Source organism: Paenibacillus sp. JT31N17 (assembly GCF_056269255.1).
This window is the reverse complement of record NZ_JBWDNP010000013.1, coordinates 1-57671: the sequence shown is the minus strand read 5'-3', so window position 1 is coordinate 57671 and position 57671 is coordinate 1. Positions and strand designations below refer to the sequence as shown.

Here is a 57671-nt window from a genome sequence, read left to right as displayed (position 1 = left end):
GCCATGATACGGCTATTCCCCATATAAGCTTAGCAATAATAATGATTTCCAGAGCCCCTGCCACTATCAGGAATACTCCCTGTACGGCATGTGAGGCAAGAACGGCAGGGGCTGCGATTGGACTTACCCGGTACCGCCGGAGAATTCCCTTCTCCCGCTGCATGAGGATGTTGATATTAAGCGTAAAGACGGAGACGGAGAGAACATTCATAGCGCAAAGCGCAGGCACATAAAAATCTATATACCGGCTGCCCTCGGTAAGTCCCGGTTGATTGCCGAACATCGAGCCGAAGATAACCAGCATGAGCACAGGATAGACCAGCACCCAGAAGATCGTCAGCCAATCTCTCAGATACAGCCGAAAATCGAATGAAATCAGTCTCAGCACTGCATTCATACGGACACCTTCTTCCCTTGGTCGGTTAATTGGGTGAAAACCTCATTCATCGAGCCGTCTTCGAGCCTGAGCTCGCTGACGGTCCAGCCCCCATCTGCAGCCAGCTGAAACAGCCCTTTAAGCGTTTGATCCATGTCATTCGAATTCAGCCCGGCATAATCGCCACCCCATTCCAGGCTGACAACGCCCGCCAATGCTTCAAGAGCCTCTTTACTCATTTGATTGGCGGTTTTGAAGCTGATCCGCTTCGTTCCGCCAAGCGTGGCAATCAGTTTTCTGGGGGTATCGACGGCAATCAGACGACCCTGCTTAATAACCGCGACCCGGTCGCACAGCGTCTGCGCTTCCTCCATGTAATGGGTCGTTACCACAATCGTGCGGCCTTCCTCCTTCATCCGGTGAATCATGGCCCACATTTCATTTCTGGCATTGGGATCCAGTCCCATGCTTGGCTCATCGAGAAAGACAATGTCCGGATTATTGATCAGGGCCAGCGCCAGCGATACCCGCTGCTTCCATCCGCCAGACAATGACTTGACCGTCTCGTTCATTTTATCCTCCAGGTTCAGAAACCGGCTGAGCTGCCCCCGATCCATGGGGCTCGGATAGAAGGAAGAGAATAGAGCAAGCACTTCACCTACCCTGGCTTTGTCCGGGATAGAGGTAGACTGCAGCAGAACGCCGATCCGCTGTTTGACCGCCTTGGCCTGCTTTCGCACATCCAGGCCCAGCACGATAATATCCCCGCTGTCGGCTGCACGCAGCCCTTCGATCATTTCAATCAAGGTTGTTTTTCCGGCCCCGTTGGGACCTACAATTCCGAAGACCTCGCCCATGCGGATATGCAATGTCATGTCGTGAACGGCGGGATGAGAACCATATTGTTTGTGAACCTGACGGAGCTCAACAGCGTTTTGCAAGACACCAGCCTCCTAATAAATAAAAAAATCAGATCACTCTGAATTACAGAGTAATCTGATTCGCAATTTAAGTCAAGGTCATTTTACCTTCATTGCTGCCCGAATTTCTCCTTGAACCATGCGGCGGCGGCATCAACCTCGGATGCCGTCAGCTGATGTCCCGCGCGCTCCCAGTGCAGGGTCACCGAAGCGCCCGCCCCGCTCAGGAGCTGCTCCAGCTCTTCCGTTTCGCCTGGAGAACAAAGCGGATCATTGCTGCCCGCTCCTATAAAAACCTGCGTCCCCGCCAAAGCCGGCAATTTGATATCCCTGATAGGAACCATAGGATGGTGGAGAACAGCCCCTTTGAAAGCATCCGCATAATGAAACAGCAGGCTGCCGGCAATATTCGCCCCGTTGGAATAACCGACGGCCACCAGATTGCGGGGGTCCAGCTCGTATTGACTGGTAGACTGATCGAGGAATGCCTTGACCTCCTGCGTCCGGAAAATCAGATCTTCAATATCAAACACGCCTTCCGCCAGACGTTTGAAAAACCTTGGCATCCCATTCTCCAGCACATTCCCCCGCAGACTGAGCACGGATGATTCGGGAGAAATCCGCCTGGCCAGCGGAATCAGATCACGCTCGGTGCCTCCGGTCCCGTGAAAAAGCACCAATGTTGGCGCATCGCGGCGCGTTCCCTGCTCAAAAATATGATGCATCATTTAGTTCACCTCCAACTCTCTCACCTGTATGGGCAGTAAATTCGCTTCGATCTGCGGGCGTTTGGACTCCAGCCATTCCGGCAGCATCAATTGATGGCCCAGGGCGTCGGCCTCTTCATCATTGGCAAAGCCTGGAGGATCGGTTGCGATCTCGAACAGGATGCCCCCGCTCTCGCGGAAGTAAATCGCATTGAAATACTGCCGGTCAATAATGGCGGTTGGCTGGTAGCCATGTTCTGCGACGGCGCTGCGCCACTGCTCGTGCTGGGCAAAGTCAGCCGCACGCCATGCGATATGATGCACGGTTCCCGCACCGCCCGCTCCCCACTCCAGATCACTGCTGTCAATATCCACGACACTGCCGGTATCGCCCGTTGCCCGGAAACGGACATAGCCGGCATCCTCGGCTTCTCTGGCCAAACCAAGCACATGCTCCAGAACCTCCATTGTTTTTGCAGCATTCGTGCTGAACAGAACAGCGCCGCCGAAGCCTTTGATCGCATGATCTGCAGGTATGCCGCCGAAGGACCAGGTGCTTGCGGAGCCCTCGCTGCGTTCGACGAGCTCCAGACGCATCCCTTCATGATCGGTAAACTGAAGAAATGATTCGCCAAACCGGGACGCGTGGGTGACCGGTATTTTGAAGCTGCTCAGACGTGCTTCCCAGAAGCCGAGCGTTCCCTCTGGTACGGCAAATGTCGTAATTCCGACCTGGCCGCCGCCTACACGGCCTTTCCGCGATGCGGGCCATGGGAAGAAAGTAATGATCGTGCCCGGACTTCCCGTCTCATTGCCGAAATACAGATGATATACCTCAGGCGCGTCAAAGTTTATCGTTTTTTTGACCAGTCTCAAACCCAGCACTCCGGCATAGAAATCGACGTTTTCCTGCGGATTGCGGGCAAAGGCGGTAATATGGTGAATTCCGGTTGTTTGCAGTGACATGTGTACCAGCTCCCTGTTTTCGAATTTTTTTAAGTAGGTGAGAAAATGATTCCTTACAGTCTGTCGTAGCTGACAAATTCTCCAAGAGGCTTCCGGTAGCCGCGCGGCCGCTGTCTTGACGTGTCCTCTTTGCCGATCGTCACCATCATGACGGGCACATACCGATCCGGAATTTGCAGAGCATTCTTCAGCATCCCGGGATCAAAGCCGATCATCGGGCAGGTGTCCCACCCTTTGTCCTTAGCGCTCAGCATGAACAGCATGGCCGACAAACTCGCGCTGCGGATGGCTTCATCCCGTCTGAGGGCTTCTCCGCCCGATTCATAGAAGTTCAATACCGAGTTTACCGACATGTCATATTCCTGCTTGTTCATTACGCCCAGATTGAGCAGTCCCTCATTAATATTCCCAATTTCCTGATACGCGTCCATATCGCCCAGCACGATGACAACGGCCGATGCCGATTTGACCTTGTACTGCTTGTTGGCTGCTTCATAGATGCCGCTTACTAACTCCGGTTCACGGACAACAAGATAACGGGTATGCTGCAAATTGAATGCTGATGGAGCAGACTTGACGACATGAAGAATATCCTCGATTTCCTCATTGCCGATTTTCACTTCCGGAATAAACTTCATAGCGGATCTTCTGGCGTTTGCAAGCTCTGTAAATGAATTCATGACCCGTACACTCCTCTAATATGAATAGTATATGAATTAATTGATCCATGCATCAATGGAATAAGGACCGGCGCCGATCAAGGCTAAGGCTACTACAATGGATATCAGGACCAGCGGATACTCATAACCGTTAGCCGTTATCCACAGCCCGTTCTTGATGTGAACCTTGAAGCTCGCACCGAGCATGACAAGAACGATCAGCAATCCGGCAATCGGTGTAAACAGACCCGAAGCCAGAAGCAGTCCGCCGATCAGCTCCATGAGTCCGGCCAACACCGCCATCAAGACACCCGGCTTGATACCGATTGACTCCATCCAGCCTCCCGTTCCTTTCGGACCGTATCCGCCAAACCAGCCAAACAATTTTTGGGTTCCGTGGCCAACAAACAACAATCCGACAACCAAACGTACCAATAATAAACCAAGTGCAGTCATTATAAACAGCCTCCAATATAGTTTTAATTTAATTATCTTTATTTAAAGATATTAGCCAAAAAAAAAAAAAAAAAATTTGATCCTTACGCCTTTTTATTCCGAAGCGCCTTTGCCCAGCTTCTTGATGATTTCAATTGTTTCCTGCTTCTCTTCAAGGGATAATGCATGCATAACGGAATGAATGGTATCCGCATGCTTGGGAAAAATACGGTCGAACAGCTTATGGCCCGCTTCCGTAATTTCGGCAAATATCACTCTTCGGTCCGTCTCGCACGGAACGCGTCTGAGCAGCGCCTTCTTCTCCAGCTTGTCGATGTTGTACGTGATGCTGCCGCTGGTAACAAGAATCTTCTCCCCGATCTGCTGCAGCGGAATTCTCCCTTTGGTATACAGCACTTCGAGAATGGTAAATTCCGAAGGAGAAAGACCCTGCTGCTTCATATCCTTCACCGCCCTGTCCATAACAGCCTTGTAGGCCTTGGACAGAACAACGAACAATTTCAGCGATGCCTGATGCTCCTCATCCAGCTTCTTTGTCATCTCACCTCACCCCCTCGATATCTTTTAATTAATTATCTTGAATTAAAGATATATGATTTTAAGCTATCTGTCAACAAAATTTTTAAACAGAATTGTCGCAAACAAAAAGAATTATGATTTTTGCACCCGTACAAATTTTTGTTGTACAGGCAATTAATTTGGTATAGGATAATATTATAGAGAAAAGGAAACAAACCAGTCCGCCATTTTTTTTGGATTAAAAGTTGCATAAGGTAAAGTTATTTGCCAGCAAGAAAGAAGATTGCTTTCCCGCACACCCTTCCCGCTTCCTATCCGCCAGCATCGAAGAAACTCATCACAAAAATACCAAAGGAGTCTGAATGATGAAGAAATGGATGAATCCAAGATTAAAACGGGCGCTGCAGCGGCTCATACTCACGATGCTGGCTTTGTTCACAATCGCTGTCATTTCCGCTTGCGGCGGCAGCGATCCGGCGGCGACTTCAGCATCCGGAGAGAAAGGGGCTTTGAAAGTGACGACCACCATCGGCATGATTGCCGATATTGTCAGACAGGTAGGCGGTGAGCATGTCCAGGTCACAGGGCTTATGAAATCCGGTGTCGACCCGCATCTGTACAAAGCCTCCCAGGGGGATATCAACAAGCTGGATAAAGCAGATATCGTCTTCTACAACGGCCTGCATCTGGAAGGGAAAATGACCGAAATTCTGGAGAAAATGGCCAAGAAACGAACGATTGTCGCTGTTTCGGACGGTATTGACCGCGCAAGGCTAAGAGGCGGCAATCAGACCGGAACAGAGTTCGATCCCCATATCTGGTTTGATGTCAGGCATTGGATGGAGGCCACGGAAGCCGTCCGGGATACCTTGATCAAATATGACGGCGGGCACGAAGCGGCATACCGCGCCAATGCCGACGCGTATCTCAGCCAACTGGAACAGCTTCATCAGGAGACAGCCGAGAAGATCAGCTCCATTCCGGAGGAAAGCCGCGTGCTTGTTACGGCACATGACGCATTCGGCTATTTTGGGGATGCGTACAACATTAAGGTGATGGGGCTTCAGGGCATCAGCACCGCTTCAGAGCCCGGGACGAAGGATGTGACCGATCTGCGCGATTATTTGGTGGCGAACAAAATCAAGGCTGTGTTCATTGAATCCAGCGTTTCCCGCAAAGCAATCGACGCCGTTATTGAAGGAGCCCGTCAAAAAGGACATCTCATTCATAATGGAGGCCAATTGTTCTCTGATGCAATGGGAGAGGAAGGCACTGCGGAAGGCACCTATATCGGCATGGTCCGCCACAATGTGGAAACCATTGTAAATGCGCTCAAATAAATATTGTAGAGGAGATTTGCCATTATGCATCTCATGCCATTGACTATCCATAACATGTCCGTCGCATATCAGAAAAAGCCTGTCCTCAGAAGCATTTCCTTTGAAGTGACCGAAGGAAGCCTGATTGGTATCGTTGGCCCCAACGGAGCGGGCAAATCCACCCTGATCAAAGCGGCGCTGGGCCTGATCCCCCGTCTCAGCGGTGATGTGGCCATCTATGGAAAGCCCTATTCCGAGCAGCGGAGACTGGTGGGCTATGTCCCTCAGAGAGGTTCGGTAGACTGGGATTTTCCAACTAACGCGCTGGATGTGGTCATGATGGGACGTTACGGGCATCTGGGCTGGTTCAGACGTCCCGGAAAAGCCGAGCGGCAGCTGGCTATGGAATGTCTGGCCAAGGTCGATATGACCGATTATGCCGGCAGGCAGATCAGCCAGCTCTCAGGCGGGCAGCAGCAGCGTGTCTTCCTGGCCCGCGCGCTGGCGCAGGACGCCAGGCTGTACGTCATGGATGAGCCGTTCGTGGGGGTGGATGCAGCCACCGAGCAAGCCATCATTACGCTGCTGAATGAGCTCAAGAACCAGGGCAAGACCGTCCTTGTCGTCCATCATGATCTGGCAACCGTCAAGGAATATTTTGATTCGGTCATGCTTTTGAATGAACAGATCATCGCTTACGGTCCGGTCGAGGAAACGTTCACAGCCGACAAGCTGCAGGAAACCTACGGCGGAAGATTAACCATGCTTAAACAGAACGACGAGCCAGCACTTATGCTGAACTGAGGTGAATGAGATGCTGGATTGGTTTAATATATTTCTCGATCCCAATACCCAATGGATTCTCTTCGGCTGTATGCTGCTTGGACTGGGAAGCGGCGTCATCGGCAGTTTCGCCTATTTGCGCAAGCAGGCGCTGATGGGCGACGCCTTGTCTCATGCGGCGCTTCCCGGCGTTTGCATCGCTTTTATGCTAAGCGGATCGAAGTCCATCCTGTTCTTCCTGATCGGTGCCGCAGCCGCCGGCGTTTTGGCTACCTTCGGCATCAGCTATATTACCCGCCACACCCGGATAAAACAGGATGCGGCTCTCGCCATCGTGCTCTCCGTGTTTTTCGGCTTCGGAATCGTACTGCTTACAAGAATCCAGCACAGCGGGAGCGGCAACCAGAGCGGACTCGATACTTTCCTGTTCGGCCAGGCCGCATCCATGATGCAATCCGATGTCATTACCATGACCGTGATCTCCTTCGCATTGATCGGGATCTGCTCGCTCCTGTTCAAGGAGTTCAAGCTGATGAGCTTCGATCCCGATTTTGCCCGGGGACTTGGCTACCCCGTCGCCTGGCTTGACCAGTTCCTGATGCTGCTTATTGTAGTCGCAGTGGTGGTCGGTATTCAGGCGGTGGGCGTCGTGCTGATGGCAGCCCTGCTCATTACCCCTGCCGTCTCCGCCAGGTATTGGACCGAGCGCCTTGGTATTATGGTCATCCTCGCCGGTCTGTTCGGCGCATTCAGCGGCCTGGCTGGCACCTTCGTCAGCGCCAATGTCAACCAGCTGCCAACCGGTCCTTTAGTTGTTCTTGCAGCCACTTTATTATTCGTCGTTTCGCTATTGGCGGCTCCCCGCAGGGGCATTATATCCAAGCTGCTGGTATTTGTTGCTGTACGGGGTAAAGTAAGACGCGAGGATGCCGCTCTCAGGCTGGAAGGGAGGAACAAATAACGATGAGCACCTTTTGGATTCTGCTCACCGGCATGCTCGTAGCCAGCACCTGCGGCATTGTTGGCTGCTTTCTCGTACTCAGGCGGATGGCCATGATTGGAGACGCCATCAGCCACTCCGTTCTTCCGGGTATCGTCATCGCCTTTCTGGTCAGCGGATCGCGGGATTCCTTATTTATGCTGCTTGGCGCTGCGGCGCTTGGCCTGATCACCGTTTTCCTGATTCAATTGTTTCAGCAAAGCGGTGTGCAGTCCGACGCTTCCATCGGGGTCGTGTTCACCGCCCTCTTCGCAGTCGGAGTCGTTCTCGTCAGCATGTATACCAGCAGGATCGATCTTGATCTGGACTGTGTCCTGTACGGCGAAATCGCCTATGTTCCCTGGAACACCATCGAAATAGGGGGCATCAATATCGGTCCCAAAGCGGTGTGGGGCGTTGGATTTGCGCTTCTCCTGACCGTCATTGTCATTGCTGCCTTCTACAAGCAGTTTAAAATCTGTTCCTTCGATCCCACGATGGCAGCGGCTGTAGGCATTCCCGTCGCCTTATTCCATTATCTGCTGATGGGTCTTGTATCTGTCAGCACGGTAGCTTCCTTCGAAAGCGTAGGTGTCATCCTGGTCGTCGGCATGCTGGTCATTCCTCCCGCGAGCGCTTACCTGCTGACCGATAAACTGGGCAAAATGATCGTGTACAGCGTACTGATCGGCTGCGTCAGCTCCGTTACCGGTTATTATGCGGCGGTTCTATTGGATGCCTCCATTGCCGGTTGCATGATCTGCAGTGCGGGAGTGCTGTTCCTGATCGCCCTGCTGTTCTCTCCCCGACACGGCGTAATCGCCCGAAGAATCAGACAGAAACGCTCCATCGCTTCATATTAGAATGGAAACAGGAAGCTTTCCTGCCTTGCGGCGGGGAGCTTCCTGTTTTCCACACTATTTCGCTAAGGACGGCTTACGGCAATCCGTTCCAGGATGCTCTCGCCGTACAGCCGGTCCAGCTTTAACTCCGGCATATGGATATAGCCGATGTAGCAATCGCAGCAGGACATTTTGCAGGTCCTCTGCTTCGACAGTCCTTCCAGTCCGTCGCGGTAGAGATGCCCGATGACCTGACGGTCCTTATAGCAGCGTTTCACCAGTCCCGCACCCTGCACATAAAAGACATCATACCCCGCATTGCAGGCTCTGCCCGCACTCTCATAATCCACGGCATTCCGCTGAAAATGCGGATCGATTTCGGTGAGGAAAGCGATATCCGTCTCCGAATAATAATCCGGCTTGTCCTTGAACGCATTCACCCACAGGTAGGTGTCGGATGGAATGGCGAGGCGCAGCGACGAAATCTCCGCAAAGGCGCTCTTCACCCCTACCGTGCCGATGCTGTGCGGTATACCGCGCTTGCGAAGCTGCCCGGACTGCTGGACAAACCGGATCTGCGCGGTTTGTCCGGGATGATAAGTGGCCCATAAGGCCGCCTTCTGCGGATTGAGCGATTCCGTCCAATCCAGCTTCGCGGACAGATTCGTCTGAATGGCTACCTTGTCGACATGCTCCATATACGACAGCTCAATCATCGCCCGATGGTACCAGCTGTGGGTGAGAGCTTCGCCATAAGGATTAAAAAACACTGACAGCCGGTGTCCATTTCCCCTCTGATTCCCCACCCATTCCACAAACTCCTGCACCTGACGGCGGTCCTTGGCAAGGGTGAGCGCATTATCCTTATTTTTGCTGAACGGGCAATAAGGGCAGTCATAATTGCAGGAGGTCAGGCTGCCCCGAAAATACAGCGTCGCCTTCATGCCAGAACAAATCCTTCCATCCGCTGGCGCACCTCCGGTGAGATCAGCCAGTCTCCGATGGCGTCGGAGTAGGCCAGGCCCTCATCCGTCAGCTGCAGGATGCCATCCTGCAGCTGACCCAATCCGCTATCCAGCAGCAGCTGCAGCTCGGGATGGTCATCCAGCACTTCACTTCCGAACCGCTGCGCATAATCCGCAACCGGCAAGCCCTCCGCATGCAGAATCGCCTTTAACAGGAAACGGCGCTTCTGCTCGGATTCAATGAGTACAAATCCGTAATTGGCCGTATCATACCGCTCTGCAGCTACATAATCGGCGATAATACTCGCTGTCGCACTGCGGCTGACGCCGTACCGCGAGGCATAGTGAACGCTCCGTGTGTATGAGCGGGCGCCGCAGCCGAGTCCGACCATACCTTCTTCCTGGCAGCCGTAAGGCAGCAGCGATTTGCCGGCAAGCGCGCCGCTGCGGGCAAATCTGCGCATGGAATACTGCGTATAGCCTTCGGCAAGCAGGCGGCTGCGCGCCGCTTCATAATAAGCCAGACGGTTATCGGCGCCGCTTTGCCTGATCTGCTCCGGCTTCACGATGGTATGCTCCCGCGTGTAGAGCGGATAAACAAAGATCTCTTCCGGATTATATGAAATCGCGCGGCCCAGTGAATACATCCAGGAATCGAGCGTTTGCCCCGGCAACCCATAGATGAGGTCAAGATTAAGAATCGGAAACGCAAACTGCTTCAGCAGCTCTGCGGCCCGCCCGGCTTCCTCCGGCATCTGCGGCCTGTAGATCGCGGCAGCCTCAGATTCCACGAAGCTTTGAATTCCCATGCTGACCCGGTCAACCCGGTTTTCCTTCAGGATATGCAGCCTCTCCTCCGTCACCGTCTCGGGAGAGGCTTCAACCGAAATCGACGCCTGAGACGAATCGAGGCCCATCGTATCCCCGGCGATCGCGAACAGGCGCATCAGCAGCGCGGGCGCAAGCAGCGTAGGCGTTCCGCCGCCAATGGCAAATCTTGCGAACGGCTTATGCTTCACAAGCGGTGCCCACTGCCTTGCCTGACGCTCCAGCGCGTCCACATACTGCTCATGCGCCGATTGGCGTTTATCCGGCAGCGTGAACAAATTGCAAAAACCGCAGCGCGCGCCGCAGAACGGGATATGCATATAGAGGAAAAACGTCTCCGCCGGTTCGTCCTTCCACATTCCGGACAGCGGAATCGGCCGTTCCAGCTCGCTGTAAGCTGTCTTGTGGGGATAGGAATACAAATAAGAGCGGTACGGCGAAGCGGTCAGCTCCTCCTTCCATTTGCGGACATTGCCCGGATCGCCAGCCGCAGCCGCGCCGTTAGCAGAAAGATCGTATGTCATCCGGTGGTCACAACCTTTCTCTATATATAAGCTCAATCCGCTGCTAGAGCAAAAATTCGCGGTAGGGCACATTCCATACCACCTCATGCGCGAGCCTGTGCCCTTCGTAGCCATCCTCGCCGTAGGCGGTGCCGTGGTCCGAGAAAGCCAGGCAGAACACGGGACGCTGATGTGCGCGCATGGCCTCGAACAATCTTCCAAGCTGTCCATCCACATAACGCAATGCCGCCCGCTGCGTGTCAACGGAGTCCTTCCTCGCCCCAGGCACAAAATAATGATTGGGACCATGAATGGCGGAAACATTCATAAACAGGAACAGCCGCTCCTCCGGCGAAGACCGGTCAAGCAGCTTTAACGCATGATTTACCTGGTGCTCCGTCGATCGGGAATTGGTCACCCCGAACGTCATCCGCCAGTAGCTTTCCTGAAAATACCCGGGGAGAACGCGCGCCAGCGGCACCTTCTTGGAGAAGAAAATAACGCCGCCGATGCATATCGTCCGGTAATCCTCCGCCTGCAGGCCGGAGACAACATCCGGCGCGTCAAACAACCAGGTATGGGGATGCGTCTTGAATCCCGTATGCCTGGAATGAAACAAGCGGATATGTTCCGATTTGTCGGTTGTAGCCGGAGTAGGCAGAAATCCGCCGAAAAAGGCATGATGCGCCGCGTACGTAAAGCTTCCCGGCGTATGGCGCTTCTCCCATGATCCGCTGCCGCATAGATTCGGACAGTTCGCTTCCTCCAGAACAGCGGCGTCATAGCGAAGCGTATCCAATGTGATCATCAGGATGTCATGACTCCCGACAATGCGGTTCATATCGGTCAAATCTGTACCACCCCGCTGCGGGCACGCGCCGCCTTGCCGGAGTTGTCAGCTATTAGCGGAGAAAACGACGCCTCCAGATGCCTCATTTCCCATTCATAAGGATCGACGCCCTGATAGAGAACATTATAGAGCAGATCCCCGAAAGGATTGACATCGACAACATGCGGCTTCATCGAACCGCTGCCGATTACCACATCAACGCCGGCGACGCTTGACCCGGAGAAAGCGGCGAGCGCGGACTCCGCGCATTCTCTGACCGCCGCGAGCGTCGCTTCGGATAAACCCATATCTTCCGGCGACATGCGCTTGCTGCGCAAATGCAGATTCGTAATCGGCGTGCGGCTCACCCGGGCTACACAGTGACAAGCAGCACCTCCGACAACCAGCTGCCTCAAATCAAAGGTGCTGTCGCCATAAGCGGCCTTGGCTACCCACTGCTCAATATGAGCACCGTGACTGAGCAGCCAGTTCACAATAAGCCGGATCGTTGCCGTGTCCGTATAGCGCCGCAGCTTGAGCGCATTATAAAATTGCGGCGGACGGGATATAAAGTGATCGACGCCTATCGTCGTAATCGCCAGCTCCTCGCCGGTAGACGGATTGATCTGGTACGCGATAATGCCGCAGGCTCCCGACCCCGAAGCAAGCTTCACAAATACCCGGTGCATCCGCTTGCGGCACATCGTCTCGTGCAGAGCCCCATAATCAGGGATTGCCTCCGGTATTTCCAGCAGACGCGGCACAGATACGCCCGCCGCGGATAATAGGCGATGAGTATGCCGCTTGTCGAACATGCCGGCAATATCTGCCGGTGCGTTGGTCCATTGAACGTCCGGGCAGATTTGCCCGACTTCCGTTTCCAGCTTGGCCAGCAGGCGTGTAAACCCGCGAAACCACTGGGAGGGATGATAGAGCCGTCCTCTTTGCTCCTTCAGCGCCAGGGCTGATTTTTGAGATAAGGGATGCGGATCGCTTCTCCCCTGTACTGGGAGCAGCCGGTCATCCGCATACTCCGCGGCATCGGGCGCGCCCAGGGCAATCAACTGGCGCTCGACCTCGAAGTCCTCGCCCGGCGCGTCAATTCGTACAACCGGTGGCTTTTGCGAATGGGCGCGGGCTTCCTTGAAAGCTTCCTCCAGCCGCTTCGTTCCGCGCAGCAGATCCAAATACGGCACCAGCACTGCGGGCGCCAGATGAAGCCTTCTTCTGGCCTCCTGCAGAGAGGACGTCCGGCGGTTGCCAGGGTTCCCGATCAGTATCATCGGCCGCATCGTTATTCCGTCAAGGCCGGATAACGATAATCTTCATCATCATCCAGATCCTGCTGTTCGCTTGTATCGACATTCAACCCCGTCTGTACCCAGCGCTGCAGCATTCCGTCACTCATATAATGATAGCTCAGATCAAGCTTCTGCAGCTTCTTCACTTTTTCGCTGTTAATGAGCGCCTCCGCGCCTGCGTCCGTGAGCGTCCCCATCGACAGATCAAGGGTATGAAGCTGGTCCAGAATAGGCGCACCGGCAACCGCAAGGGCGATTTCGTTCTGAATTTCGCTATTTTTCAGGCCCAGATACGTAAGGTTCGGAAACCGTCCTGCCTCAATAAGCGGCAGAACATCCTCCAGCCCCCCGTCAAAGCCGTAATCCTCCACGCCCAAATACAGCTCCAGCTTGTTCAGCAATGGCAAATGGCTGTCCTTAATGCTGTTCAGCACATTTTTGCCCAAGCCGCCGCAAATAATAATCAGCTCTTCAAGCTTCCCATGGCGGGCGGGATCAAGCTCAAGTTCTGTACTTCCCTTGATGGTAAGGGAGGTCAGCTCCGGATAAGCGTCCAGCACGGGAGCTATATTGGACTGCATAATCCAGGATACTTCGCATTCCTCAAAGCCCATATCGCCGATAAACAGCCGGCGCAAGGCGGGAAAACGGTCCTTGAGACGGACCAGCGTTTCAACGATTCCGCTGGAATCATTCTCGTACGCTCCGCCCCAATCTCCGATAATGAGGCTGGTCAGCCCCTGACTCTCCGGACTGTCCGCGAGCTTTTCAATCCATTCTTCGACTTTTTGGCCAGCCTCATACTGGTCGTAATCAATGCTAAGCTTAACTTCAGACATGCAGGTTCCTCCTGAGAGTTTATTAGTGAGATCCTCCGGGGCACTTCAAGCGAGCTGCAAACTCGCGCAGCAAGCATAAACTTGCGTTCGTTGAAGCTTCCTGGAAATTCTTTACTGATGCTCGCTTCTAAAGCTGAAAACTCCCTTATTAAGGTGAAAAATATGTACGGTCTTTTTGATTTTAACTCAAAATATTATGTCTTGTCCGTTTTACAGGTCAGATTGCAAAAAACTACTTGTTATTCACCATAATCGCTAACTTTGAAACCGATTGCGAAAGTAAATTTTCAGCAAATATGTGTCAGGCTTCACTGACTGAATATGTCAGCCAAGATGGGTTATTATGAATGTGGACACATAATCGAAGGGAATGATCGGAAATGAACCAATACGGGTTATATGGCAAATTTACTGCACAGGCGGGCAAGCGCGATGAGCTTGCGAAAATACTGCTGGAAGCGGCATCTCAGATGGATGTGATCGAGGATTGCCTGCTGTATGTCATCAATGTTACGGAGAACGAGCCGGAAACGATATGGGTCACGGAGGTCTGGACGGATGCGGCTGCCCATCAGGCCTCGCTGTTAGGCGAAGAGGCTCAGACGCTGATCGCGCAGGCAAGGCCTTTAATTGCAGGAATTGAGCAGATTCAATTGCAGACGCTGGGTGGCAAGGGTGTCTGACTCACCTCGCTCGCGAAACCGGGGAATGCAAGCCGTTAGTCATTGACTGTGCCCTCATTGCATGACAAGGCCGGTTCAGCAGCTTGCTTATGCTTGTATATGCTCGTGCTGCTGTTTCGGGATAGCCGGCGCTGAATGGGCCATGGCAATTGGCCAAAAAAAACAACAGCCGTTCAGCACACGTACAGTTACCCGCTGTTCATTTCACATATGATGTCTTATATCAAATGTGAAAAGCAGGGTGATACAAAATGAGTGTGTATGATACAGGGCCAATCGATAACCGGGCATTCCCTCGCACGAGCCGGCTTGCTGTCTGGCTGTCTAACGGAGGACGGGATCCCGCTATTGCTTCGATCCAGGCTTATACAGTGACTCCCGCCACATCCGGATTTCATTCAACCACATTCTATACCTTATATCTGGTATCGTTGTCCCCGTTAGGATCGGATGGCAGCGTGTTTCTGCTTGATCATATATTTGCCGATCTTGACGTTTACGGAGTGAGGGTTATTACAAGCGGCCTGGGCGGCAGCAATATTTCAGTGACAATCTCGGAAATAGACGGCGGCGGACAAGTGGTTGAGAAGCATATTTTAAGAGGTGAAGATTCAATTATCGGCACCCTCCTTTTTGCTTACAATGCCAATATCGATCAAGATACTGTAACGGTCGTTAGTACGGAAAACAATACAATCGCATCCACCATCGCCTTGCCTGCCGGAAGCAGTCCAATTGGAGTTGCGGTTACGCCGGACGGTACTCGCGTGTATATCGCGAATTTCGGCAACTCTACGGTTTCGGTCATCAGCACAGCAAACAACAGTGTAGTTACAACGATTCCTACGCCTCCCGGAAGCCAGCCAACATCAATTGCAATTACTCCCGACAGCTTCCGCGCTTATGTGACCGACTTTCAGGGATCGGTCATTGTACTGGATACGGTTACGAATACCGTTCAAACTACGATACCAATTTCTCCGGTCAGCAGTCCACTCGGAATCGCGATCACCCCTGACGGTACACGCGCATATGTCGCCAATGTCGGCAGCAACACGATTTCAGTGATAGATACGCTAACCAATGCCGTCATTGCCACAATTCCTGCCGGAATTCTCCCGGACGCCGTTGCGATTACTCCTGATGGCACTCGCGCTTACGTCACGAATCAGGGTGACGATACGGTTTCGGTCATTGATACCGGCAGCAATATAATTATAACAACGGTTCCATTGCCGGCGGGCTCCATTCCATTTGGCGTTACGATATCTCCTGACGGTTCCAGAGCCTACGTTGCCAGCAATGTCAATAACAGCGTTACCGTCATCAATGTGGCAACGAATACGGTATTGATCGATATACCAACACCCGGCAGACCGGTATCCGTTGCGATTACTCCCGACGGCGTATTTGCGTATGTCTCCTCCCAGGTTAATAACGGGATCACGGTTATTGAGACGGCAAGCAACACGGTCGTAGCGAGCCTCCCTGCGGGAAGCTCGCCAAGATCGATTGCTGTGACACCGATCCTGCTGATGTAGTAATACAGGGAACAGGGTATATAGCGTATACCCGTTAGAAACAACAAATCCCGCAGCCTATGCGGGATCACACATTTATCATTCAGATTCCGGTTCTATCTGGACGCAAGCTTCGCCCCATCCAGCAGCTGATGCGACATCCATTCATTGTTAATGACGGGATCGCCGTCCAGGGCCAGCTGCTCATACAGCTTGGTCCGCAATTTTTTGATAATCGGGGCGGATTCCGGCTGCGCGATCAAATTCACCAGTTCCCCGGGATCGGCCGTAAGATCGTAACACTCATCCACATCCGTCAAATTCCAAATGTATTTCCAGGTCCGCGTACGGATCATTCGTTGGGTGTACAACCCGAACTGCTGGCCGTTATAAGAGGCGACAATGGAGTCTCTCCAGTCAGCAGCTTCCGGTCCGCCCGTCAGGAGCGGCTTCAAGGATCGGCCCTGCAGCTGCGGGGAATTCTTCGTCGCAAGCTCCAGCAAATCAATAAGCGTCGGCGCCATATCCAGCAGGTTGTAGACAAACCGGCTGTCTACCCGGCCAGTCTGATCCTTGCCGGGCAGCCGGATGGCGAGGGGGACGCGGACGACATCGTCATAGAGAATATAATGCTTATCCATCATTCCGTGCGAACCGCACATGTCGCCATGGTCAGCGGTAAAAATAACAAGCGTATCGGCAGACGCATCAAGCGCGTCCAGCTCAGTCAATATTTTGCCAATCGCTTCATCGAGCTGGCTGATAATTCCGTAATACCTGGCCACAATAGGCGCCCAATCGGCCCAGGTATAATCCTCGACTCCCCAGTTCAGCAGCTGCTGCCTTTGAATGTAGGGCTTCCCCTGGAAGGTCTCCCGGAATCCCGCCCACTCCGGTATCGCAGCAGGATCGTACATTTCCGCAAACTTCCCCGAAGGACGGCATGGCAGATGCGGCTCGGGAAAATGAACAGCCAAATGCCAGGGCTTGCCTTCCGATTCCAGCTGTCTGAGCGTGCTGACCGCCCGATCCGCCATCCAGTGAGTCTGCGAATCCCCGAGCGGAACCGGACTTGCTTCGCCAAAATATCCGTTCTTAAATTCAATGTCCGGATACCGCTGCTTCCGGAAGACCTGGTAATCCGCCTCGCTTACATATGAATCGTAGCCGAAGGCTGTTGCATCATGCTCCGGATTCACACCCCACTTGCCGATATAAGCGGACCGGTAGCCATTATCCGAGAGCAGTCGGGACCAGGTGAAATGCTCCGGCTGAAGAGAGCCCACAGGAAGAAAAGCATTATAGTTCCATAAGGAGCCGAAGGTCTCCGGCCTTCTTCCATGCAGCAGGGACTGCCTGGCCGGACAGCACAGCGGCACATGCGAATAGGCTTGGTCGAATACGGTGCTTTGCGCGGCAAAACGGTCAAGATGGGGGGTTCGTACAGGATATTGGCCGCTATAGCCGACACAATCATGACGAAGCTGATCTGCCGTAATTAACAGCACGTTAGGCGAACGCTTTTGCATAGGAGATGCGTCAGCTCCTCTCTCTCCAGAAATACTCTTACGGCCTGGGATTACTCGATCTCCACACCTGTCCGGTATTGGCTGGGCGAGCAGCCCACATGCCGGAGAAACAACCGGTTGAAGAACGATTGATCCTCATAGCCCACCGTAGTCGCCACATTGATGACCTTGTCGTCCGTCTCCAGCAGCAGGTGCTTGGCGCGCTCCATGCGGATCTCGTGCAGCACATCGAATACGCTGCGGTTGAACTCCTCGCGCATCAGCCGGTTCAACTGCCGCGTGCTTACATTGAATAAGACGGACAAGGACTGAAGCGTGATTTTTTTCTCGAAGCTCCGCTCCAGATAGCCGTAAATCCGGCGTGCGGTCATCTCCCGCTCCAGCTGACGGGGAGAAGGGTGAACCCGCTGCTGCTGCATCATCGCGTAATAGCGGGAGAGCAGCACAAGCAGCTCGATCATTTGCAGCCGGATCAGCGTCTTATAGCCGGGTACGCGGCTGTCCAGCTCACGGATCATGCTGTCCAGGAGCTGCTGAACGGAGTCCGCATCCTGCCCGTGCAGATTAAGCCGGTGATTGAACCTCACGTCATGCTTCAGAAACGGGTGAACGTAGAAATAGTCCATCGAGCCTGTAATTTCAAGCTCGCTGAGCAGCGCATCGGAGATAAAGGACGGCATAAACAAGCAGTTGATAATATCAATCTGCTCGCTGGCCTCGACATAATAGGCGTGGGTTTCACCGGGATTAATAATAAACACATCCCCCGCATGAACCTCATACGGGGAACCCTGGAAGATATGCATGCCCTTGCCCCGAACGACATAGACCAGCTCGACGAACTCGTGCCCATGCTCGGAGATCGAGCCCTGTACAGTCCGGGTAATCCAGAACGGAAATTCATCCTTCATATAATTGTTTCTGCTCAGAATATCCTGCATGCCTCTATTCACCCTTTGCAAAAGACTCCGATTGTACGGTCGTGCGGGAAAAACTAGCCGTCAGCCGCGGTGAAGCACCGCGTTGTCGAAACGCTCCCGCTGCGGGTTCTGGTACCATTCCTCCCAGGTCAACGACGCCGAACCGAGAATCTGCTCGATTCTTCTCCGGAAGGGCAGTCCTGCTTCCTGAAGCTGTCGCTGCATGGGGTCCGCTCTTCCTGCCAGCTTGCGCTCCACCCATTCATTCAGCCGGGTTTCCAAACGCTCCGCAACGTCCGGCAGCCTCTCTGCAAGATTGACCGTTTCCGCAGGATCATCGGTCAAATCGAATAATTCTCTCGGCGGACGTGTGAACGGCCCAGAGTCATAGGTGCGGATGAACTTGTAGCGGTCCGTTCGAATCGCCCTTGCCGCCTGCCAGGCACATTCGCTCAACAGCAGCGCATCGTTCGTGCCTTCTGCTTCGCCGCTGATCGATGGCCATAAGCTGCGCCCGTCGAGACCCGCGGGATTCTTAAGCTTCGCCTGGTCAATTCCGGATACAGCCTCCATGCGCGCGGCATCCAGAATAGTCGGCAGCAGATCGACCTGCTGCACAAGCCCCGGAACCCTCCGGCCGGCGGGAATTCTTCCCGGCCAACGGATAATCATCGGGACATGGACGGTCGGCTCATACAAGCCGCAGTGGTCCCAGTAGATGTCGTGCTCCGTCAGGCTTTCACCATGATCGCCAAACAGAATGATCATGGTCTCCTCTTGGATCCCGAGCCTTTCAAGATGATCATCCAGCTCCTTCAACCGGTCATCCAGATAGCGGATTTCCGCATCATAAAGCGCATCGTAATAATCACTGTCCGTAACCTCGCCGACCAGATCATAATGGTGATGCTTGAAGAAAGGGTAAGCTGGATGATTATACGCGCCTTCCATGCTTTTGTTTCGTGGATCGAACGGGTCCCTGCCAGGCTCGTAGAACTCCGGAATGTAGGAATCCGGCGGCAGGTAAGGCGTATGCGCATCCCAATAATGCAGGAACAGGAAGAAGTTCTCTTCCCTGTGCTGCCCGATCCAGGGCATCGCCAATTCATTGACCGTGCGTCCGTCAATCCAGCGGTTGCCCCCGACGCTGTTCATATAATACCGGTAGCCGCGGGCAAACCACTCCTTCAGCTGGTACAAATTGTCCACAGCCGCTGTTGTGAAGCCGGCGGAGCGCAGCATGGAAGGCAGCCATTCGGTTGACTTGGGCAAATGCGTCAGCTCCGAGCCGTGAGATACAACGCCTGTGGTCAGACCGATTTTGCCGGTAAAAATCCCAGTATGCGCGACCTCGGTCGGAATATCCGCCGCATAAGCTTTTTCGAACAGGACTCCCTCACGGGCTATCCGGTCCAGATGCGGGCTTGTGGCTTTATGGTAGCCATAACAGCCGAGACGCGAGGCGCGAAGCGTATCCAGCGAGATCATAATTATTTTCATCGTGCTTCTAATCCCTCCGAGAAGTTGACTTCTCCAGTGGTGCGGCATGGCCGAGCCATGCAAGAATCGTATCTCCATTTTGCTCCAGCGTCGCAGTGGATGTGCATAGTGTGATGTCCGGATTGCTTGGCTCGTCATAGGAATCGGAGATGCCCGTGAATTGGGCAATCGCTCCGCTTCTCGCTTTGGCGTACAAGCCTTTGACATCTCTCATCTCGCATACATGAAGGGGACATTTCACATAAATCTCAACATAACCTGGCAGCTGCGCCCTGGCGTGCTCCCTCATCTCCGTGTAAGGCGTGATGGCGGATACCAGCACATCCACCCCGTTTCGCGAGAGCAGCCTGGCGAGATACGTAACCCGTTTAATGTTCTCGAAGCGCTCTTCGCGGCTGAAGCCGAGTCCTTTGCATATCGTATCGCGCAGCTCGTCGCCATCGAGCAGTTCAACGCGCCGTCCCTGCTTCCGCAGCTTCTCTTCCAAGAATTTGGCCGTTGTTGTCTTGCCGGCTCCGGATAGACCGGTAAACCATAATACCGAGCCATGCCCGTTATTATTCATATCCATTTCCCTCCACGTCCCCTGTATCATTCGTTAGCCGCAACCTCTACAGGAGCTCCGCCCAGCTGATGCGAACGTATAGCAGCTTCAATGACTTCCTGCGCCGCGAGCGCATCTGCCCCGGATGCGGCAATATCCTCCGGTTTTACCCCTGTCTGAATCTCCTCGATGAACCGGTTGATCCGATGCCCGAACGTGTCGTCAAAGCCCTTCATCCCTCCGAACAACGGATTGCGGACAACCGTCAGCTCATCGGAATGATGCGGATAATAAGTCATACTCTCATATACATTGTCAATAACAAGCCGGCCCTCGTGACCGGCAACCTCGCAGTATTCAATGGGATGCCGCATGGACATATCATAGCTTCCCGTCAAATGCCCGACCGCGCCGCTGACAAACTCCATATTGACGGAAACAGTGGACCAGGACGTCCGCCCGGGAGCTTTGGTCATAAAGGACTGCACCCGCTTCACGTCCCCGGCAAAATACCGCATAACATCGATGGAATGCGGATGGAGGGCCCGCATATGAAGCCACTCCGTATCCTCCTGCGGATTGCGGATCGTCAGCCTCATATTCAGGAACAGCAGGGAGCCCAGCTTCCCTTCCGCGACCAGCTCCTTCGCCTTGTACGCCGCAGGGGTGAAGCGGTGATTGAGGTTGCAGGCAAGCCGCACGCCATTCTCCCGGGCAAAAGCAACCATCTTCCGCGCCTCTTCGATATTATTGGATATCGGCTTCTCCACGAACACCGCCTTGCCTGCTTCAATCGCGATCATGGCCGGCTCAAAGTGATGGCTGCCTTTCTCTACGCCCGCAGTCGCCACGATAACGGCATCAATCGTTTCCTTGCTCAGCAGCTCCCGCAAATCCGTATAATGGGGAACCGAATGCTCGCGCCCCGCCGCCTCGGCCCGCTCCGGCATCAGATCGCAGACGGCAGCGAGCTCGGTGCCCGGATGGCTTCGATACGCGCGGCAGTGGATTTTACCGATATTGTTGACGCCGACAACAGCTACTCTGATCATTTGCAGTCCCTTCCTTTCGAGCTTGCTACCTGCAAAAAGCATGGGTCGATATAAGAAAACAAGTCTGTTTATGACAGGTTTTTTGTGGACCTATTACTCGTCCTTGGACTCCGCTGCTGCCGCAATTTCTTCTTTGGCCTTATTTTTTTCCTTGTCCTTTTCTTTACCCTTGGCCTTGCCTTTGCCTTTTGTCTTGCCTTTAGACGCCGGATCATCCTTCTCCTTCTCTTGAAGCGAGCGGGCGCTGACGATGGAGCCGATATGGAGCGAATCATACGCTTCCTGGGAGGAAGTGAAGGTCTTGCCCTGTCCATGCCAGTTCAGATTCGTATAGATCGGATTGGTGCGGCCCACTTCCTGCTCGCGTTTGGCGATGTAGTCGTTCATCCGTTTCTGCAGGAAGGCTACGACCTCCGGCTCGCGCTCTGCGACATTTTCATTCTCCAGCGGATCCTGAATCAGGTTATACAGCTCCACTTCCGGCTTGAAGTGGAAATCCGGCTCCAGCGCGCAGATCAGCTTCCACTCCGGCGTACGCCAGCCATGCTTGCGCATCCATGTGCATTCCGTTATATAGAACTCGCTGACCCGCTTTGCATCGTCGCCCTGGATCAGGCCTGTCAAGCTTTGGCCGTCAAATGCCGTATCGGTCTTGATATCCAGCAGCTCCAGCACCGTCGGCATAATATCGGAGATCAGGCTTACGCCGGAAACCCGTTTTCCCGCCGGAACACGTCCGGGGAATTTGATAATGAGGGGAACAACCAGCGTACAATCATACAGCCCATGATGGTCGAAGAAACAATCATGCTCATAAAGCGTTTCCCCATGATCGGATGTAATGACAATCAATGTTTCTTCTTCAATCCCCATCGCTTCCAGCTTGGCGAACAAGGTTTGGATGCAGGCGTCCATATAGGCGATTGCCCCATCGTATTGCGCCTCCACGTACTGCTCATCGGTGACGCCCTCGGGTATCCAGGATTTCAGGAAATTCGCGAAGGGCTTGAAGCCGTAAACCGGCTCCATCGACCGGTTGCTCTCATCCTTCTCGTTGTCGCCGTAGAAAATGCGCTCGAACGGAACGGGCGGCAGGTAAGGAGAATGCGGGTCCATATGCCGCAGAAACAGCAGAAACGGTTTGTCTTCCGCTGCAAGGCGTTCCAGCTCTGGCACGGCGACATTGTTCAGATTTTGCGCTTTGGGCGTACGTCCGGTCTCGTCGGGAACCCAGGATTCGTAGTCAATATAGGTCTGGAAGCCGCGTGAGGACGGATTGCCGGTGAAGCCGATACAGGTCGTGTTATAGCCGTTCTCGCCCAGCGTCTCGGCCAGCGTCTTCACATGCCCGCCAAGCGGACCCTGATGACGAAGAGCGACGACATCGGTTCCGAATACATCCATACCTGTCAGCATGGAAGCATAAGCCGGAGTTGTCGGAATGCTTGGGCTGAAATGCTTCTCGAACAGCACGCCATCCGCTGCAACCCGGTCCATAAAAGGTGTTGTCAGACGCGAATATCCATATGAGCTCATATGATCGCGCCGTAAACTATCGATACCGAAAATAACCACATTCGGTTTTTTAGCTGTCATTTCATGATTACCTCCTGAAAGTTTTTTGCGAGGCTTTACCTGATCTGCCGGTATTCAGCAGCATCAAGCAAGAACTCGCTTCGTAAGCAAAAGCCTGGAACAGGTTTGCGACAATAAGTCATCCAAAGGAAAAACGAGAGCGGAAGGCGTCACTTGAATCTGGAGAAGCGAAGCGTTTGCCTTTGTACCCCGAATTTAACAGATAAAGGTATCCAAAATAAAAAAATTCAGGGGTACAACAGCAATCGGAAGATCAAAGGACTCCTGAAGCGGCTCTGCTTTTCTAACCGTTATTTACGCTTTTTGGTACTTGCGTTTGCGGCTCCTTATCTGCCGCCCAGCTTCTTCAGGCATGCATTCAAATACCCGTACGATTCCGCCGCCACGATCGACACCTGATCGATCGTGTGGTCCGGTCCGGCACCGATGACCTCCAGTACGACGGGGCCGTCATAGCCGCCGTCTACCATCGCCTTGCAGTAGCCGAACAGATCGATATCGCCCCGTCCGCAAGCCTGCAGCTCAATCGGGCCGGGTCCTTGCGCGCGGCCTTTGCAGTCGCGTATGTGTACATGCTTCACACGGCTGAGCACAGCCGGCAGTGCTTCCTCGGCGTTTTCGCCGGAACGGTGGATATGGCTCGGGTCCATATCTATCCCGAAAGCCGGTGAGGATATAGCCTCCATGGCAGCAAGCGTCGTCGGCGTATTGTCAATCGCATTGCCGACATGAGCCTTCACGCACAGCGTGACTCCATAAGAGGCGGCTTTCTCCGCCAGATGGGTCAATTTAGCGATCGATGCGGCAAGATCCTCCTTATTGCCGGATTTTCCGCCGGGTCCAACGTTGATGACCGGAATTCCGATGGCCGCACCGGCCTCGAATGCCTTGGTCAATCTTTCCTCGTCCAGCGAAGCGACCTCCATGGACAGGAACTTTAGTCCGTTCTCCTTCACGATGGCCTGCAGCTCATCCTTCTGCTCCTGCCAGCGGTCAAGATCAAGATGCTCGCACATGCCTTTGATAGCCGATATTTCCACGCCGTCATAGCCGGAGCGCGCAATTGCAGCTGCCGCCTCGGCGAAGCTGAACGATTTGAAAAGTACAGAGTTTACGCCTAATTTGACCATAAGTATTGAACACTCCCTCAGTAATATATGGATGGATGATGCTATTTCATGAACATCGGATCTCCGTGCAGCGGCGGCAGCGGATGCGGACGAACAACCTCTCCGCCGCTCTCATAGGATTCAATGACGGCAAAGGTATATTCCAGAACGGCAAGCGCGTCTCTTCCGTTGGCGCGAAGCTGATCGAACGATACACGGTTGGACACATCCTCAAGGAACGCGTGAAGCCGGTTGTTGAAGGTGCGGTTGAAATCATTGGTGCCATAATCCGTCACGATGGCTTCAGGCTGAACGCTTATCGCCGGAATGCCCTTCTCCGCTTTCCAGTAGGAGATTTTCTCGACGCAATTCTCGATGCAGAAGGTACCCTTCGAGCCGGCAACCTCCAGGCTCCACCAGCCGCCAAGTCCGTATACCGCGTCTCCTCTCTGACTGAGCAGATAGCCTACGCCGCCATTGGCGAATTTCATATGAATGCTGTTGATCGATACCATAACGTCTCCCGCGCTGCGGCGGAAGCCGGGACGGTCGGAGAAGGTTTGAATATGCGTAATATCGCCGCAGAAATGACGCATAACGCTGAGCGGATGAGTAAGAAACGCTTTCATATGAAAATATGGATGGCCCTTGATCTTCGGCGATCCCGCAAGTCCATAATTCAGATCTCCCCCGTTGAAGCCCATCTTCGCCATGCAGTATACCAATTCGCCGATATCGCCGCTCTCCATGTATGCCTTGGCTTTTTCAGCCGGCGGGGTGAAATAGTGATTCAGATTGCAGCCCAGATACACCTTCTGCTTCTCGGCAAAAGCGACCAGTTCCCGCCCTTCGCGGATGTCGTGGCACAGCGGCTTCTCAACCAGAACATGCTTGCCGTAGCCGATGGCTTCCATAGCCGGCTCAAAATGCCAGCTGCCGTTGTCGATGCCGCCTGTCGTAATATCGATCACTTCGATATCCGGCTCATTCTCGACCATATCCTTCAGGCTGTAATAAGCCTTTACGCCATGTTTCTCGGCTGCGGCATCGGCGCGCTCCTTCACCACATCACAGACTGCTACCAGATCAGCAAGGTCATCCTCTCTATAACAATTCGCATGGTTGTTGCCAATCCCATTCATCCCTACAATGCCAATTTTAACGGCCATTTTTCAGTTGCCTCCTATTTGGTTTTTTGAGATCTACGCATTCTGGAAGGCGTTATCGCTTAATGCGACACGGCGTCCTTCCCGCGACGATACATAAGTAGCCAGAACCATTCGCAGCGACGTCATTCCATCCTCGGCAGTCGCCAGCGGAGCGCGCTCGCCCCGGAGAAATTCAGCCAGCGGCTTTGCCAGTCCGCGGATGCGGTGACTATGATTGTCTGGAGAAGGTATATTGCTTTCAATCCAGCTGCCGCTCCCGGCGCTGTATCGTTTCAAGCCTGCCGCGCCTGCGGTGCGGGCTACGTTGCAGCTGGGCACATCGCCATAATTTTGGATAATGCTGCCTTTCTCGCAAATGATCTCCGTCGTATTCTCCGCCGCCGTGCAGGTGAAGGAGCAGCTCACCTCGGCTATCGGGCCGCCGGGATAGCGGAAAATAGCAATCCCGTTGTCATTCGGTATACGCGGATTATATAAGGACTCCAGTTCGGCGGTGACGGTCTCCGGCACACCCAGCAGCCAGTGAATAAAATCGATCGGGTGCGAGGAATCATCCGCCCAGATGTCGCGGTTAAGAGCGGGATTGACATGCCAGCTGTCGGCAAAATCCGGACTTAGACCCATGGGCAGGCCGTGACGGCGGCGGACCATGAACACACGTCCAAGCTCGCCGCTCTGAAGCCACTCTTTCATCTGCATATTCTGCGGATCGACCCGCATCTGCCAGGCCAGTGTGAACGGAACCCTGCATGTCTGAACCGCATCCGCGATACGCCTGGCTTCATCCATCGTCAGCGCCATCGGCTTTTGAAGCACTATTGCTTTGCCGCTCGATGCTGCAAGCTCTGCAAGCCCGGCGTGCTTCGAGGTTTCCGAGCCGATCACCACCGCCTGGATATCGTCACGCTTCAATAATTCATCCGCATTCGCATAGACTTCTAGCCCGAATGCGCTTCTTGCCGTTTCCAGTCTCGCAGGATCGTGATCCCAGCCCGCCAATACGCTTATCCCGTATTCCGGCTTCTTCCACTCCTCGCAGTACGCATGGACATGCCCATGGGCAAATCCGAGAATCCCTACACCAATCGGCTTGATTCTGCATCGCCTCCTTAGGTTCAACATGGATATGAGAACGGTTTCTTGTACTCATCATAATCAACCGCACTCCAAAAATCTTGGCGTATCGGGACAATAACTAATGCGATCGAGACCATTTGCAGCGAACAAGGGTAAGCGCTTGCAGGTTTTACCCTTTTACAGCGCCGGCCGTCATCCCCGCGACTATTTTCTTATTGAAGAAGATAAACAGAATGAGCGGCGGAATGGATATCAGCACGATATCGGCAAACAGCAAATTCCAGGAGGACGTGAACCGGCTGGTAAAGTTATAAAGCGTCAGCTGCACCGTCGCATTGTCCGCCCCCGGGAAGAAATACAAGGGATTGACGAAATCATTGAACACGTTAATGGAGGTCAGGACTACAACCGTTGAGGTAACCGGCTTCAATAGCGGGAAAATAATATGGAAAAACAGGCGTATGCCGCCGCAGCCGTCGATAAATGCGCTCTCGTCGATTTCTTTGGGCAGCGTGGCCACGAAGGCCTTGTAGAGAATCGCCGAGAACGGAAAATGCAGCGCGACCTCAACCAGCGTAATGCCGGCCAATGTTTTGAACAGACCGATCGAATCCAGCACCCAGATCGTCGGAACGATAGCAGGCGGAATCATCAGCCCGGCCAGCACGATGAAATTCAGCAGGGACGATCCCCTGCCCCCTTCCCTGCGCTGAAGCACAAAGCCGGCCATGGCGCTGACGAAGACGAGAATAACGATCGACAGTACCGTGAGCAGCGTACTGTTATAGAAGGCGCGCAGCAGCATATTGTCGGCAGCCGTGAGAACGGCTTTGTAATTGCTGAAAATTTCAAAGGATTTCGGCCAGGTCATCGACATCAGCGCCGCATCCTGCTGGTTCTTGAAGGAATTGATAATAACGAAGTAAAAGGGCACCCAGAATATAATCGTGGTCACCACAACTGCAATAAAGCCGACAGAAATCCGTTTGGCACGCTCGCTCATAGGTCTACCTCGCTTTTGGTCAGAAACTTGTATAACGGGAAAGCAAGCACCGATACCCCGATGAACAAGATGACATTCCCCGCCGTAGCAAGGCCGTAGAAGCCGGCCTGATACTGCTTGTAGATAATGGAGGCGATCAGGTCGGTGGTGAAGCCCGGCCCGCCCTTGGTCATCGCCCAGATCAGATCGAAGGTCCGCAGACCCCCGATAAAAGCCAGAATAATGACGGAGTTCATGGCCGGACGGGACAGGGGCAGCGTAATATGGCGGAAGGCTGCGAGATTGCTGCCGCCGTCGATCTTGAGCGCTTCGTAATAGACCTGGGGAATGGCCGTTATCCCGGCGATGAAGATGACGGTCGCGATTCCCACTCCCTTCCATACATCAACCAGGGCAACCGACAAAAGAGCGATATGGGTGTTGCCGAGCCAGTCTGGACCTGCGATGCCAAGCGCGCCCAGCGCCACATTAATAATCCCCTGTGACGGATGCATCATCGTGGAGAAGGTAATGCCGACGGCGATGGTGCTGAGCAGCGTGGGGAAGAAAACAACGGAGCGCAAATAATTTTTGGCGATAATTCTTGAAGTCAGAAAAGCGCCGAGCAGCAAACCCAGCAGCACCTTCAATCCACAGGTGACAACCGCAAAGATCAGCGTGTTGCGAAACCCGATGCTGAGCGCCGTTTCGGAGAAGAAGGTGACGTAGTTGTCCATGCCGATAAAATCCCATTTCGTGAGCGTCCATCTCGTCGTGCTGAAGAAGAAGGACAGGAGCGTCGGCAGCAAATAGAAGGTAAAATAGATCACACCTGCAGGCAGCAGAAAAAAAAGATACGAATACATCCGCTTGGAGGCGGTATTCATCATGCGCTCATCCTTTCTCTTGGACAGTAGAAGCCGCCGGAAGGCCTTCACTTGCGGCGCGCTCCGATTGAACAGACATACCCTGCAGCAGAAGTTGCAGGGTATGAATACGTTTTAGCCTATGGCTTCATCACCAGCCGGGGAGCGCCAGCTGCTGCGCCTGCTTCTCGACGTCCTTGTCGTAATCCTTGGCCCCCTGCGCCGCGGTGTTGATCCCGCTGCCTACAGCAACCGTAATATTCTCCAGGTTGGGGCCTTTGACCGGGGACAGAAATTCCAGCGCCGGCGCTGTTTTTCCTTCGTCAAAGTAAGACTGCATTTCTTTAACCCCTGCATAGGTGTCTTCGGGAAGATCAATACCGGTAATCAGGTAGGGTCCGGATGCTTTGAGCTTGGATGACAGGACGGACTGGCCTTCAGGCGACAGGAAATATTCCGTCCACTTTTTGGCGGCTTCCAGATTCTTGCTGTCCTTGTTGAGATAGAGCGCGCTTGGCATCCACACCGTCAGTCCATTGATGTCCGCGCTGTCGCTTGGCTCCGGGAACACGCCGATATCGTTGATTTTGTCGGGGAAGTTCTGGAATATCGAGTCAAGCGCCGAGGTTAACATCGGATAATGCACACCGTCGCCCTCCGCGAGCATTTTGAGTCCCGCATCATAGGTGGTAGCCAGGAAATCTTTGTTCATATATCCGCGCTTGTATACGTCCTCGATTTTCTCGAAGCCTCTGAGCGCTGCCGGCGTGGTCGCATATTTGGCCTTGTTGGCCGTATAATCGTCCGCAAAAGATGCATTTTGCGACTGGACGTTGTAATAATCTCCGAGTATGAGCAGCTGGGAGGTCCAGGTGTCCTTGTAAGTGCCGATTACCGCCGTCTTGCCCGCCGCCTTGATCTTCTCATTGTTGGCCATAAATTCATCCCATGTTCGCGGAATCTCAAGTCCCAGGTCGGCATACACCTTCTTGTTGTACAGAACGGCGCCGACAACCGTCGTGCCGACCGGAACGCCAAACACCTTGCCGCTTGCCGTAACCGTCGTTTTGAAGGAGTCCAGCACATTCGCCATGAAGGGTTCGCCGCTCAGATCGGCAAAGTTCTCCTCAGGGCTCAGCGCCTGCAGCAGCGATCCGGAATTGTACACCAGCAAATCGTCCATATCGCCTGTAGCCAGACGGGTTTTAACCAGATTGTCGCCCTCTGTGCCGTCCGGCTTGATATCGAATTCAATGGCAATGTTCAGTTTCTTCTCAGCCTCTGCCGCCACGACCTTTAGCGCATCAAGCGTCGTTCCGGTATTGCCGACCATCAGCGTTAACGTTACTTTCTTGGCGGCAGGCGCTTCCGCGCTGCTTCCGCCGCCTTCATCAGCTGCATTCGTACCGGCAGGCTTGCTGTTGCCAGGATTCTCATTGTTTGTGGTGCCGCTTGTTCCACAGCCGGTTGTCAGGATGATCATAAGCGAGATGCAGGCCGCAAAAATGGTCATGACGCTTCTTCTTTTTCGCATGTTTTTTTGGTCCTCCCTTTTTGTATGCGCATTCATGTATGAATGGCAGTCCGTATGAATTAAGTTTAGAGGGATTGCCATGCTCCGCCTACCTGTAGATTGGCTATTTTGGGAGGGTGATTTTGCTTTTCAGCCTTATTTCGTTCGTTTGGCGTAAGCCTGCGGCGATTCGCCCACGATTTTTTTGAACACATGACTGAAATGCTTCGCATCTTCATAACCGACCAGACCGCTCACATCCGAGAGCCGTTCCATCCCTTCGGTGAGCAGGATCTTCGCCTTGCCGATGCGGTAATGAATCAGATAGTCGGAGAAGGTGCAGCCAGTCTGATTCTTGAAGAGCTTGGACAAATAGCCAAGGCTGACATGATGATCCGCTGCAAACTGCTGCAGGCAGATATTATGCTGATAATGGCGGTGTATCCACTGCATGAGCAGAGGGATCATGCTTTTCGGCTTCATATCCTTGCTTTCCCGGCCTGGATGGAGATTCATAATTTTCGCGCTCAGCCATCCATTCAGCTCCTCGTAGCTTGTCAGCTCATTCAGACTCGACAGCAGCTCATCCTGCATCTTGGGCGGATCGACCCGGCCCTGCTGAGATAGGCGCCATTTGAACTGCAGGGAGTAAAGCAAATCACGGATAAAACCTTGCAGCTGCCGCATGGTGATTTTTTTCCGCTTCAGCTCCGCAGTAATTTTGTGGATCATTTCCGTTCCCCTGCGGAGATCTCCCTGGCTGAACAGCGTTTCCATCATCCGCACCTTATCCCAGATGCCGCTGATATCCGCGTCCATTGTCCGGGCATCGGGGGCAATCCAGGTCGGCATGCCGAGCCGCATGTTTTCTTCCAGCCTCCGGTTAAGGAGGGCAAAGCATTTGCTGAGCCGCTCATTCCCGTTCTTGAAAACATAGCTGAGCTGAACATTCTCATCCATCCGCTGAAAAAGCGCGATCAGTCTGGATTCCATGCCGCATTTGCCGGAATCGGCGGCAACCGGAACGAGGATGATTTTCCGCCGGGAATCCAGATCCAGACAATGAATATCCTCCTCCCGGACGCTCCCGTAAACGATCTGGGTCCTCAGCTCGCTATTGCGGATACCGGTATCCTGCCAGCCTCTGTGCGCTCCCCAGTTTCCCAGCAGAAGCAGCGCCATCAAATATCCATGTCCATAGAACGGCGCAGCCATCTCTTCCTCCACCGGACACGAAGCAAACAGCATCCGGCTAATGGACCAGTTCATCCGCTCTTCCCGCTGTCTCTGCTCGTTCCGGATGCCGCTTATCGCTTTATCGATGCTCAAGTACAAGGCATCCTTCTTGACGGGCTTGAGCAAATAGTCCACAACGCCGATCTTCACCCCCTGCCGGGCATACTCGAATTCATCATGAACGCTCAGGATAATCCCTTTGACCGCGGGATCGGCTTTGCTCAGCTCGCTGATCAGTTCCAGTCCGTCCATCCCGGGCATATTGATATCGGTCAGCACCAGATGCGGCTGCGTCCTGGCTGCTCCAGCCAAAGCGTCCTCCCCGTTCCCGAAGGCAAAAATACGGTGCTCCTCTTCATAGCTCTGAAATAAGGTTTTCAATTCCTCCAGCGCCCAGCGCTCATCCTCGACGAGAAATATATTCATGCGCGTCCCTTCCCTTTCCATCTGCAGGTATAAGGTATGGAATTTCCAGCTTGACGGTTGTCCCTTCGCCTGGAAGGCTCATGATGTGTAATCCGTAATTCCCGCCATAAAATAATTGAATCCGCTGCTGAATGTTCAGTAAGCCGATTCCGCGTGTGTCGTGATCAAGCTCTCCCGACAGAATGGGGGTGCGCAGCATGCTGCGCAGCTCCTGCTGCTTCTCCCCGTCCATCCCCCTGCCGTTGTCTGTCACTTCGATCTGAAGTAACCCGCTGCTTCGGTGCGCCCGGAGTCTGATGACGCCTCCTGACTTCGTTTTACCAAGACCGTGAATGATCGCATTCTCTATGAGCGGCTGAATTGTAAGCTTCAAGATGGATGCCTGCAGAAGCTCGTCGGGAATATCGCAGTGGAGCTCGAACCGGTCAAAGAATCGGTGCTGCTGGATGTTCATATAACAGCGGATATGCTCCAGCTCATCCTTGAGCGCAACAGGATGCTGCAGATTCTTCATGCTGTACTGGAACAATTCCGCCAGCGATTCCGACATTTCCGCCACTTCCTCAATCCCTTTGATGCGGCTGATGGATTTCATAATGTTCAAGGTATTGTACAGAAAATGCGGATTAATCTGGGCCTGCAGGGCCGATAATTGGGCATCCTTCTCAGCCAGCCTGGACTGGTACGCTTCGTTGATCAAGCGGGATATGCTGCCCAGCATGTCGTTATAAATCCGGCTCAGGCGGCCGATTTCGTTATTGCTTCTGACCTCCATCCGCTGCGAGAAGTCGCCCTGCTCGACCCGGATCATCTTCTTCATCAGATTATGGAGCGGTATTGTAATGTGATAAGACAGAATATAGGAAACAAGCGCGATAATCATAACCGCCGCGAGCCCGACCAGGATCAAAATCAGCTGTGTGCGCTTGATCTGGGCAAGCAGATACTCATTGGGGATCAATACAGCGGTTCTCCAGCCCGTATAGGCGGACCTGTCGACCGTATACAGATATTTCCTGCCGTTCCACGTCAGCTCCGAAGAAGCCTTCCCTCCCGGCAGCATCGCAGCGCTCAGATTCTGCAGCGTGCCGCTTGTCAGCTCATTCTTGTTATCATATACGACCGTTCCTTCATCGTTTAGAATAAACACCCGCATATTCTTCTCCATCTCATTGCTGTCCGACTGGACCAGCATATCGCGGAATGCATCGATGTTGATGTTGATTTTCATAAAGGCGATGCTGCTGCGCGAAGGAATGCGGTTGATGCTGCGGACAAAAGAAATGACCTTCGGCGACTCGATATCATGGATGTCCTCCACTACGGTGGGCAGAAGCAGAAATTTCTTCTTGTAGTCGTAGTCATGCCCGGTATACCAGTCTTCTTTCTCCAGGCTGTCCGTCAGCTTCGGCCCGCTGGAGCGCGATACATAATAGGCATACCGGTCCAAAGTGAACAAGTATATGCTCTGCACCTTCGGCTGCGGATGCATCAGCGTGTAGAGCCTGCTCGACAGTGAAAGCTCGATGCGGTTTTGCTCCACCGGATTATCCGTCTCATAGTGATCGAGCAGATTGCGCTGCACGAGAGGATCCCCGAAGATTGAGACGGACATCGCCTCCATCTCGTGGATGTACAGCTCTACCGTACGGCTGAACTGCTTCGTAATCGTGCTGGATAAGGCATAGGTTTGATTTTTGGTATCGCTTACATTTTTGAAGTACAAAATTGTGCATGCCAGAAGCACCGTGAGCAGGAAAACAACAGAAAAGGTGATGAACATCTTGGTCTTCAACATCATATCGTTCCAACGCCGCATCCATGATCAACCCTCCCGCCGATTGTTGATCGTTATTATACAACAAGCTGCAGCTTGTTGCAGTAAGAAGAACCGGTTGTTATTTATGGCAAGAAACATCAAACAGACCCAAAAGAGCCACCCTAAAGCGGCTCTATTGGGTCTGTTTGATGACCGGTCAGATTTCCTTGCGGTTCAAATAAATCAAGCCTGCCATGAAGAAGATCATAAAGCTGCCCAGAACCGTGATCATCAGACTTTCATAAGGGATCATGAATCCACCGATGCCGCCGGAGCCGTAACCGGAAGGCGTCATCGCCAGCAGCGGCTGCGCCCATGGGTAGAAAGGGGCAAATCTAGCGGAATTAACGATCAGGATATTGGGCAGAGTGAGCATCACGTTAAGGACAAGAGGGGCAGCAAAGCTGGTCCAGGCAATCGATACCCCCAGCTGGGCGGCGGCAAGAGGCAGACAGGCCACCCATCCTCCGGTCACGCACCGCAGCAGCATGGACCAGGGAACCCCGGCTTCTATTCCATGATACAAGGCGGCAGCCAGTATGGCAGCCAGTAAGAGCAGCTGCACCACAGCCAGCATCAGTGCCACAACAACAAATTTTGCAAAGAACAGACCCGATCGCGATATTGGCAGCGACAGCATCAGCTTCCAGCCCCCTGCATGCTCATATCGGCAGACGAATGCGGAGAATATGCCGGTAAGGATAGGCAGCAGCAGCATGGCGTGGGGGACAGGTGTCATCCCCATTAATAGTGCCTGATAAGGAGCTCCGGCATCTTCGGCCCTGAAGGTGATCATGATTCCAATCAACGCGGAGATCAGCGGACTGAGCGGCAGCAGCAGCCAGATGCGGGATTTGACCAGCTTCAGACGTTCCGCAGCCAGCGCTCTGAGGAAGGATGACATTTTACTCCACATCCTTTCTCTCGAAATGGAGACTGCCCGCAAACAAAAGAACAAATCCAAGCGCCAGTCCCGCACCGACAAACAGCAGCCGGTGAGGTCCCGTATACCCCAGAAGCGGCCAGCTGATGGGCGCCCATTCCGTAAAATACATGGAGAATAATGAAGCCACCGCCATCAGTAACCCGATGGAAACCGGCAAAGCCTGATTCCGGAAGGTTAACGTCATCCACAGAAAAAGCGCCAGTGCCGGGAATGAGGCGATAAACGGGAAGAAACACAGCTTTAACAAAGCGCCAACCGGAAAATCGTAACCGAACCCCAGCAGAACCCCAAGAATGAGCGTTCCAATTGCGAGCAGCGCACAGGACAAGCTGAGTACAAGGAGCACGACGGCGAATTTGGCGGCGAATACCGCCGTTCTTGATATCGGCAGGGCCAGCAGCTGCTTCCACGAGCTCATGCCATGCTCGATATTCGCGGTAAGCGAGCAGATGAGCGTAATGCCCATGAACAGAGAAACCGGCACAAAGGCCAGAATATTATTCAGCAGTCCGCCCCAGAGATCATCCGCATGCTGCTTGGTAAGGTAATCATAACGAAGGCCAAAATTAACCGCCTGCATGGCGATCAGCCCTGCCGGTCCCACAACAGCGAGCAGCCAGATCCCTTTGCCGCGTATTTTCAACAGGTCGGCCGAGAACGCTTTGGCTATCATCATGTTTGAACCTCCCCCACAATTTGCAGGAAGAGATCTTCAAGCGATTTCTTTCTTTCCTCCACACGGTATACGTCATGCTCCCGCTCCACCAGGCATCTGACCATCACTGCAACCGTATCGTCGCCTGCCTGCTCCATGACGATTCCGCTATCCGTGAGTCTGGCGCGCACGCCCTGCTCATGCATGGCCACCAGCGCCTTGTCCGGCTCCGACACCACCAGCGTAATCGCGCCCTTCGCCTGCTGCCGCAAATTCCCGATCGTGTCCTGGAAAACCAGTTCACCCTGCCGGATTATTCCGACAGTATTGACCATCTGCTCCACCTCGCTCAGCATATGGCTGGAGACCAGGACGGTAATCCCATGCTGCTTCGGCATGCTTTTGATCAATTCGCGGATTTCCAGTATCCCGGAAGGGTCCAGTCCATTCGTGGGCTCGTCCAGAATGAGCAGCTCCGGGCTGCCAAGCAGTGCGCTTGCGATACCCAGGCGCTGCTTCATCCCGAGCGAAAATCCTTTGACCGGACGGGCCGACTCCTTCGTCAAACCGACAATTTCCAGCACCTCGGCTATTTTGGGTCCCGGAATATCCAATATGCGCCGCACCGCCTCCAAGTTCTGCACCGCGCTCAGATGCCCGTAATAGGAGGGATATTCAACAAGCGATCCCACCTTCCGCAGAATGCGGAGCCGCTCTTTCCGCAGCTCCAGACCGAACAGATTGACCGAGCCTTTCGAGGGTTTGATTAGTCCCAGCATCATTTTGATCGCGGTCGTTTTGCCTGCCCCGTTGGGCCCGAGAAAGCCGTAGATTTCCCCTCGGCCGATCTTCAAATTCAGGTTCGACACCGCGTAGCGTCCGCGGTATTTCTTGCATAGTCCATTTGTTTGGATCACCCATTGATTCATGTCTTTCACCTCCTAAACGATGATAGCGCATGAAGTTTAAAACAAAGGATCCCCTTAGATTAAATTTGGTTTAAAAATTAGAATACATTGCGTGGGGATAAATATATACACGCGTGCCTTCCATAGAACCGGCCGTCTGGCGGCAAAGCCCCATCTCCCGGAGCAGATAATCGACAATGGCAAGGCCGATACCCGCCCCTTTGCCGGGGGAATCCGTATCCATTCCCTCACCCCGGTCGGCAATAACAAGGGCGATCGTCCCTTCATGCTCCTCCATATAAATCCCGATATAGGCTCCACCGCCCGCATGTCTGACGACATTTTGGAACAGATTGTCCAATACCCGTCTGAAAGCTTCCTTGTCCACATTCCAGATCAGGGGCTGCTCCGGCAGCTGAACATCAGCATCAATTCCCTCTTTCTCCCAGTGGGGATACCAGGCAGCCGCGCTTTCCCGAACAAGCCGCAGCACATCCTGCCGCTCAGTTTGCAGCGTATACCGGCCGCTCGCCATTAGCGTGTAGGACAGCAGATTCTCGATCTGACTGCCCATATCGCCTATTTTGCCTTCAATTTGGCTTAATGCCTTCTGGGCGGACTGACCGGGCACATCTCTGCGGAGCGAATAGATTTGGCTGCTTATAATCGTGAGCGGCGTTCTCAGGTCATGGGACAGATTGGAAATCAGCCGCTTGCGCAGCTCCTCCTCTTCCCTCTCCCTTTGGCGGCTGTCCCTCAGCTGGACTACCATCTCGTTAAAAGCGCTCTCAAGCTGACCGATTTCATCCTCCTTATGCTGCACAATGGGAAGCGGAAGACTATTGTCCGCCGGCAGCGCCATAGCGGATTGCAGGCCGAGCAGACGCTCGCGGATCTGTCTGAAGAACAGCCAGGACAGCAGGATAAACAGGACGAACATCAGCACCATAAATCCGACCAGATAGGTTGTGCTATACCCTAAAGGAGCCGTATGCCGCAGCAGGGATCTTGGTAGTTGCAGTACCATGAACGCTTTTGCGCTGTCATCCTTGCCGAGAAGAGCTATTACGGTAAACGGATCCCGGTTAACGCTTTCCTTCATGAACCGGATAGCGGAATACGCTGTCCAATGCAGTGGAAGCCCCGCCTGCTGCGGCAGCTGAAGCCGGGTGCCGCCGTCGACGTCCACCCAGAACAAGGATGCATCCGGATACTTCCCCTTTAACTCCTTCAGGCGCTGATCGATTTGATCGGCGCTCTGATTTGCCAGCATGGCAGCCTCTTGATGCCAGGCTGATTCCAGATCGGCTGCGCTTCCGTATTGAGACGTATTCGTATCGTGGCTGCGGGTTACCGGAGCCGAGATCACCAGGGCAAGGGAAGCCAGCCCGAACATCACTGGAATAAACAATAAGGCCAGCAGAACAATCAACAAATAACGGGACATTAGAGACCGGCGAAACCCGGCGCCGCTGCGCTTGTTCCTCACAGCCTCACCCGGTAGCCGATACCGCGCAGCGTTTCGATCACTTCCGGAGCGGCCGGGTCGCGTTCAATGCGCTCGCGCAAATAACGAATGTGAACCATGAGCGTCTTGTCCCCATCGAAATACGGTTCCCCCCACACGGCTTCATAGATTTGTTCCTTGGTCATAATTTGGCCGAGATGGCGCAGCAGGTAGGAGAAGATCTGAAACTGCTTGCCAGTCAGCAAAATCTCCTCTCCTGTCTCGGTGTTCTCGATCCTTTTCTCCTTCTCGTAGACAAGCAGATGCTTGATCGCCACAGGCTCCACGGGATGAGCGCCGAAGCGCCGGAGCAGCACTTCAATCCGCGCCACCAATTCATCGGGATGAAACGGCTTGGTCAAATAATCATCGGCGAACTGCAGGCCAGCCAGCTTGTCGTCTATCGCGGTCCGGGCCGAGAGCATGAGGATGGGAATGCCCGGCTCCGCTTTCTTAAGCCGCTGTCCGACGGTGAACCCGTCCAGTCCGGGCAGCATGACATCGAGAATGACAAGCCCGCAGCCCGGCGCCTCCTCCAGCGCTTTTTCCCCGCTCTGCAGCCATTTCACGGCATAGCCGCATTCCTGCAAATGCCGGCTCGTCCAGCTGCCAATCTCCCGATCATCTTCGATATATAGAAGGACTTCTCTCATATTCATTCTATCCTTTCGTCTGAACCTGCCAGAAACCATTTCCATTATAATATAACATGTGAGACCAACCGGCCATCATGCCGGATGGATTCTATGATTTCAGGCAAAAGAAATAGCAGCCCGGCATGAATTCATGCGCTGGACTGCCATTGTTATTCGTTATGAGACGGAAGCGGCGATTTCCTGCAGATAGACCGGACGATTCTCCGCCATGGAGCGGTACGCCGCAAACATCATTTGCATCGTCACCAGATTATCCCTGACGCTGTTCTCCGGCTCTCGTTCTTCCTCGATGGCGCACAGCAATTCCCCCATCGTTCCCATGAAAGCATGCGGGAACCATAGACCTTCAAGCTTCGGCGCATACAAACGGCCTGGTTCAAGAAGCTTGCTGTAATAGCCTATCGTATCGCCCTGGCCGTTGGGATAATTATAAAGCGCCCCGTTCGTCCCCTTGACGATTCCCTCCGTCCCTTCGAACCGGAACGTCGCATACCAGTCATCCTGAGGCATGCCGTTATTATGATTATCGTGGATAAGCCCGCGGGCGTCGCCGGGGAATTTGATATGAATCATGGTCCGTGTCTCGCCTGTGACCCCTTGTCCGGGGTATCTGGCTCCATCGGCATAAATATATTCCGGAATCATGCCCATTACGCTGCGGATCGAGTCCAGATAATGAATGCTGTGATACATAATCTCCAGCGTTTCAATACCAGCTATCCATGGCCAAATCTCCCATGGCGTATGGACATTCACCTGTATTGTCGCCTGCAGCGGAGCTCCGATCAATCCGCGACCGGTCAAATCCCTGCAAGCGCGGATACCCGGCGCCCAGCGCATTTGCTGGTTGGAGGCGGCTTTGACCCCTGACCTGCCGCACAGCTCCACAATTTGCGATGCGATTTGGTAGGATTCCGCCAGCGGCTTCTGACAGAGCAGATGCTTGCCGCTGGCAGCGGTGGCCCGGACCACATCCCATTGATATTTGGCGGGAACGGCGATGTCCACCACATCGATATCCGGGTCCTTGAGAAGCTGTTCCAGACTGTCGTAGACTTTGCCGATGCCATACCGGTGCGCAGCTTCTGCCGCCCTGCTGCGATTAATATCATAGATTCCCGCCACACGGAAGCCAGCCAGCCGATATGCCGGAAGATGGGCATTCAATACGATGTCCCCGGCACCAACGATACCGATTCCGAAGTCCTTATTGCGCGGCAGCTTCGGCTTGTAATTCAGCTCTATTCCATCCGGCGATGGATGCTTGCTCATGAATTCGCGCTCCTTCCTCTGCTGGAACAGCTGTAATTGATAGGGGATAATTCTCTGGATCGTTTAAACAGGCTGCACCGCTTCCCCGTTCTTCCTGACCAGAAGCAGATGCTCGCAGACCAGCACAACCTCACCCCGCTGGTTCAGGACCTCGCACAGCTCGCTGACAATCCCTTCGGCGGTCCGTTTGGGGTGATCCCGCTTCTCCTTGATGGTGACCTTCACCCGGATGGTATCCCCGATAAACACCGGCTTGATAAAGCGCATCCGCTCATAGCCGTACGAGAAAGCCTCGGGATTGATGACCCCTGCGGTCATCCCGACTGCTACGCTGAATATCAGAGTGCCATGGGCCATGCGCTGCCCGAAGGGCTGGGTCTTGCACCACTCTGCATCCATATGATGCGGATAGAAATCCCCGGTTTGGCCTGCATGCATAATTATATCCGTCTCCGTAATCGTCCGTCCGCCGGTATGCCGCTCGGCTCCCAGCTCATACTGCTCATAATACACAGAGTTTATCATTGTATGCCCACGCCTCCAAATTCCCGTTTGATTTTATCATTATGCTGGCCGATTCTGGGAGAACCTATGTCAGATTGGTAGATTTGGCCGTCGATGCGGATGGGACAGCGTGTCGTGACCAGCTCTGCCCCGTTGTCCCTGCGGACTTGCTGCGTCATCTGAAGCTCCTTGAAGGCTTCATGCTCAAGCAGCCGTTCCCAGGTGAGCACATCGGAGCACCAATAATCGGCCGGCTCCAGCTTTCCCAGCCAATATGAGGTGCTCTCCTTCAGCAGATGCTCCCTCAGATGCGCCTTGATTTCATCTCTTGATGTAAACCAGGCCGCAGGATCGGAGTATTCCGCCAGCGGCTGGCAATCCAGCAGACTGCCAAGTGTGATGACAGAGCCCATGGCAAGCGAAATATAGCCGTCTTTTGTCTTGTAGATGCCATAAGGCGCGCCCAGATACGCATGGGCATTGTTCACCGCGCTGCGCTGCGGCGCTTTGCCCCCATCGTTCAAATGCGTCGTCAGCACCTCGAATTGAAAATCAAGCGTCGATTCCAGCAGGCTGACCTCCACCAGTCCGCCATGGCCCGTTATGCCCCGCCGCACCAGACAAGCCAATATCCCTTGGACAAGATGTCCGCCAGCCATCATATCGGCAACCGCCAGACCAAACGGGACAGGCGGCTGATCGGCATCGCCGTTGAGCCAGGCCAGTCCCGACAGCGATTGAACGAGCAGATCCTGACCCGGCTTGTTCACCCAGGGGCCGCTCCGGCCATAACCCGTAACCACGCCATAGACCAGACGCGGGTTCCACTCCCTGACCGTCTCGTAGGCGAGGCCAATCTTCTCCATCACGCCCGGACGGAAATTCTGAATCATCACATCCGCCTTCTCAATCAAAGAACGGACGAATTTAAGATCTTCCGGATCCTTCAAATTCGCGGACACGCTCTCTTTATTGCGGTTAATGGAATGAAACAGCGTGCTGTCGCCGTCCAGCTCCAGATTGGAGATATACAGCCGTCTGCATAAATCCCCGCCATCGGGGCGTTCCACCTTGATCACCCTCGCGCCCAGATCGGCAAAACGCAGCGCGGCCGACGGACCGGATAAAAATTGACTGAAATCGAGCACCAGCAAGCCTTCGAGCGGTTTAAACATTAAGAGTGCTCCCCCTGTCTTTTTTGCGAATCCCGGTACAGCCCGTTCATCTTCTCCAATATCGCGGCCGCATTGCCGCCATTCATCATATAATCCCGGACATCGTCGCCGGCATGATCCTGAAACGCCAGATAGCCGTTATAACGCGGACGCACGAATGCCCGGTCAAGGGCCGGAAGCGTCTGTCTAAAATAATTCAGGCAACGCTTGTTGTTGTCCTCATCCAGCCATGCCGAGCGGTGCCCGGGCTGCCCGCCGCTCTCCGTAAACAGCGTACGCTGCGTCAGCGGGTCTGCGGCAAAAGCCGTGTAAGCCAGCGCATGCTCCTTATGCCTGGTGCTGCTGGAAACGGCAAGTCCGGTCCCGCCAAGCGTCGACTGCAGCCGCTTCCCCTCGTATTCGGCCAGATCCCCGAACTCCAGCAGATTGGCCGCATAGCCGCGGCGCGAATAATTGGAATACCCGTAGGCAAACGGGCAGTACGCCAATTCGGTTCCGTCCGCTGCCATGGCTTCGTAGGTTGCAATCGGATTTCGCCCAAAGATTTCCCCGCTGCAAAGCGCTGCAAGCTCCCGCAGCTTATCCAACGCCATCATTCCGGTATCCCGGCTCACAATGTTTTCCTTATCCAGAAAAGGAGTCTCCCCCAATGCCAGGCAGAACATATAAAAATTCATCAGGCTGTCGATGGCGATAGCGGGAAAAGCAACCTTCCCGGTCCCGGCAAGCGCAAGCACATCCTCCCAGGTTTCAGGCACGCCGATATCCGATGCAGCGAGCAGATCCGGCCGCCAGGACGCTACCGGCGTTGCCGCATCAATGGCCAGAGCAGTCTGCCGGTCATGGAACTGATAGCTGGCATGCGAAGCGCCGACCGTGCCTTCCGCCTGATCCTGCATATAAGACTCAGACAGGGATAGATTGAGCGGAAGAAGCACCCCCTGCTCCGCTGCATAGCCGGCCCAGGGATGATCGATGACCAAGAGATCATAAGCGTCCACCAGCTGCTGCAGGGGCATATCGGCAAACTGCTGCAGGGATCTTTTTTCCCATTGGATCTGAACCTCCGGGTGGAGCTCCGAATAGCGCTGGCTGGTTGCAACCATAGGCAGGTATCCGCGGGTATGGTTCCATGTCATTCCTTTTAGCAGAATACTCAATTGTTTGCTCTCCCTTTTTTGGTATTATGGTAGTACCAATAATATGAATAACTTCTTAAATAAAATGAGACATAAACCGATTTCATAAATGAAGTGCATTAGCTGGCAATAATAAACTTGCGGTAGTACCACAATACCAGATTAACAAATGTTGCGCGAAATGACAATTGATTTTATGCGGATGCGTGTAAATTTCAAGGGCATGCGGGGACAGCTTCACTTTACCTCTTGGAGCCCGCGGTTCGCATTGCATTCATGCAAACTAAAAAAACCTCTTTCCCTGTTTAAACGCGGAATTGGAGGTTCTATTATGTGGAAATCGGGGCTTTCCAACTTGTGAGAGCACTTAAGAGCAGCTCCTTGCTTCGCCGCTTGAGCTTTGCGTGCGCCTGCAAAACGTTTGTAGCAAACGCAGACGACTAGTTTAAACGGTTTCGAGAAATAATAGAGTTTAGGATGAAATACGCCCTGCGGCCGTATAAGTTATCAGGGCAGATGCAGCGCTATCCACCGCTTTCGCTATAGCTTCTGACAGCCAGAATGGTTGACCGGGCGAACATCTCGATGGCAAGCATTCAGGCTTGCCTGTCAAGAATGCCTCGGATATCCTTGGTTGTCAGCTGCGGGTTCCCTCATTACCTTGAGCGATTAGCCTGACCGCCTCGGCGATTGCGTTTCGCAGAGCAGCCGGATCCTTCGCGGCATACGGATCAAGCGACGGGCCAAAGGGGTTCGCCGGCGTCCAGGCTGTGGCGAGCGTCATGATGGCGGTCAGCAGGAAGCCCGGGGGAAAAGTCGTTCCTACCTGACCGGCGCTTTGCGCCTTCAGCAATGCCGCAACTTTGGCGTCGTGAACGGCCACGCGTACGGCAGGGCTATCCGCCTTCTGTTCCAGACTGAACCATGCCATCAGCCGCATCAAATCGGGCTGCTTCATCGTGAAATCGAACACGCGCGCCGCGTAACCGGCGAGATCGTCAGGCGTGAAGGTTAGCTCCTCGTAGACACGCGCGAGGTGCTTCTGAAGGATTGTGGTGAAGAGCGTTTCCTTATTTTCAAAGTAGATATAGATCATATTCTTGTTGCACCCGGCGTTCTTGGCGATGCGGTCGACCCGCGCCCCTGCAATGCCATAGGCGGAGAACTCCGCCATAGCAGCCTCCAGTATCCGTTCTCTGGTCGCTTCGGCGTTTCGCATGACTGTTCCTCCTTGTTTCTTGCATTTTGGCTACAAATATATCATGACCATAATGATTTGACAAACCGGTCAGTTAGGTTTATATTTTATCTAACCAGTTAGTCAATTACCTATGAACTGGCATCTTACAGAAAGAAGGAATGCTTAATGACACAGCAAAACTCCGGGAAAACAAGCGCCAAGATCGCCATCGTCACAGGCGGAAGCCGCGGCCTGGGCCGCAGCACCGTGCTGAGCCTCGCCAAGCGTGGCGTCGATTCGATCTTCACCTACCATTCCAATCAAGCTGAAGCCGGGAAGGTCGTCTGTCTGGTTCGCGAGACGGGGCAAAAGGCCATCGCCCTGCAGCTCGACACCGGCAATGTCGGCTCCTTCGGTTCTTTCGTGCAGAGCGTGCGCGAGGCGCTCACAGAGCTGGGTGCAGAGCGCTTCGACTATCTCGTCAACAACGCCGGTACCTCTCACCACAACACATTCGACCAAACGACCGAGGAAGAGCTGGACAGTCTATATGACATCCACTTCAAGGGCGTATTCTTCCTGACCCAAAAGCTCCTTCCGCTCATCAACGATGGCGGGCGTGTCGTGAATATCTCGACGGGCCTGACCCGCATCATCACGCCGGGGAGCGGCGCCTACGCATCCATGAAGGGGGCAATCGAGATTCTGACCAAGTATCAGGCAAAAGAGCTTGGCGCACGCGGGATCGCGGTCAATACGGTCGCCCCCGGGGCCATCGCGACCGATTTCAGCGGCGGCATGGTCCGCGACAACCCCGACCTGAACAAACGCGTTGCGGAGATGACAGCGCTCGGCCGGGTTGGACAACCCGATGACATCGGACCGATGATCGCCTCGCTTCTTTCCGATGAGAACAGCTGGATCAACGCACAGCGCATCGAGGTCTCGGGCGGAATGTCGATCTAAACCCGAGAACACAGGAAACAGGAACGGCTCACCTTCTACATTTTTTGTGGAAGAATACCTCAGTGGAAATTCCGCCAGTCGCAACTCATTGTGGCTTCATGACCTATTCTCTTCTTAACATCAAACAGCACTCCACATCCATGCGTGGAGTGCTATTTGATGTTGGAGGCAGCGTTATGCACAGCCCAATTAAAGGTAAAGACTGATTATCCGGTAAACTCCTGAACCCATTCATTGTTATAAAAGGCAATGCCGATTTGGGTATAGCTCTTATTCAGTATGTTGGCTTTATGCCCCGGACTGTTCATCCAATCCTTCATAACCTGGGTCGGGGTGGTCTGACCATTTGCAATATTTTCGCCTGCCGAATTATACGTGATCCCGAACTCCTTCATCATATCGAATGGGGATCCATGCGTAGGAGAATTATGATCAAAGTAATGGTTATTATACATATCCTGTGCTTTGACCATGGCCATATTCGACAATTCGCTGCTCATACTCAGTGAACCCAATCCTGCTTTGGATCTTTCCTGATTGACCAGCTCCAGAACCTGCTGTGCGAATTGCGATGAATCCGTTTTGCTTTCGGGCGCCTGTCCTGCCGGTCCGGTCGGCACTTGATTTCCCGGGCTTTCTGTGCCCGTCTGATCTGCCGGGTTCCCTGTCGGTGTCTGCTCACCTGTATTTCCGGTCGGAGTCTGGGTTCCAGGATTGCCTGTCGGCATCTGGTTGGCCGGATTCCCTGCCGGTACGCCGTTTGGATTCCCTGTAGGCATCTGTTCCCTTGCGTTTCCTGCAGGTGCCTGATTAGCCGGGTTTCCAACCGGAGTTCCGATCAGATCCAATAAATCCGAAGCAATTCCATTTGGCGCTTCCTTGGCGGTGACAGACGGTTGATTTGCACTGGACCCCACTGATGTAGCTGTTGATGATGCTTTTGTTACGGTAGTTGCCGGAGCAGCGGTATGCGTATGAGTTAGAATTCGTGTCTGCTTGGGAACCGATTGCTTATGGGCCACATTGTTGTTGGCTGTACAGCCCGTTACCAGCAATAACACGGCAAATACGATAAACTTGATCACTTTCCAACCTCCTTGGTTCGTTTAATGAGATGTTAACAAGTTTAAGGTTCACTCCGGATGTGCTAATTATTCCTCGTCGTCCCTCCCTCAATAATCCTTTTCCAATGCCTCAAAAGACCCATCATCGCCAAGCTTGACGGAATGCTGTCTATAGGTCGATTTCTCAGTTAGCAGCAGGGGAAAGCAAGCAACTCAGGACAATAGGTGGCGAAGGCGCAAAAGAGCTATTGGCTTCTAAGGAATTCTGTGCTTATCGAGGAAAACCTGAAGAAAATGTTGGCGGGCTCAAATTATCATGATTACTAAAACAACCGTCCTCCAATGGGGACGGTTGTTTTGGCTTATTATTGATCTGTGAAGCCGACCTCTCAAGACTGGAACGAACATGTTCTTTACGACAGCTTCTTCATAACAGCCGCACAGCGCGGACATAAGGTGGGATGATCGGCATCCAGTCCAACTAGAGGCGTGACATTCCAGCAGCGCTCGCATTTTTCCCCTTCGGCCACAACCACCTTCACGGGAAGCTGTTGGCTTGCCTGAGTCTCATCCGGAACCGGAGTGCCGGGGGGATGCACCTGTACCGCTGACACGATGAAAAGCTGCTCCAGCTGCCGGAATTCCTGAAGCCGCGCATAATCTTCTTCACTCGGATAGAGATGTACGGCGGCGCTCAATGAATTTCCGATGACTTTGGCTTTGCGCGCATCCTCCAATGCTTTGAGTACATCATCGCGCAGCCCGATGAACCGCTCCCACTTGGTCTCCAGCGCCTGGTCGAACAAGCCTGCATCCACAGCGGGCAGGTCGGCCAGCTGCACGCTCGGCAGCTCCGTACCCGGGATGTAGGTCCATACCTCATCGGCCGTATGGGGCAGGATTGGCGCAATCAGCCTCGTGATTGCTGTAAGAGCCTCATACAGAACAGTTTGCGCTGCCCGTCTGGAGACGTCATCCGGCGCATCGGCGTAGAGACGGTCTTTCAGGATATCCAGATAAAATGCACTCAGATCGACCGCACAGAAATGATGCACCGATTGGTAAACCAAGTGGAACTCATAGGCGTCATATGCCTTCGTCACCCGCTCAATCGTCCGGTGCAGCCGCAGCAGCGCGAAACGGTCCAGCTCGCTCAGCCGATCTACAGGAACCCGGTGCCTGGCAGGATCATAATCGAACAGATTGCCGAGCAGGAACCGCAAAGTATTTCGTATTTTCCGGTAGACCTCCGTCGTTTGGCCCAGAATGTTATCCGAGATTCTGACATCGGACTGATAGTCCGCAGAAGAAACCCACAGACGGAGAATATCCGCGCCCAGCTTGTCGCACACTTGATTGGGATCAACGGTATTGCCAAGCGATTTGGACATTTTACGTCCCTCGCCGTCCAGCGTGAATCCATGGCTGAGTACGGCCTTGTATGGAGCCTGCCCTTTCACTGCGGTTCCCGTGATCAAAGAGGAGTTGAACCAGCCGCGGTATTGATCGGAGCCCTCCAGGTAAAGATCCGCCGGCCACTGCAGATCCTCCCGTGAATCCAGCACAGCGACATGGCTGGAGCCGGAATCAAACCATACATCCATAATGTCCGTTTCCTTGCGGAATTGATCATGTCCGCATTTGGCGCATGCGGTACCTGCCGGAAGCAGCTCCGTCTCATTGCGCTGAAACCAGCTGTTGGAGCCTTCCTGCTCGAATATTCCCGCTACATGCTCGATGGTCTCTCCATTCACAAGCGGCTCATTGCAGCTGCGGCAGTAAAAAATCGGAATGGGCACGCCCCATGCCCGCTGCCTGGAAATACACCAGTCGCCGCGGTCGGCAATCATATTATGCAGCCGGATTTCCCCCCATTCCGGGGTCCAGGACACGTGCTTGATCTCATCCAGCATCTGCTGGCGGAAACCGTCCACGGAAGCGAACCACTGCTCGGTAGCCCGGAAGATTACAGGCTTCTTCGTTCGCCAATCATGCGGATAGGGATGTGTAATGGTGTTCTGATGCAGCAGATGGCCAGATTCCTCCAGCATCTGCGTGACCAATTTGCCGCCCTTCTCATAGAACATGCCTTCGAATCCCGGTGCTTCCGCGGTGAAATGCCCCTGATCGTCCACCGGACAGAGCACGCCCAGATTATATCTCTGCCCGATCGCAAAGTCGTCCTCACCATGTCCCGGAGCGGTATGAACGCAGCCTGTTCCTGCTTCAAGCGTGACATGGCCGCCAGTCATCACAAGTGAAGTTCGATCATAGAAGGGATGCTGGCACAGCGCGCCCTCAAGCTCGCTTCCCTTGAAGGACGAGAGCGTATTAACGTCCTTCCAGCCGACTTCCCGCGAGACGGCTTCCAGCAGCCCTCCGGCAACCACGAATTTCTTCCCTCCCGTTTCAACCAGAACATAGTCAAAGTCCGGGTTCAGGGAAATCCCAAGGTTCGCCGGCAGCGTCCAGGGGGTTGTCGTCCAGATAACGATCGAGGAGTCCGGCGGAAGCTTCCCCTTTCCGTCCTTCACGTCAAAAGCAACGTATACGGAGGTTGAAGTCTTATCCTGGTATTCGATCTCCGCTTCAGCCAGCGCGCTCTCCGAGGACGGGGACCAGTAAACCGGCTTCAAGCCTTTATAGATGTAGCCTTTGTTGACCATTCCGCCGAACACGCGGATTTGCTGTGCCTCATACTTGGGCTGAAGCGTAATATACGGGTTGCTCCAGTCGCCCCGGATACCCAGCCGCTTGAACTGCACCTTCTGCTTCTCCACCCACTCCAAGGCATACTCTTTGCAATAATCACGGAACTCAGAGACCGTCATTTTCTTGCGGTCCACCTTGCCCCCGTTGGCAATCGCCTGCTCGATAGGCAGCCCATGCGTATCCCAGCCGGGAACATAAGGGGCATCGAAGCCCTGCATCGTCTTGAAGCGGACAATCATATCCTTCAAAATCTTGTTCATCGCATGGCCGATATGGATGTTGCCATTGGCATACGGCGGTCCGTCATGCAAAATAAATTTCGGCTTGCCCCTGCGGCTGCTGCGCACCTGGGCATAGATATCCTGCTCTTCCCACTGCTGCTGCAGCTTGGGCTCTGCCTGCGGCAGATTGCCGCGCATGGGAAAATCGGTTTGCAGCAGGTTCAACGTTTTTCCATAATCCATCCGTCTCACTCCTTGTCGGTGTTAGATAAATAAATATAAAAAAGACCTCTCATCCCTGAAAAAAGGGACGAGAAGTCTCGCGGTACCACCCTGATTAAGCCTGGCGGCAGCGGCATGTCAGGAACATACCGGCAGCGCCAATGCTTCACTCTGGTGATCGTTAACGGGATCTGCCGATACTCTCTAAGCCTGTATAAGGTTCAAGAGATACTCAAGGGTGATTTTCCAACGGCGGTTGAAGTCCGGGCTTTCACCAAATCCCCGGCTCGCTGGCTGCAACCTGTGCCTTGTACTCGTCCCTGTCATCGCTTTGGTCGTCATTTTGCTTATTGTGAAGTAGTATAGCGGATAAGCGGATCCTTAGTCAACCAATCCCGTCCAGCTTATGCCTGTACCTGATCAGATGCCTGTTCAGCTGCCAAACAAAATATTTGAGCTCATGCTCCTGCTCCAGCAGTACGAGCAGCGCCTGCATCACGACCAGTTTGGGTCGTTCCTGTCTGAATTCATCCTGAAGCGCCTCAACCGCCTCTTTCAGCTGCGTTCTTTTTGCATTGGTGACGGACAGCTCCTTCACGGTTGTCAGCAGCACCGCCAGCAGAGCGTTCCGATGATCGTCAGCAGAGACCGCAATCCCTTCCATGCCGCATTTCACGCATTCATTCATAAGCGAGTCGCTTAATACCGGAAGCGGTTTCTTTTGCAGGATGCTCGCAGCCATTTCCTCAATGCGGTCTACAATGAATGAGGTGATATCTCTGATAATCAGCGGTTTATCCTCGAAGACCAGCAGGAAGATATATTCCCGTACAATGCCGTTATACATAACGACCAGATCCCATATGTTCGGAATGATTTCGTCACCCACCAACCTGATCAAGCCTTCCTTATGGAAGTTAAGCAAGCTGGATTTCAACTGCAGGAAGAACGTCGTCATTTGCCCGTCGGACTTCGTCAGCTCTTTGATTTCCTGCATAATAAACCGGTTGACCATAAAAAACTCAAATTGAATTTCCGTTTCCCGGATAAAAATCTCGCGCGGGGAAAGCTCCGAATGCTCTCTGATAGTCTCAAGCTGCTCACGCAGATTCTGTATCCTGCTCACATGAACTTCCCTGAATAAATCCTCTTTGGACTGAAAGTATTTATATAAAGAACCTTTGGCGATTCCACAATCATCGGAAATATCCTGGATCGATGTGGCCAGATATCCTTTTTCCGAGAAATGACGAACAGCGGACTCAATAATTCTGTCCTTGATAAGGCTCACTTTACTCCCTCTTTTCAAAAAAATGATTTGACTTTCACAAGAATATCGGTAAAATTAAGCCTACCGTGACCGATAGGTTTTTTATAAAAACCATAAGTCAATAATAGGAGGTTATTCAACTCCCGTCAAGGAGAGCTTGAACATGCTGCATATTGTGTCAGGCACGGTATAGAGAAAGAGACAAATATATAGAGATGGAGAGGAACAAACTCATGTCCACGCAAAATGCATCAACTTCTGCGTCAGAGCCGGAATTTTCGATCAAATCCATAATTGCGCCGCTTCTTGCCGTCATTATTGGAATGATCATGGTTATTCTGGACAGTACAGTCGTCAATGTCGCCGTTCCTAACTTGCAGGAATACTTCAACAGCTCGCTCAAAACCATTCAGTGGACGATCACTGGATACACCCTTGCCCTATCGGCGGTCATTCCGCTTGCCGGCTGGATGACGGATAAATTCGGCGCGAAGCGGATTTTCCTGATTACCATCGCGCTGTTCACACTCGGTTCTGTGCTCTGCGCATTGGCGCAAACGCCGGAACAGCTCGTTCTTTTCCGCATCATTCAAGGGGTTGGCGGCGGTATGGTGTCCCCAATCGGCATGGCGATGATATTCAAGCTCGCTCCAACCGAGAAAAGGGGAGCTGTAATGGGCATGCTCGGTATTCCGATGCTGCTTGCTCCCGCTGTCGGGCCGATCCTGTCGGGTTGGTTGATCGGCTTCGCGTCCTGGCACTGGATCTTCCTGATCAACCTGCCAATCGGGATTGCCGCGCTGCTTGTAGGAATCAAATATCTGCCTAACGTTGAGCGTCAAAAAGCGCCTGCCCTTGATATTCTCGGGATGATCCTTGCTCCCATCGCCTTCTCCATGCTGGCTTACGGCGTGAGCGAAGGTGGAACGGACTGGGGCTCCACCAAGACCTTGACCGGTCTGATCGTAGGCGGCGTCGCCCTGATTCTGTTCATTATTGTAGAGCTTCGCCAGAAGCAGCCGCTGCTGGAGCTGCGTGTATTCGGTTCATCGGATTTCACACGCGGTGTTATTATTCTATGGATTTCGCAAGTGGCGTTGTTCGGTGCGATCCTGATGATTCCGCTGTACCTGCAGAATGTCAGAGGCTTCACGGCACTCGAGAGTGGATTGACCACTTTGCCTATGGCCATTTGCTCGATGATCTTCATGCCGATCGGCGGACGTCTGTTCGATAAATTAGGCGCGCGTCCCCTGGCATTCACCGGTCTGACGATCATAGCTGTCGCTCTGTTTACTCTCTCCCAGGTCAATGTAGATACCAAGATGGCTTTGGTCATGATTCCAATCGCCATGATGGGGGCCGGCATGGGATTGTCCATGATGTCGTTGAATACGCATGTGCTGAACTCGGCTCCACGCAGGCTTGTAAGCCGGGTAACGCCTTTGACAACGGCCAGCCAGCAGGTCGTTACTTCATTCGCGATTGCCGGTTTGACAGGATATTTAACTTCCCAAATATCCGTTCATATGAAGGAAGCCGGCGCAGGCGGGGATCCATTGATAAGCGCTACTTCTGCCTTTGACGATACTTTCTTTGTAACAGCCTTCGTCGCGCTTGCGGGCGTATTATTAAGCATCATCCTCCGCAAACCGCGGGTTAAAGCGGATCATGAGCGGGAAGAAGATGCTCCGGATCCAGCCATGATGATGGGCCATTAATTTCATTCATTAAGAATCAATACTCATAAGAAAGGCCGTCGATTGCAATCGACGGCCTTTCTTTGTTGTCCTTGCCGTCCGCATCCGTACACGGCCACAGACGCTTTTACAGCTGACAGCTTGCGGATGCGGTCGGCAGCGTGAAGTTTTGGCTACTCGGCAGCCGGCAGCTGAAACGAGCTTTTCAGAGAAACCACTTGATTGAATACCGGCGCTCCCGGCTTCGAGTATTTCGTATCCACGTTAAAATAACCATGACGGAAAAACTGGAATTTGTCCTGCGGCTTGGCTTCCTTCATCTCCGCTTCGACAAACCCCCGCTTGATGGTCAGCGAGTTCGGATTGAGTTGATCAAGGAACGTCTTGGCCGGCTTCTCAACCGCTGCCGCATCCAATCCATCCTCTTCGCCAAGCAGCTCATCCTCAGGCGCTTCCGCGCTGATCAGCGGCTCGTACAGCCTGAATTCCGCCTCAACCGCCTGGCTCGCTTCCACCCAGTGAATCGTGCCCTTCACCTTGCGGCCGGTAAATCCGCTGCCGCTCTTGGTCTCAGGGTCATACGTGCAGTGAATCTCGATGACCTTGCCGTCCGCATCCTTGATCATCTCATTGCACTTGATAAAGTAAGCATTCTTGAGCCGTACCTCGTTGCCCGGGAACAGCCGGAAATATTTGTTCGGCGGATTTTCCATGAAATCGTCCTGCTCAATATAGATTTCCCGCGAGAACGGAATTTGGCGATTGCCCATTTCCGGATTCTCGCTGTTGTTTTCCGCTTCCAGCCACTCTACCTGGCCTTCGGGGTAATTGGTGATGACCACCTTGAGCGGTTGAACGACAGCCATTGTTCTTGGAGCCTTCAGCTTGAGGTCCTCCCGGACAAAATGCTCCAGCATCTGCAGCTCCACAAGGCCCTGGCTTCTGGATATCCCGGTCTCATAGATGAAATTGCGGATCGCCTCAGGCGTGAAGCCGCGGCGTCTTAGGCCCGATATCGTCGGCATGCGCGGGTCATCCCAGCCGTCCACATGCTTCTCGTCGACAAGCAGCTTCAGCTTGCGCTTGCTGGTCACAGTCTGGGCCAGATTGAGCCGTCCGAATTCGTATTGGCGGGGTGTGGCCGCCATCTCGCATTCCGCGACAACCCAGTCGTAGAATGGACGCTGATCCTCAAACTCCAGCGAACAAAGCGAATGCGTCACGCCCTCAATGGCATCCTCAAGCGGATGGGCAAAGGTGTACATGGGATAAATGCACCATTTATCCCCTGTGTTGTGATGGGAAGCATGAGCAATGCGGTAAATGACAGGGTCGCGCAAGTTGATATTCGGCGAAGCCATGTCGATTTTGGCGCGCAGCACCTTTTCCCCATCCTTCAATTCCCCGCTGCGCATTTTCCGGAACAGCTCCAGGTTCTCCTGAACACTGCGGTCCCGGTATGGACTGTTCTTGCCCGGTTCGGTTAGCGTACCGCGCATTTCACGGATTTCCGCAGCGCTGAGGTCATCGACATAAGCCTTGCCCTTCCCGATCAGCTTCTCGGCCCGGTTGTAAATTTCCTCGAAATAATCGGAAGCGAAGAACAGGCTTTCCCAGTCATAGCCAAGCCATTTTACATCTTCCTTAATGGAATTCACATACTCGACATCTTCCTTTAACGGGTTGGTGTCATCGAAGCGCAGATGGGTCCTGCCGCCAAACTCGTCCGCCAGGCTGAAGTTAATCCAGATAGCCCGGGCATGTCCAATATGCAAATATCCATTCGGCTCGGGTGGAAAACGCGTAACCACTTGCTTTGTCTTGCCGCTTCCCAGATCCTCAGTCATGATATTTTTAATAAAATTGGGGGGAGTTTTCGCATTCTCCACATCGATCAACCTTTCGTTGTACAAATTGGCGACTATTGCCTGCAAAATAAGTTTCATTTAAATATACCTTTAAACCGGGGAATGATCAATATGATCCATTTTCAAGACCCGATCAGACTCTTATGTATCCAAATAGCAGCCTGCGCACCATCCCCCATGGCAATCGCCGCTTGTTCGGAATGCACTGTCACATCGCCAGCCGCCCATACATGGCTTACGCTCGTCATTTTCGTGCGGGCGTCCACGATTATATGACGGTTGTCCATCAGCTTGACGCCGAGCTGCTCGGCCAAATCGGATTGAACCTTATTTTTTCCAAAAGCGACGAACCCGCAATCCGCTTCAATGCAAGCTCCGTCTGAAAGCCTCACACCCGCCATTTTACCGTCCGTATGATCCACTGCTGCCACCGCTTCTTCCATATATGCAATTCCCTTTTGCTTGAGCTGCTCATGCAAGTCTGCATCCAGCTCCTGCCGCTCATGGTTGATATATATGATCTCCTCTGTCCAATAACGCAGCACCAGGGCCATCGATGCGCCGGCATTGCCCGAGCCGAGCACCAGCGTGCGCTTGCCTCTGATTTCATAGCCATCGCAGTCCGGGCAAATATACAGGCTGGTGCCGATGCAGGGTTTCAGATCCAGATCGGCCGGCAGCCGGTCCGAAACTCCTGTCGCCAGCAGCAGTCTTTTCGCCTCATACATGGCTCCCGCGGCTGTATCGACCCTAAACCCGCCATTCCGGATTTGTGTCATCACCACTGTGTCCTTCGCCAGCTCGATGCCAAGCTTTTCTGCCTGGGCCCTCCCCGATCGGAGGAGCGCTTCCCCGCTGATTCCTTCCGGCCAACCCATAAGATTATGATAACGGCGGCATATGGTGGAGCGGCCTTTGCCCCCATCCAGCAGCAGGACCCGGTGCTGATACCTGCCTAACTGGATTGCTGCCTGCAAACCGGCAATTCCCCCGCCAATAATGATGCATTCATATGGACTTCTAATCATGTTGTCCTCCTTTTGCCTGATATGCCGCATGCCCGAAAATTCCATTCCTTTTATTATTCCTCAGCATGAATCCATTAACCCTGGGTTGAATTTAAATCAGTTTTTTGATCAAATCATGCAAAAATTTGCAAGTTGGAAACAATCCGTATTGGCGCGGAAACATTGTCGGGCTAATCTTGAATGATAATGCCTCGGCAATGAAGACAATCGGATTGCTTGGATTTCCACACTATAACTCTTTTAATCAGACGGGCTGAACGTGAACCATAGGGCAGTCCGCCGCTGCCTCCGGTGCCGATTTTACAGCCCATGCAAAAGCAAGCTGGAGCTGTATGACATTGGCGCCGTATTTCCCGGACATATTATGTGGAAGAGCTTTACCGTGATCGTGATCAGAAAGACGCCGATACGGGACGGTTTTATCTGACTGCCATGATTGAACCAGTATGATACTCCATTGAAAGGGGGCAAAACGATGTGGTTGTCGTCCATTGCTACCGGCCTTGAATTCGTCAAGATGAAAGGAGATCTCGAAATTGAAGTCAATGCCATTGCATTCGACTCCCGGAGCGTGACAGCGGGAAGCGTCTTCGTTGCGATATCCGGATTCGAGACGGACGGCCACCGGTATATCGGCAATGCCATTGAACGGGGAGCGGTTGCCGTCATTGTAGAGAAGGAGCTGGACGTGAACGCTCCAATCACAGTCTTGAAGGTTGCCGATTCACGTTATGCGCTTGCCCATCTGTCGGCCGCCTTCTATGATGACCCGACCAAACAGATTAATCTGATCGGCGTTACCGGCACGAATGGCAAAACCTCCATCACCTATTTCATACAATCCATTCTGGAGCAGGCAGGCCGCTCCGTGGGTCTGATCGGCAGCATGGGTGCGCTGATTAACGGCATGGCGGTCAAAAGCAGAAACACGACACCCGAATCGCTTCATCTTCAGCAGTTGTTTGCGAAAATGCGGGAAGCCGGGATTGACGATTGCGTAATGGAGGTATCCTCCCATGCGCTCAGTCTGGGGCGCACTGCCCACTCCCGCTTCAAGGTCGGCATATTTACCAATTTGACACCCGATCATCTGGAGTTTCACCAGACCATGGACGAATATTTCAGGGTAAAATCCCAATTGTTCGAAAGAACCAGCCGCGCCAATATTATCAACGCCGATGATCCATACGGCCAATTGCTGATCGGCAAGCTGAAAATGCGGCCGGTGAAACTGATTACTTATGGCATCCGCAATAACTGCGATGTCTATGCTGCCGATATCCGGTATTTTGAGAATGCGGTATCCTTCACTGCCCATACACCCGCTGGATCCATACCGGTGCGGGTACACCTGCCCGGCATAATTTATATCTATAACGCGCTTGCGGCGGTTGCCTGCGCAATCGGCTGCGGCATTGGCCTGAATGACATTCAAGCCGGCATTGACAGCGTAAAAGGCGTCCGCGGCAGACTGGAAACCGTTTATCAGGATGACGACAACAAGGTAATCGTCGATTTCGCCCATACCGAGGACGGACTGGAGAAGGCGCTTAAGACGATTCGGCCATTCGTACGCTCCAGAATCATTCTTGTGTTCGGGGTTTACGGCGCCGAAGGCATCCATGGCCAACGCAAGCGGTACGCCATGGGCAAGATTGCGGCGACCTATTCCGACTTGTCCGTTGTCACGTCGGATAATCCCAAAAATCAGAATCCGCAGCGCATCATACAAGAGATCGTCAATGGAATCCGGCAGGCCGGAGGCGAATACCGCTCGTTCGTTGACCGCAAGGAAGCGATTCTATTCGCTCTCCGGGAGTGCCGGAAAGGCGACGTTGTACTGATCGCCGGCAAAGGCCATGAAACGACGCAAATTCTGGGCAGCCTGGAACTGCCTTTTAACGAACGAGAGATCGTGAGCCAATTCATGGCAGCCAAACATGAAGCCAGATTGGCAGGGACCTCGAATGAAAATTTCGGGTGAAACGGCATGCAGATGAATGAGAGCCGGCAGGATGTCATAGGATGTCATTGATGCAATGGACATTTGTATCGGCCGATTCGACGTTTTGCCTGGCGCAAGCGGCGGCAGAACCGCAAAGTTTTGCAAGTCGGAAACAAGTTGTGATTCCACTGAAACATTGTTCGGGTAATCTATATCTAGCCCGAAAAACTAGAATGATGGAGGATTACAATTATGACTACTTTTTCTAAAAGCACGAAGGTTCTCACTTTAGCCGCGCTCGCAGCATTGACCTTGTCCACTCAAGCCGGGGCAGCACCGCTGCAGAATTCATCCATTGCTCCCCAGAAGCTGGCCGCGCAAGCTTCAGCTCTGAATACAGGTACAGCAACCAAGGTCTTCAATAATTTCCAGGCTATGCTGAAGAAATCAGGGCAGCTGCCCCAAGCCTTCGCTTATTTGAGCGAGCATATCGATGAAGTGTCTCCCTATCAGGCTTCCTTGATGGTGCTGTTCCTGGAGAACGGGATCAAGAAAGAGCTGCCGGTTATTGAGAAGAAGTTTTATCCGGAATCCATTCAAGCCGCTATTGGCAAAGTGTATAAAATCGGAGACAGCCTGACCACTGTCCTCAATCGGACCAAAGACAACAAGCTGAAAGCACTGCTGAAGGAAGCCAGCGCGAGCGGCTACAGACTGGAGACGGCAGAAGGCATGTTCTTCCCCGTGGTCAGCTACAAAGCCCTGCAGCCCTTCACCAAAGGGATTAATCCGGATATCCGGGCATATGTCGATATCATGACCGTTGAATCGGAGAAAGCGAAATTGAAGGATGCCGCCCTCACGATCGGCTATCAGGAGCTCGTCAACCGCGCTCTTGCGGCAGAACGATTCGTGAAGCAGTATCCAAACTCCAACCGGACCGCGCAAATCAAAAATTTATTTGCTGAATATAAGACGCTTACGTTCTTCGGTTCCAACAACACGCCGCTGTTTGATTATGAAAACAAAAAAATGCAGGCAAACGCCAAGATCGGTTATACCAATGTTCTGAAATGGAACGATCCGGCTTCCAGCGGGTATTTGACGCTGCTGAAGAATTTCATGGATGTCGTGGCGGAACATGACTATAAGCTGACTTCAGAGGTTGAGAAATTCCGTAAAAATGTGTAGCTCCTCCCTAAATCCCTCCATAGGAGGGACCCCAAAGGGCCGCCGGCCCTCTGGACACCCGGAATTTGAATAACGTTGGTGTTGCAGAGATACGCTTGGTTGATGCTCCCTGCATGGATCGTTTTTCGTCCCTCTCGGGACACACTTCCATGCGGAGCATGCAATGCTTCCATGTAGCTTGGTGGACTTCGTACAGCTCCTCCCTAAATC

General features: G+C 53.3%; 52 protein-coding genes and 1 other annotated feature (1 of these 53 running past the window's edge). Of the genes, 10 read left to right on the top strand and 42 right to left on the bottom strand.

The genetic code is table 11. From position 1 onward, the window contains the following. The 7 genes from AC0YOB_RS28930 to AC0YOB_RS28900 form a co-directional block, all read right to left on the bottom strand. A protein-coding gene (locus tag AC0YOB_RS28930; protein WP_210039870.1) for an ABC transporter permease crosses the window boundary here: on the bottom strand, nucleotides 1-397 show its 5' portion. Its footprint begins 350 nt before the window's first position; 397 of the gene's 747 nt are visible here — the first part of the coding sequence; the start codon lies at nucleotides 395-397; its stop codon lies off the left edge, out of view. After that, a complete protein-coding gene (locus tag AC0YOB_RS28925; protein WP_475795748.1) occupies nucleotides 394-1317 on the bottom strand; it encodes an ABC transporter ATP-binding protein in 924 nt (307 codons plus the stop codon). The genes AC0YOB_RS28930 and AC0YOB_RS28925 overlap by 4 nt, the downstream gene beginning before the upstream one ends. Nucleotides 1318-1406: 89 nt before the next feature. Then, nucleotides 1407-2021: an alpha/beta hydrolase gene (locus tag AC0YOB_RS28920; protein ID WP_475795855.1), complete on the bottom strand. Its 615-nt coding sequence runs from the start codon at nucleotides 2019-2021 to the stop codon at nucleotides 1407-1409. 3 nt (nucleotides 2022-2024) lie between these two features. Then, nucleotides 2025-2969, bottom strand: coding sequence for a ring-cleaving dioxygenase (locus tag AC0YOB_RS28915; protein ID WP_475795747.1), 945 nt, complete (start codon nucleotides 2967-2969; stop codon nucleotides 2025-2027). 53 nt (nucleotides 2970-3022) lie between these two features. Further along, nucleotides 3023-3649, bottom strand: a complete 627-nt coding sequence (locus tag AC0YOB_RS28910; RefSeq protein ID WP_475795746.1) for a nitroreductase family protein — start codon at nucleotides 3647-3649, stop codon at nucleotides 3023-3025. A gap of 36 nt (nucleotides 3650-3685) precedes the next feature. Beyond that, complete coding sequence (locus tag AC0YOB_RS28905) at nucleotides 3686-4084, bottom strand: DoxX family protein (protein ID WP_475771534.1); 399 nt, start codon at nucleotides 4082-4084, stop codon at nucleotides 3686-3688. Nucleotides 4085-4177: 93 nt separating this feature from the next. Beyond that, nucleotides 4178-4624 carry a MarR family winged helix-turn-helix transcriptional regulator gene (locus AC0YOB_RS28900; protein ID WP_475795745.1) on the bottom strand — a complete coding sequence of 149 codons (447 nt, stop codon included), beginning with the start codon at nucleotides 4622-4624 and terminating at the stop codon, nucleotides 4178-4180. Between the two features lie 356 nt (nucleotides 4625-4980). Between AC0YOB_RS28900 and AC0YOB_RS28895 the strand changes: the two genes are divergently transcribed. The 4 genes from AC0YOB_RS28895 to AC0YOB_RS28880 are packed head-to-tail and all read left to right on the top strand — an operon-like array spanning nucleotide 4981 to nucleotide 8547. Continuing rightward, nucleotides 4981-5943: a metal ABC transporter solute-binding protein, Zn/Mn family gene (locus AC0YOB_RS28895; protein WP_475795854.1), complete on the top strand. Its 963-nt coding sequence runs from the start codon at nucleotides 4981-4983 to the stop codon at nucleotides 5941-5943. Between the two features lie 24 nt (nucleotides 5944-5967). Continuing rightward, on the top strand, nucleotides 5968-6726 hold the full coding sequence (locus AC0YOB_RS28890; protein ID WP_210039864.1) for a metal ABC transporter ATP-binding protein: 759 nt from the start codon (nucleotides 5968-5970) through the stop codon (nucleotides 6724-6726). A gap of 10 nt (nucleotides 6727-6736) precedes the next feature. Beyond that, nucleotides 6737-7666: a metal ABC transporter permease gene (locus tag AC0YOB_RS28885; protein ID WP_475795744.1), complete on the top strand. Its 930-nt coding sequence runs from the start codon at nucleotides 6737-6739 to the stop codon at nucleotides 7664-7666. A gap of 2 nt (nucleotides 7667-7668) precedes the next feature. Further along, the gene (locus AC0YOB_RS28880; RefSeq protein ID WP_475795743.1) at nucleotides 7669-8547 is read left to right on the top strand and encodes a metal ABC transporter permease; all 879 of its coding nucleotides are present in this window, start codon (nucleotides 7669-7671) and stop codon (nucleotides 8545-8547) included. A gap of 62 nt (nucleotides 8548-8609) precedes the next feature. Here AC0YOB_RS28880 and AC0YOB_RS28875 read toward each other — a convergent pair whose 3' ends face one another. The 5 genes from AC0YOB_RS28875 to AC0YOB_RS28855 are packed head-to-tail and all read right to left on the bottom strand — an operon-like array spanning nucleotide 8610 to nucleotide 13791. Then, entirely contained in the window at nucleotides 8610-9470 is an 861-nt protein-coding gene (locus AC0YOB_RS28875; RefSeq protein WP_475795742.1) for an STM4011 family radical SAM protein, read from the bottom strand. Continuing rightward, a complete protein-coding gene (locus AC0YOB_RS28870) occupies nucleotides 9467-10843 on the bottom strand; it encodes an STM4012 family radical SAM protein (RefSeq protein ID WP_475795741.1) in 1377 nt (458 codons plus the stop codon). The genes AC0YOB_RS28875 and AC0YOB_RS28870 overlap by 4 nt, the downstream gene beginning before the upstream one ends. 43 nt (nucleotides 10844-10886) lie before the next feature. Continuing rightward, nucleotides 10887-11672, bottom strand: coding sequence for an STM4013/SEN3800 family hydrolase (locus tag AC0YOB_RS28865; protein WP_475795740.1), 786 nt, complete (start codon nucleotides 11670-11672; stop codon nucleotides 10887-10889). Further along, nucleotides 11669-12943, bottom strand: coding sequence for an STM4014 family protein (locus AC0YOB_RS28860; RefSeq protein ID WP_475795739.1), 1275 nt, complete (start codon nucleotides 12941-12943; stop codon nucleotides 11669-11671). The genes AC0YOB_RS28865 and AC0YOB_RS28860 overlap by 4 nt, the downstream gene beginning before the upstream one ends. Before the next feature lie 2 nt (nucleotides 12944-12945). Then, a complete protein-coding gene (locus AC0YOB_RS28855; RefSeq protein ID WP_475795738.1) occupies nucleotides 12946-13791 on the bottom strand; it encodes an STM4015 family protein in 846 nt (281 codons plus the stop codon). Nucleotides 13792-14171: 380 nt separating this feature from the next. On the opposite strand from AC0YOB_RS28855, the gene AC0YOB_RS28850 reads away from it, so the two are divergent. Both AC0YOB_RS28850 and AC0YOB_RS28845 read left to right on the top strand, forming a co-directional pair. Next, a complete protein-coding gene (locus tag AC0YOB_RS28850; protein ID WP_475795737.1) occupies nucleotides 14172-14474 on the top strand; it encodes a putative quinol monooxygenase in 303 nt (100 codons plus the stop codon). A gap of 251 nt (nucleotides 14475-14725) precedes the next feature. After that, nucleotides 14726-16015 (top strand): beta-propeller fold lactonase family protein, encoded by a 1290-nt coding sequence (locus AC0YOB_RS28845; RefSeq protein WP_475795736.1) that lies wholly within the window; start codon nucleotides 14726-14728, stop codon nucleotides 16013-16015. A 95-nt stretch (nucleotides 16016-16110) separates the two neighbouring features. On the opposite strand, the gene AC0YOB_RS28840 is transcribed toward AC0YOB_RS28845, so the two are convergent. The 24 genes from AC0YOB_RS28840 to AC0YOB_RS28725 form a co-directional block, all read right to left on the bottom strand. Further along, the gene (locus AC0YOB_RS28840; protein WP_475795735.1) at nucleotides 16111-17523 is read right to left on the bottom strand and encodes a sulfatase family protein; all 1413 of its coding nucleotides are present in this window, start codon (nucleotides 17521-17523) and stop codon (nucleotides 16111-16113) included. A gap of 50 nt (nucleotides 17524-17573) precedes the next feature. Then, nucleotides 17574-18464, bottom strand: coding sequence for a helix-turn-helix domain-containing protein (locus tag AC0YOB_RS28835; RefSeq protein ID WP_475795734.1), 891 nt, complete (start codon nucleotides 18462-18464; stop codon nucleotides 17574-17576). Between the two features lie 60 nt (nucleotides 18465-18524). Continuing rightward, on the bottom strand, nucleotides 18525-19943 hold the full coding sequence (locus AC0YOB_RS28830) for a sulfatase family protein (protein WP_475795733.1): 1419 nt from the start codon (nucleotides 19941-19943) through the stop codon (nucleotides 18525-18527). Nucleotides 19944-19950: 7 nt separating this feature from the next. Beyond that, nucleotides 19951-20508 carry an adenylyl-sulfate kinase gene (cysC, locus tag AC0YOB_RS28825; protein WP_475795732.1) on the bottom strand — a complete coding sequence of 186 codons (558 nt, stop codon included), beginning with the start codon at nucleotides 20506-20508 and terminating at the stop codon, nucleotides 19951-19953. A 26-nt stretch (nucleotides 20509-20534) separates the two neighbouring features. Then, nucleotides 20535-21539 carry a Gfo/Idh/MocA family protein gene (locus AC0YOB_RS28820; protein WP_475795731.1) on the bottom strand — a complete coding sequence of 335 codons (1005 nt, stop codon included), beginning with the start codon at nucleotides 21537-21539 and terminating at the stop codon, nucleotides 20535-20537. Nucleotides 21540-21632: 93 nt separating this feature from the next. Next, nucleotides 21633-23135 carry a sulfatase family protein gene (locus AC0YOB_RS28815; protein ID WP_475795730.1) on the bottom strand — a complete coding sequence of 501 codons (1503 nt, stop codon included), beginning with the start codon at nucleotides 23133-23135 and terminating at the stop codon, nucleotides 21633-21635. Nucleotides 23136-23461: 326 nt separating this feature from the next. Beyond that, on the bottom strand, nucleotides 23462-24265 hold the full coding sequence (locus tag AC0YOB_RS28810; protein ID WP_475795729.1) for a sugar phosphate isomerase/epimerase family protein: 804 nt from the start codon (nucleotides 24263-24265) through the stop codon (nucleotides 23462-23464). A 41-nt stretch (nucleotides 24266-24306) separates the two neighbouring features. Continuing rightward, complete coding sequence (locus AC0YOB_RS28805; RefSeq protein WP_475795728.1) at nucleotides 24307-25413, bottom strand: Gfo/Idh/MocA family protein; 1107 nt, start codon at nucleotides 25411-25413, stop codon at nucleotides 24307-24309. A gap of 33 nt (nucleotides 25414-25446) precedes the next feature. Further along, a complete protein-coding gene (locus tag AC0YOB_RS28800; protein WP_475795727.1) occupies nucleotides 25447-26535 on the bottom strand; it encodes a Gfo/Idh/MocA family protein in 1089 nt (362 codons plus the stop codon). Nucleotides 26536-26659: 124 nt separating this feature from the next. Next, nucleotides 26660-27493, bottom strand: coding sequence for a carbohydrate ABC transporter permease (locus tag AC0YOB_RS28795; RefSeq protein WP_475795726.1), 834 nt, complete (start codon nucleotides 27491-27493; stop codon nucleotides 26660-26662). Next, on the bottom strand, nucleotides 27490-28359 hold the full coding sequence (locus AC0YOB_RS28790) for a carbohydrate ABC transporter permease (protein WP_475795853.1): 870 nt from the start codon (nucleotides 28357-28359) through the stop codon (nucleotides 27490-27492). The genes AC0YOB_RS28795 and AC0YOB_RS28790 overlap by 4 nt, the downstream gene beginning before the upstream one ends. 130 nt (nucleotides 28360-28489) lie before the next feature. Next, a complete protein-coding gene (locus AC0YOB_RS28785; protein WP_475795725.1) occupies nucleotides 28490-29872 on the bottom strand; it encodes an ABC transporter substrate-binding protein in 1383 nt (460 codons plus the stop codon). 135 nt (nucleotides 29873-30007) lie between these two features. Further along, nucleotides 30008-31513: a response regulator transcription factor gene (locus AC0YOB_RS28780; RefSeq protein WP_475795724.1), complete on the bottom strand. Its 1506-nt coding sequence runs from the start codon at nucleotides 31511-31513 to the stop codon at nucleotides 30008-30010. Next, nucleotides 31488-33332, bottom strand: a complete 1845-nt coding sequence (locus tag AC0YOB_RS28775; RefSeq protein ID WP_475795723.1) for a sensor histidine kinase — start codon at nucleotides 33330-33332, stop codon at nucleotides 31488-31490. Before AC0YOB_RS28775 ends, AC0YOB_RS28780 begins: the two co-directional genes overlap by 26 nt. 157 nt (nucleotides 33333-33489) lie before the next feature. Continuing rightward, on the bottom strand, nucleotides 33490-34236 hold the full coding sequence (locus tag AC0YOB_RS28770; protein ID WP_475795722.1) for an ABC transporter permease: 747 nt from the start codon (nucleotides 34234-34236) through the stop codon (nucleotides 33490-33492). A gap of 1 nt (nucleotide 34237) precedes the next feature. Then, a complete protein-coding gene (locus AC0YOB_RS28765) occupies nucleotides 34238-34954 on the bottom strand; it encodes an ABC transporter permease (RefSeq protein ID WP_475795721.1) in 717 nt (238 codons plus the stop codon). Next, nucleotides 34951-35862 carry an ABC transporter ATP-binding protein gene (locus AC0YOB_RS28760; protein ID WP_475795720.1) on the bottom strand — a complete coding sequence of 304 codons (912 nt, stop codon included), beginning with the start codon at nucleotides 35860-35862 and terminating at the stop codon, nucleotides 34951-34953. Before AC0YOB_RS28760 ends, AC0YOB_RS28765 begins: the two co-directional genes overlap by 4 nt. 70 nt (nucleotides 35863-35932) lie before the next feature. Then, nucleotides 35933-37330 carry a sensor histidine kinase gene (locus AC0YOB_RS28755; protein ID WP_475795719.1) on the bottom strand — a complete coding sequence of 466 codons (1398 nt, stop codon included), beginning with the start codon at nucleotides 37328-37330 and terminating at the stop codon, nucleotides 35933-35935. Beyond that, nucleotides 37327-38001, bottom strand: a complete 675-nt coding sequence (locus tag AC0YOB_RS28750; RefSeq protein ID WP_475795718.1) for a response regulator transcription factor — start codon at nucleotides 37999-38001, stop codon at nucleotides 37327-37329. Before AC0YOB_RS28750 ends, AC0YOB_RS28755 begins: the two co-directional genes overlap by 4 nt. 159 nt (nucleotides 38002-38160) lie before the next feature. Further along, nucleotides 38161-39276 carry a Gfo/Idh/MocA family protein gene (locus tag AC0YOB_RS28745; protein WP_475795717.1) on the bottom strand — a complete coding sequence of 372 codons (1116 nt, stop codon included), beginning with the start codon at nucleotides 39274-39276 and terminating at the stop codon, nucleotides 38161-38163. A gap of 63 nt (nucleotides 39277-39339) precedes the next feature. Further along, entirely contained in the window at nucleotides 39340-39801 is a 462-nt protein-coding gene (locus AC0YOB_RS28740; protein ID WP_475795716.1) for a MaoC family dehydratase, read from the bottom strand. Beyond that, nucleotides 39798-40955 carry a CaiB/BaiF CoA transferase family protein gene (locus tag AC0YOB_RS28735; protein ID WP_475795715.1) on the bottom strand — a complete coding sequence of 386 codons (1158 nt, stop codon included), beginning with the start codon at nucleotides 40953-40955 and terminating at the stop codon, nucleotides 39798-39800. The genes AC0YOB_RS28740 and AC0YOB_RS28735 overlap by 4 nt, the downstream gene beginning before the upstream one ends. Continuing rightward, complete coding sequence (locus AC0YOB_RS28730) at nucleotides 40955-42115, bottom strand: extracellular solute-binding protein (protein ID WP_475795714.1); 1161 nt, start codon at nucleotides 42113-42115, stop codon at nucleotides 40955-40957. Before AC0YOB_RS28730 ends, AC0YOB_RS28735 begins: the two co-directional genes overlap by 1 nt. Nucleotides 42116-42731: 616 nt before the next feature. Next, nucleotides 42732-43313 (bottom strand): TetR family transcriptional regulator, encoded by a 582-nt coding sequence (locus AC0YOB_RS28725; protein ID WP_475795713.1) that lies wholly within the window; start codon nucleotides 43311-43313, stop codon nucleotides 42732-42734. Between the two features lie 147 nt (nucleotides 43314-43460). On the opposite strand from AC0YOB_RS28725, the gene AC0YOB_RS28720 reads away from it, so the two are divergent. Next, nucleotides 43461-44240, top strand: a complete 780-nt coding sequence (locus AC0YOB_RS28720; RefSeq protein WP_475795712.1) for an SDR family NAD(P)-dependent oxidoreductase — start codon at nucleotides 43461-43463, stop codon at nucleotides 44238-44240. 206 nt (nucleotides 44241-44446) lie between these two features. Here AC0YOB_RS28720 and AC0YOB_RS28715 read toward each other — a convergent pair whose 3' ends face one another. The 3 genes from AC0YOB_RS28715 to AC0YOB_RS28705 form a co-directional block, all read right to left on the bottom strand. Further along, a complete protein-coding gene (locus tag AC0YOB_RS28715) occupies nucleotides 44447-45325 on the bottom strand; it encodes a CAP domain-containing protein (protein WP_475795711.1) in 879 nt (292 codons plus the stop codon). Between the two features lie 392 nt (nucleotides 45326-45717). After that, nucleotides 45718-48480: an isoleucine--tRNA ligase gene (gene ileS / locus AC0YOB_RS28710; protein WP_475795710.1), complete on the bottom strand. Its 2763-nt coding sequence runs from the start codon at nucleotides 48478-48480 to the stop codon at nucleotides 45718-45720. A 60-nt stretch (nucleotides 48481-48540) separates the two neighbouring features. Beyond that, nucleotides 48541-48795: a binding site (T-box leader), on the bottom strand. A 49-nt stretch (nucleotides 48796-48844) separates the two neighbouring features. Further along, nucleotides 48845-49750 carry a TetR/AcrR family transcriptional regulator gene (locus AC0YOB_RS28705; RefSeq protein ID WP_475795709.1) on the bottom strand — a complete coding sequence of 302 codons (906 nt, stop codon included), beginning with the start codon at nucleotides 49748-49750 and terminating at the stop codon, nucleotides 48845-48847. 152 nt (nucleotides 49751-49902) lie between these two features. Here AC0YOB_RS28705 and AC0YOB_RS28700 point away from each other — a divergent pair, with 152 nt between their 5' ends. Next, nucleotides 49903-51450, top strand: a complete 1548-nt coding sequence (locus AC0YOB_RS28700; protein ID WP_475795708.1) for a DHA2 family efflux MFS transporter permease subunit — start codon at nucleotides 49903-49905, stop codon at nucleotides 51448-51450. Between the two features lie 152 nt (nucleotides 51451-51602). On the opposite strand, the gene AC0YOB_RS28695 is transcribed toward AC0YOB_RS28700, so the two are convergent. Further along, nucleotides 51603-53375, bottom strand: coding sequence for a glutamine--tRNA ligase/YqeY domain fusion protein (locus AC0YOB_RS28695; protein ID WP_475795707.1), 1773 nt, complete (start codon nucleotides 53373-53375; stop codon nucleotides 51603-51605). A 44-nt stretch (nucleotides 53376-53419) separates the two neighbouring features. Then, the gene (locus AC0YOB_RS28690) at nucleotides 53420-54325 is read right to left on the bottom strand and encodes an NAD(P)/FAD-dependent oxidoreductase (protein WP_475795706.1); all 906 of its coding nucleotides are present in this window, start codon (nucleotides 54323-54325) and stop codon (nucleotides 53420-53422) included. A 475-nt stretch (nucleotides 54326-54800) separates the two neighbouring features. Between AC0YOB_RS28690 and AC0YOB_RS28685 the strand changes: the two genes are divergently transcribed. Next, nucleotides 54801-56309 (top strand): UDP-N-acetylmuramoyl-L-alanyl-D-glutamate--2,6-diaminopimelate ligase, encoded by a 1509-nt coding sequence (locus tag AC0YOB_RS28685; protein WP_475795705.1) that lies wholly within the window; start codon nucleotides 54801-54803, stop codon nucleotides 56307-56309. Nucleotides 56310-56522: 213 nt separating this feature from the next. Continuing rightward, nucleotides 56523-57461 carry a hypothetical protein gene (locus AC0YOB_RS28680; RefSeq protein ID WP_475795704.1) on the top strand — a complete coding sequence of 313 codons (939 nt, stop codon included), beginning with the start codon at nucleotides 56523-56525 and terminating at the stop codon, nucleotides 57459-57461. Between the two features lie 7 nt (nucleotides 57462-57468). On the opposite strand, the gene AC0YOB_RS28675 is transcribed toward AC0YOB_RS28680, so the two are convergent. Beyond that, a partial coding sequence (locus AC0YOB_RS28675) for a hypothetical protein (protein ID WP_475795703.1) occupies nucleotides 57469-57671 on the bottom strand: 203 nt, incomplete at its 5' end.

What these genes read in the sequence shown, in the direction of transcription:
- AC0YOB_RS28790 (WP_475795853.1), bottom strand. Translation starts at nt 28,359, where the DNA reads ATGAATACCGCCTCCAAGCGGATGTATTCGTATCTTTTTTTTCTGCTG.
- AC0YOB_RS28885 (WP_475795744.1), top strand. Translation starts at nt 6,737, where the DNA reads ATGCTGGATTGGTTTAATATATTTCTCGATCCCAATACCCAATGGATT.
- AC0YOB_RS28890 (WP_210039864.1), top strand. Translation starts at nt 5,968, where the DNA reads ATGCATCTCATGCCATTGACTATCCATAACATGTCCGTCGCATATCAG.
- ileS (WP_475795710.1), bottom strand. Translation starts at nt 48,480, where the DNA reads ATGGATTATGGAAAAACGTTGAACCTGCTGCAAACCGATTTTCCCATG.
- AC0YOB_RS28910 (WP_475795746.1), bottom strand. Translation starts at nt 3,649, where the DNA reads ATGAATTCATTTACAGAGCTTGCAAACGCCAGAAGATCCGCTATGAAG.
- AC0YOB_RS28905 (WP_475771534.1), bottom strand. Translation starts at nt 4,084, where the DNA reads ATGACTGCACTTGGTTTATTATTGGTACGTTTGGTTGTCGGATTGTTG.
- AC0YOB_RS28875 (WP_475795742.1), bottom strand. Translation starts at nt 9,470, where the DNA reads ATGAAGGCGACGCTGTATTTTCGGGGCAGCCTGACCTCCTGCAATTAT.
- AC0YOB_RS28805 (WP_475795728.1), bottom strand. Translation starts at nt 25,413, where the DNA reads ATGGCCGTTAAAATTGGCATTGTAGGGATGAATGGGATTGGCAACAAC.
- AC0YOB_RS28860 (WP_475795739.1), bottom strand. Translation starts at nt 12,943, where the DNA reads ATGCGGCCGATGATACTGATCGGGAACCCTGGCAACCGCCGGACGTCC.
- AC0YOB_RS28770 (WP_475795722.1), bottom strand. Translation starts at nt 34,236, where the DNA reads ATGTCATCCTTCCTCAGAGCGCTGGCTGCGGAACGTCTGAAGCTGGTC.
- AC0YOB_RS28855 (WP_475795738.1), bottom strand. Translation starts at nt 13,791, where the DNA reads ATGTCTGAAGTTAAGCTTAGCATTGATTACGACCAGTATGAGGCTGGC.
- AC0YOB_RS28915 (WP_475795747.1), bottom strand. Translation starts at nt 2,969, where the DNA reads ATGTCACTGCAAACAACCGGAATTCACCATATTACCGCCTTTGCCCGC.
- AC0YOB_RS28920 (WP_475795855.1), bottom strand. Translation starts at nt 2,021, where the DNA reads ATGCATCATATTTTTGAGCAGGGAACGCGCCGCGATGCGCCAACATTG.
- AC0YOB_RS28735 (WP_475795715.1), bottom strand. Translation starts at nt 40,955, where the DNA reads ATGTTTAAACCGCTCGAAGGCTTGCTGGTGCTCGATTTCAGTCAATTT.
- AC0YOB_RS28795 (WP_475795726.1), bottom strand. Translation starts at nt 27,493, where the DNA reads ATGAGCGAGCGTGCCAAACGGATTTCTGTCGGCTTTATTGCAGTTGTG.
- cysC (WP_475795732.1), bottom strand. Translation starts at nt 20,508, where the DNA reads ATGAATAATAACGGGCATGGCTCGGTATTATGGTTTACCGGTCTATCC.
- AC0YOB_RS28760 (WP_475795720.1), bottom strand. Translation starts at nt 35,862, where the DNA reads ATGAATCAATGGGTGATCCAAACAAATGGACTATGCAAGAAATACCGC.
- AC0YOB_RS28725 (WP_475795713.1), bottom strand. Translation starts at nt 43,313, where the DNA reads ATGCGAAACGCCGAAGCGACCAGAGAACGGATACTGGAGGCTGCTATG.
- AC0YOB_RS28840 (WP_475795735.1), bottom strand. Translation starts at nt 17,523, where the DNA reads ATGCAAAAGCGTTCGCCTAACGTGCTGTTAATTACGGCAGATCAGCTT.
- AC0YOB_RS28900 (WP_475795745.1), bottom strand. Translation starts at nt 4,624, where the DNA reads ATGACAAAGAAGCTGGATGAGGAGCATCAGGCATCGCTGAAATTGTTC.
- AC0YOB_RS28870 (WP_475795741.1), bottom strand. Translation starts at nt 10,843, where the DNA reads ATGACATACGATCTTTCTGCTAACGGCGCGGCTGCGGCTGGCGATCCG.
- AC0YOB_RS28835 (WP_475795734.1), bottom strand. Translation starts at nt 18,464, where the DNA reads ATGCAGGATATTCTGAGCAGAAACAATTATATGAAGGATGAATTTCCG.
- AC0YOB_RS28685 (WP_475795705.1), top strand. Translation starts at nt 54,801, where the DNA reads ATGTGGTTGTCGTCCATTGCTACCGGCCTTGAATTCGTCAAGATGAAA.
- AC0YOB_RS28690 (WP_475795706.1), bottom strand. Translation starts at nt 54,325, where the DNA reads ATGATTAGAAGTCCATATGAATGCATCATTATTGGCGGGGGAATTGCC.
- AC0YOB_RS28820 (WP_475795731.1), bottom strand. Translation starts at nt 21,539, where the DNA reads ATGATCAGAGTAGCTGTTGTCGGCGTCAACAATATCGGTAAAATCCAC.
- AC0YOB_RS28815 (WP_475795730.1), bottom strand. Translation starts at nt 23,135, where the DNA reads ATGACAGCTAAAAAACCGAATGTGGTTATTTTCGGTATCGATAGTTTA.
- AC0YOB_RS28750 (WP_475795718.1), bottom strand. Translation starts at nt 38,001, where the DNA reads ATGAGAGAAGTCCTTCTATATATCGAAGATGATCGGGAGATTGGCAGC.
- AC0YOB_RS28810 (WP_475795729.1), bottom strand. Translation starts at nt 24,265, where the DNA reads ATGGTCAAATTAGGCGTAAACTCTGTACTTTTCAAATCGTTCAGCTTC.
- AC0YOB_RS28830 (WP_475795733.1), bottom strand. Translation starts at nt 19,943, where the DNA reads ATGAAAATAATTATGATCTCGCTGGATACGCTTCGCGCCTCGCGTCTC.
- AC0YOB_RS28695 (WP_475795707.1), bottom strand. Translation starts at nt 53,375, where the DNA reads ATGAAACTTATTTTGCAGGCAATAGTCGCCAATTTGTACAACGAAAGG.
- AC0YOB_RS28800 (WP_475795727.1), bottom strand. Translation starts at nt 26,535, where the DNA reads ATGTTGAACCTAAGGAGGCGATGCAGAATCAAGCCGATTGGTGTAGGG.
- AC0YOB_RS28850 (WP_475795737.1), top strand. Translation starts at nt 14,172, where the DNA reads ATGAACCAATACGGGTTATATGGCAAATTTACTGCACAGGCGGGCAAG.
- AC0YOB_RS28745 (WP_475795717.1), bottom strand. Translation starts at nt 39,276, where the DNA reads ATGAGCAAGCATCCATCGCCGGATGGAATAGAGCTGAATTACAAGCCG.
- AC0YOB_RS28680 (WP_475795704.1), top strand. Translation starts at nt 56,523, where the DNA reads ATGACTACTTTTTCTAAAAGCACGAAGGTTCTCACTTTAGCCGCGCTC.
- AC0YOB_RS28895 (WP_475795854.1), top strand. Translation starts at nt 4,981, where the DNA reads ATGAATCCAAGATTAAAACGGGCGCTGCAGCGGCTCATACTCACGATG.
- AC0YOB_RS28720 (WP_475795712.1), top strand. Translation starts at nt 43,461, where the DNA reads ATGACACAGCAAAACTCCGGGAAAACAAGCGCCAAGATCGCCATCGTC.
- AC0YOB_RS28740 (WP_475795716.1), bottom strand. Translation starts at nt 39,801, where the DNA reads ATGATAAACTCTGTGTATTATGAGCAGTATGAGCTGGGAGCCGAGCGG.
- AC0YOB_RS28765 (WP_475795721.1), bottom strand. Translation starts at nt 34,954, where the DNA reads ATGATGATAGCCAAAGCGTTCTCGGCCGACCTGTTGAAAATACGCGGC.
- AC0YOB_RS28880 (WP_475795743.1), top strand. Translation starts at nt 7,669, where the DNA reads ATGAGCACCTTTTGGATTCTGCTCACCGGCATGCTCGTAGCCAGCACC.
- AC0YOB_RS28785 (WP_475795725.1), bottom strand. Translation starts at nt 29,872, where the DNA reads ATGCGAAAAAGAAGAAGCGTCATGACCATTTTTGCGGCCTGCATCTCG.
- AC0YOB_RS28775 (WP_475795723.1), bottom strand. Translation starts at nt 33,332, where the DNA reads ATGCGGCGTTGGAACGATATGATGTTGAAGACCAAGATGTTCATCACC.
- AC0YOB_RS28845 (WP_475795736.1), top strand. Translation starts at nt 14,726, where the DNA reads ATGAGTGTGTATGATACAGGGCCAATCGATAACCGGGCATTCCCTCGC.
- AC0YOB_RS28780 (WP_475795724.1), bottom strand. Translation starts at nt 31,513, where the DNA reads ATGAATATATTTCTCGTCGAGGATGAGCGCTGGGCGCTGGAGGAATTG.